The following is a 41691-nucleotide window of genomic DNA, read 5'->3' on the forward strand; positions in this document are numbered from 1 at the left end:
CCAGGACGCTGCTCTGTTCCACGAAGCCCAGGGTGTCGGCGATGATGGGATCCGCGCTGTGCTTGACCTCAAACTGGGCCACTCCCACCACGGCGCTGGCATCCTGGAAGGCATCTTCGGTCAGGGTAATGCCGGGTATCTGGAAATCGGGGGGGGTGCTATCGAGCAGTTCAATGCGCAGCGGCGCCTCGACCAGATCCCCATCGCTATCGCGATACTCCAGCCCAAAGGGCAGCACCAGCTTGTCTTGGCCATGATCCAGACTCTGCTGCCAGGTCAGGGTATAGGTACCGTTGTTATTGACCGTCAGGGTGAATACCGGCTGGCCGTTGGCACTGGCCACCAGCTGCTGGCCACTCTGGCTATAGGTCAGGGGAGCACCATGGCTGGTGAGGCCCAGACTTTCGAGGGCGGACTGATCCGCCGCCAGTGTCACCTTGAGGCCGCCATCGCTCCCCGAGCCTGTGTTGAGCTGGCCGGTTTGGCTGATGGGTCCATTGGCGAGATCGGCTTCCGATAGCACCAGGGTTTCACTCTGACCGATCAGAGGCACCCCATCGCTCACCTGATTGCCTGCCAAGTCCGTCACATTGGCCTTGATGGTGATGGGTCCCTTGAAGCCGGACAGATCCAGACCATCAATCTGCCAGCGGCCATCGGCCCCGACCTTCCCCTGCACATTGAGCACCGGCTGACCGGCGCCGCTCAGGCTGATAAACACGGTCTGACCCGGTTCAACCTGCGTCACTGTGCCGCTCAGGGTTGCGTTATTGCTACCCCAGAGCCGACCGGCATCCAGATCGTCGATGTCGATGCCGGCCTGGGTGTCGACGGTGACTGTCAGGGTATCGCTCGCCTTGTTGCCGGCGATATCGACCGAATCAACCTTGAAGTCATAACGGCCATCGGCCAGGGTCTGGGGAATGGGGAACTGCCAGTTGCCGGCACCATCGACGGTGAGCACCGCCAGCACCTGACCGCCCAAGGTCAGCGTGACGGTGGCGCCGGGCTCTCCCTTGCCTTGCAGGAGCGGCGTGGTGTCACGGGTCAAGTCGTCCGTCTGGCTGGCCCCCGAGTCGCTCTCATCGGCCAAGTCGAGGGTGATGGTGGTAATGGTATCGAGCAGGGTCAGGCCATCATCGACCGCCTCGTTGCCGAACAGATCGACGGTGTGGGCATGAATGGTGAGCGGGCCATCGACCAGCTTGCCGGTCACGTCGCCAAAATCGGCCTCCCACAGATTGCCGGGCAGCACCACTGTGGTCACCGTCAGGCTGTTGCCTGCGCTGTCGGTCAGGGTAACGGTGACGGGTTGCCCCACCTCCACGTCTTCAACCTGGCCGCGAATGATGAGCCCTGTCACCTCCTCGGCATTGATGATGTTGTCGCGGGTCTGGGGTTCGAAGACGGTGATGGCGGCAAAGGTATCGATATAGTCGCCAGCCAGGGGGCCCCGGGGCTGATCGAGGGCAGCCTGGTGGCTGGTATCAAACCCGGCATCGGCCAGGGTCGCATCATTGGTACGGTCTACCACGATAAAACCAGCGGCGCTCGAACCGGCGCCCGCCACGCCCCCCCCAGCCGTTGCGGCAGGGCCTGCGGCGGTTTCGGCAAAGACGGCGGTCGGGTCAGCACCGGCGCGGATGGCTTGTTGCAGCGCCTCGAGATCCACATTGGTCGGCTCTTTTTCAGGCTGGCCATTGAGGGTCAGGGTATGCTGGCTCGATACCCAGTTGCCCTGCTCATCGCTGCAGGTGGCGCAATCTGGACCAATCTCGACAGCTTGACCATCAATGCCTATTACGGCCTGGCCATTGCGGCCGGTGAGCATGACCTGACCCGCGGCGATTTGCCCCTCGGGCGGCATCTGGGAGACAGTGCCATCCTGGTCGATAATGAACACCTCTCCTTGAACCTGTTTGACCTGCGTCGGAGTATCCACTCGATTACCTTCCATACTGTCCCCTTGCTGCTCATCACTTCTGTAAAGTTTCATATGGAAACTCATGCCGCTATACTAGCCAACCCGGCAGGGCTTCTCATCAATACGCACATAATAAAGCAATCGTTCAACCCTGGGTAGCATGTGTGATTTCACCCACAAAACCACAAAACAGCCCCCTCTACTTTCGATACCGAACATTAACTTGGTCTAAATCAAACATTCCCACTCTGCTTCCCACCACACTGCCCCCATCAGGCAGGGAATAAGGATCAGAAAGATGAACAGGATCACGACCAGGGTAGTCATCATCGGAGGGGGGGCAACCGGTGCCGGCATCATGCGCGATTGTGCCCTGCGCGGCATAGATTGCATCCTGCTCGAGCGCGACGACATTGCCGCCGGCACCACGGGGCGCAACCATGGCTTGCTCCATTCCGGCGCCCGTTATGCCCTGACGGATCCCGAATCTGCCCGGGAGTGTATTCAGGAGAATCGCATCCTCAAGCGCATCGCCAGCCACTGCGTCGATGATACCGGCGGCCTCTTTGTGACGCTGCCCGAGGATGACATCGGCTTCCAGGATCCCTTCATGCAAGCCTGTGCCCAGGCCGGGATCCCGACCCGCCAGCTCGAACCCAGAGAGGCGCTGCGCCTCGAACCCAATGTCAATCCCGCCTTGATTGGCGCCATACAAGTACCGGACGGCACCGTCGATCCCTTCCGGCTCGCCACCGCCAACGTGCTCGATGCCAAGGAGCATGGCGCGCGCATCTTGACCCACTGCAGCGTCGTGGGGCTGTTGCGCCAGCAAGAGAGGGTACATGGGGTCAGGGCCATCAACCTGCGCACCGGCGAAGGGTTCGAGATAGAAGCCGAGCAGGTGATCAACGCCGCCGGCATCTGGGGCCAGCAGATCTGCGAGTATGCCGAGCTGGGCATCCGCATGTTTCCGGCCAAGGGTTCCCTGCTGATCATGGATTACCGCCTCAACCAGCTGGTGCTCAATCGCGCACGCAAACCAGCGGATGCCGACATTCTGGTGCCCGGGGACACCATCTCCCTCATCGGCACCACCTCCAGTCGCATCGACTATGACAAAATTGACCAACTGCGCGTCGAACCCGAGGAGGTCGAGGTGCTGCTGCGCGAGGGCATCAAGCTGGCCCCCGCCATGGCCCAGACCCGCTTGCTGCGCGCCTATGCGGGGGTGCGCCCCCTGGTCGCGGTGGATGGCGATGAGTCGGGCCGCAACATCAGCCGCGGCATAGTGCTGCTCGACCATGCCAGTCGGGATGGTCTGGAAGGCTTCATCACCATCACGGGGGGCAAGCTGATGACCTACCGGCTGATGGCAGAGATGGCCACGGATCTGGTCGCCAGCAAGCTTGGCAACAGCAAACCCTGTCGTACCGCCCTGCAGGCCCTGCCAGGCTCACGGGATCCCGCGCCCGCCCAGACCTTCGGTCTGTCGGCACCGGCGCAAGGATCGGCCGAGTCGCGCCATGGGGAGCGGGTCATCGCCTTCTTTCGAGACAATCCCAAGGCCAACGCCCTCATCTGCGAGTGCGAAATGGTGACCGCCGCTGAGATTGAATATGCCCTGCGCGAGCTGGACGTGGACAACCTGGTGGATCTGCGCCGTCGTACCCGGCTCGGCATGGGCCCCTGCCAGGGCGAGCTGTGCGCCTATCGCGCCGCCGGTCTGATGCACGAATATGGCAAGGCCGATGGCCGCGCCGCCTGCGTCAGGCTGCGCGACTTCCTGGAGGAGCGTTACAAGGGGGTACGCCCCGTGCTGTGGGGGGATGCCCTGCGCGAAACCGAATTCACCCACTGGATCTATGAGGGGTTGTTCGGTCTTGGCAATTTGACTGGCCCCACCGACATCACAGCGCCGCAGGGATCAGAGCACTCCCCCGCCCCCCTGCGCCATGAAGGAGTATCCCCATGAGATTCGATACCATCATCATTGGCGGCGGCATGGCCGGTCTGTGCGCCGGGCTGCGCCTCGCCGAGGCGGGCCAGAAAACGCTGATCATGGCCTCGGGCCAGAGCGCCCTGCACTTCTCCTCCGGCTCGGTGGACGTGCTCGATTGCCAGGGGGATCCCTTCGCCGCCCTGCCCGCCTTCCTGGCGACCCATCCGCTCCACCCTTATCAAAAGGTCGGGCTCACTCATATTGCGGCCAGCCTGGTCGATCTGCAGCGCCACTGCGCCGAGCAGGGATTGCCGCTGTTCCATGAGTCGCACAATCACCTGCGACTCACCCCCATCGGCACCCTCAAGCCGACCTGGCTCTCGCCGACCAGCAGCGCCTTCCTGGGCGAGGCGCCCGCCCCGGCCGTCCTGCTGCTGGCGACTCTCGAGGGCTTTCGCGACTTTCAACCGGCGCTGGCGGCGGCCAACCTGGCCCTGCATCCGCGTCTGGCCCAGAGCCGCATCCTGACCGGCGAGATATGTCTGCCCCAGCTCGCGACCTTTAACCGCAATCCTCATGAGTTTCGCTCGGCGGACATCGCCCGCCTGTTCGACAAGCAGGGTAAGGCGGGGCAGGCTCTGCTGGGCGCGCTGGCCGAGGAGATCCGCCGCCTGCTGCGCGAGAGCGACGCCCCCGACTGCCGCCATCTGGTGCTGCCCGCCTGCCTCTCCCTGGGGTTGGCGGGGCCACGGCTCGCGGAACTGGAGCGGCTCACCCAGTGCACCCTTCGCGAAGTCGCCACCATGCCCCCCTCCCTCATCGGCATGCGGATGCAAGATGCGCTCAGGCGCCGCTTCCAGGCCCTGGGCGGCACCTTCCTCATCAGTGAGCGGGTATTGGGCGCCACCCTGGATGACGACAGGGTCACGGGGGTGCATAGCCAGAACGGCGCCGATCAGCTCTTTGAGGCCGAGAATTTCGTGCTCGCCAGTGGCAGCTTCTTCAGCCGTGGCCTGATCTCGCGTCTGGGAGGGATCAGTGAGCCCATCTTCGATGCCGACGTGATCAGCCTGGCCGAGCGCGATGCCTGGGCCGGTCGCCGCCTGTTCGACCAGCACCCCTTCATGGGTTTCGGAGTCAAGACGGATGACAGGTTGCGGGTCATGCGCGGCGGCAAGCCCCTCGCCAACCTCTATGGTGCCGGCAGCGTGCTGGCACACTATGACCCTGTGGCGGAAGGCTCAGGCTCCGGGGTGGCGGTCGCCACCGGCTGGCACGCCGCCGATCAGATACTCGCCAAGGTTGTCGCCCGAGACTCAAAGACCGGTTCCCCCTTCACTTCATCACTCGCCCGGGAGGCTTAATCATGCCCTTGGATCATGCCAACCAGACCTTCGATCAGTGCATCAAATGCACCGTCTGTACCGCCTATTGCCCGGTGGCCAAGGCCAATCCCGCCTATCCGGGCCCCAAACAGGCCGGGCCCGACGGCGAGCGGCTGCGCATCAAGAGCCCGGCCCTCTATGACGAGGCGCTCAAACATTGCACCAACTGCAAACGCTGCGAAGTGGCCTGCCCGAGCGGCGTGCGTATCGGCGACATCATTGCCAAGGCCAAGCACCAGTACAGTGGTTTCAAGCCGGGGGTGCGTGAGTTCGTGCTCTCCCACACGGACTTGATGGGCAGCATGTCGACCCTGATGGCCCCCATCGTCAACTTCACCACTGGACTCAAACCGGTGAAGCAAGTGCTGGACAAGGCGCTCGGGGTCTCCTCCCACCGGGATCTGCCCAAATATTCTCAAGGCACCTTTCGCGGCTGGTTCAAGAAGCAGCAAGCCGTGCAGGCCAGCTATCGCCGACAAATCGCCTATTTCCACGGCTGCTACGTCAACTACAACCATCCCCAGCTTGGCAAGGAGCTGGTGCAGGTGCTCAATGCCATGCACATAGGGGTGCAGTTGCTGGCGCGGGAGAAGTGCTGCGGCGTGCCGCTCATTGCCAACGGCTTCATGGCCAAGGCCAAGCAGCAGGCCGCCTTCAACATCCAGCAGCTCGAAAACAGCCTGCTCGGCAACGAGATGCCCCTGCTGGCCACCTCCTCCACCTGCGGTTTCACCCTGAGGGACGAATACCCGCACTTGCTCGGCCAGGATAATCGCAAGGTGCGAGATCGCATCTCGCTAGTGACCCGCTTCCTGTGGAACGAGTTTTACCGCGGCAACAAACCGGCCATGAAGCCCCTCAACCTGCACATTGCCTATCACACCCCTTGCCATCTGGAGAAGATGGGGGGCGTCATCTACACCCTGGAGCTGCTGCGCGCCATTCCCGGGGTCAGGGTGACGGTGCTCGACTCCCAGTGCTGCGGCATCGCCGGTACCTACGGCTTCAAGTCGGAGAACTACCAGACCAGCCAGACCATAGGTGAGGGGCTGTTTGAGCAGATCAATCAGCTCGAGCCGGACCTGGTCATCACCGACTGCGAGACCTGCAAGTGGCAGATTGAGATGAGCACCCCCTTTCGCTGCGAGCACCCCGTGCATCTGCTGGCCCTGGCGCTGGCCTGAGACCGGCGCAGCCCGATGTTAAGCGGGGCGAGCCTGCAGGCTCGCCCCTCCCCACCATGGTCCAGGCTGCCCTGAGAAAGGCTGCGTCAGCTCCCCCTGTACCCGGTGCTCGCCTTGCCCTCAACATTGTCTCCATTCGGGCATAATCGGCGACTTGGCCGTCAAGATGGGGCCCCCATCAGCAGCCGTCGCTGCCATTGGCCCCCTAGCCAAACAGGGCCTCAAAAAAGCCCCATTCATGAGGTTATCAACCGAAGGGGTACCAATAGACACTCATCCATCCCCCGACAAGCATAAAATCTTATCAGTTCAAGGTGATGGGGATTGCGGCGCGTCAGAACCCGACATATAACTGAGAGGTTGTTTTCGGTTTTTTCACGCGGTAGAGACCACCACCATGATACGTCCCCTTGCCAGCTTGCTGTTCGGTGCCTTGCTCCTTCCCGTCAGCCTGGGAGCTTTGGCCGCTCCGTTTCTCAATGCTCCCTCCCCCAGCATGCTCGAGCGACGCAGTGACCCCACCTTGAGTTCGGCCGCCTTCGTGGTCGCCAATCCGCGCACCGGCGAGATCCTTTCGGAGCGCAATGCCAATCGCGTCATGCCCATCGCCTCCATCACCAAGCTGATGACAGCCCTGGTGGTACTCGATGCCAATCCGCGCCTGAACGAGATGATCACGGTGAGCAAGGCCGACATAGATCGCATCAAGGGCACGGGTTCCCGTCTGGCCATCGGCTCCCGTCTGAGCCGGGTCGAGATGCTGCACATCGCCCTGATGGCCTCCGAGAACCGCGCAGCCTCTTCCCTCGCCCGCTACTACCCGGGCGGCCAGCGCGCGTTCATCTCCGCCATGAATGCCAAGGCCCGCATGCTCGGCATGTGGAACACCCAGTTCTCGGACAGTACCGGGCTCAACCCCCGCAACGTCTCCACCGCCCATGACCTGGCCAAGCTGGTCGCGGCTGCGTCTGCCTATCCACTCATTCGCCAGTTCACCTCGGCCCAGCAGCACTATGTGCGCACCGGCAAGCGTCAACTGCAGTACCGCAACTCCAACCGCCTGGTCCACGATGCCGATTGGCAGGTGCTCATCTCCAAGACCGGCTATATACGCGAGGCGGGCCGCTGCCTGGTGATGGAGGCCAACATCAACCGCGAGCCCATGATAGTGGTGCTGCTCAACGCCGATACCACCGGGGCCAGGGTCGCCGATGCCAAGCGGATCAAGACCTGGCTTGAGAGTGGCAATCGCAGTGCCCTGGCCCGCACCACGGCCTTCAACGGTCAGTGATGAGTACGTCATGAGAGAGCCCCTCCCGGGGCTTTTTTATTTTCTGTCACGGCGAAATAGATAGCGCCCTCTGCCCCACATACCTCATGGAGCCATAGCCCGGCCTGGCGGACACAGACCAGTCGCACAGGGCAGAGCGTTTCATGTCCGCAGGATCCCTCGCGCCCCTCTCATCGGATAGACTTATTCGCTGGCAATAAACAGAAAAGCAGCGGTATATCATATTTTTGTGATGGCTCATTTGCCGATTTCGCTGCCGATGATAACGTGATGCCTGCCGGTGCCCATCAAGACGGTGTCGGCTGATTTTGCCAGAGGGGCCAATCTGGGGCGTCTCGGTTATTGCATGAACAAGTGCAGTTAAAACAAGGATGTAGAAATGAATATTGTGGTTCTGGGTGGGGGAGTTATCGGGGTGGCCAGTGCCTGGTATCTGGCCAAGGCGGGGCACAAGGTGACCCTGCTCGAGCGGCGTAGCCATGTGGCCCTCGAGACCAGCCATGGTAACGCGGGACAAATCTCTCCCGGTTATGCGGCGCCCTGGGCCGCCCCCGGCATTCCCCTCAAGGCCGCCAAATGGTTGCTGCAAAAACACGCCCCCTTCACGGTGCGCCCCACCTCGGATCCTTTCCAGTTACGCTGGATGCTGAAGATGTTCGCCAACTGTACCCCGGCGGCTTACGCCACCAACAAGGGGCGCATGGTGCGCCTGGCCGAATACAGCCGCGACTGCATGAAGGGTTTGCGTGACGAGCTGGCGCTGGACTATGAGGGGCGCCAGCTCGGCACCCTGCAACTGTTTCGAAGCCAGGCCCAGCTCGAGGCCAGCAAACGGGACATCGCCGTGCTGGCAGAGTATGGCGTCCCCTACCAATCCCTCGATGCCAGCGGCTGTGAAGAGGTGGAGCCCGCCCTGGCGCGGGTGCGCGGCAAGATAGTGGGGGGCCTGCGCCTGCCGGGGGACGAGACGGGGGACTGCTTCCGCTTCACCCAGGCCCTGGCTGACGAGGCACGGCGGCTCGGGGTGGAGTTCGTCTTCAACTGCGCCATCGACGAGGTTGAACTCGCCCAGGGGCGCGCCGTGGCGGTGCGGGCCGGCGAGCAGCGCTTCAAGGCCGATGCCATCGTCTGCGCCCTGGGCAGCTATTCCACCGGCCTGCTACGCCCGCTCGGACTCGACTTACCCGTCTACCCGGTCAAGGGTTACTCCCTCACCCTGCCGATGAGCAATGCCGAGGCCGCACCGCGCAGCACTGTGCTGGATGAAACCTACAAGGTGGCCATCACCCGTTTCGATGAGCGGATCCGGGTCGGCGGCATGGCCGAACTCAGCGGCTTCAATCTGGCGCTCAACCCCAGACGCCACGACACCCTGGCCATGGTGGTGAGGGACCTCTTCCCGGATGGCGGCGATCTTCCCCGGGCCGAGTTCTGGACCGGACTGCGCCCCATGACCCCGGACGGCACGCCCCTGGTGGGCCCAAGCCCCATCCCGGGCCTCTGGCTCAACACCGGCCACGGCACCCTGGGCTGGACCATGGCGGCGGGCTCGGGCCAGTTGCTGGCGGATCTCATCAGTGGCACGCCAGGCGCCATCAGCGACGAGGGGCTGACCCTGGCCCGCTACGGCTAGCCCGCAGGGCGCAATGCCAGATGCAAGAGAGGGAGTGCCTGGCACTCCCTCTCTTTATTTGTCCCTCTTCTATTCGCCACTCTTCGCGGCGGCTTGGCAACCCGGCGCCAGTCCCGGCATCGACTGCCAGACCCGGGCGGGATCCGGCTCCTCGATGGCCGCCATCATCAGCTGCTCGCTCCAGCGTCTATGCAGTTGCCACAGCTGCGCCCCCGCCTCCCCCTGCCCCTTGGTGCACTGCTTGGCCACGTCTGCGGTGCGGTAGAAATAGCGCACCAGGGTGGTGAGCTCGGGCTCGGGCCAGCGGCAGCCAAAGTGGCGCAGCCGCTCGGACCAGAAGGCTACCTGACGCCCCTCGTGCTCCTGCTCGACCCCGTGCAGGGCGGGAATGAGATCCATCGCCTGCCACAGCGCCCCATAGCCGACGTAGCGCTCATCCAGTGCCTCCAGCGCCTCGTCCAGCATCAGCAGGGTCTGCGGCCAGCTGTCGGCCTGCTCGCGGATGACCTCCTGCGCCTCGCACACCGCCGCCAGCCAGGCCAGGGCCAGCCGACAGATGATCGCCTCCTTGTTGGGAAACAGGTGGTAGAGCGACTTGATGCCCACCCCGGCGCGGGCGGCGATGGCGTTGGTGTTGAGGGCCGCAAACCCCTGCTCCTGCAACAGGGCCAGGGTGGCCTGCTCGATGCGGCTCGCCACCTCCTGGCTGCGCTGCTGCCTGGGTTGGCGCCGCATGCACAGTTCGGCCGGCAGCACATGTTGTGACATTCTCTTCCCTCGATGCGGTCTGCGCCCCCAAGGGGCGACTGGTTGTCATAACTACATGATGAGACAAGGTAAACACAAGTCAAAAAAAGTGCAGTAATCACTGGCATTTTTCAGAATAGCTGCAATAACCATAAGTGCTCATATCTGCAGTAAAAACTGCAATTAACCCAAGGAGAGCGCGCTATGGATAGCAAACACCCCCGTCTCAGGCTGGGCGCCATCGCCCTGCTGGTCAGTGGCCTGCTCGGCTGCCAGCAAGACAGCAGTGAGCCGCCCCCCGGCAACACCCTCTATCTCAACGGCAAGATCCACACCCAGGATGGGCAACGCAGCCAGGCCGAGGCCATGGTGGTGCAAGGGGGCAAGTTCACTTACGTGGGCTCCCGCGCAGGAGCCGAGGCCCTGAAGAACAGTGCGACCCAGGTGGTGGATCTGCAAGGGAGGATGGTGATGCCTGGCCTGCACGACAACCACATCCACCTGCTCGGCACTGTTGCGCTCGACATGTGCGATCTGGACGGCCAGAGCGTCAACCTGGATCAGCTGGCGGCCAAGATCAGCGAGTGCCTGCCCCGCTACGCCCCGGCCCCCGGGGAGTGGCTGGTGGTCAACCAGTGGTCGCCCTATGACGGCAACACCCCTACCGCCACCCATGCCACCCTGCTGGCGGCCCTGGATGCGGCGGCGCCGAACAACCCCGTGATGCTGGCCGGGGTCGACGGCCATGCCGGCGGCTACAACTCTCAGGCGCTGGCGCTGGCACAAGACGAGGACGGCAATGTGGTCGGCTTCAATGCCACCACCCTGGCCCCGGACGGCGTGTTCGAGGCCCTCATCCCCTATGTGGATCTGGCAACCGGCGTGATCCGGGACGCGGCCCGCAGCGCCATTGCGGTCCCCGACACCGGGGTGCTGAGCGCAGAGGGGGAACAGGCGGCGGCCCAGTATGACAAGATACTCCCCGCCATCTCCGAGCTGATGGCGTCCCGCGGCATCACGGGAGTGCAGGATGCCTGCGCCAACGACTTCATCCGGGAGCGGCTGCGCAAGATGCAGGATCAGGATCTGCTGCACATGCGCGTCACCGCTGCCACCTGCTTCAACCAGGATGACTACAGCGGCAAGCTGGACATCGACGGGCACCTAGCCAAGGCGAACCAGGTGCGGGACGCCTTCGCAGGCAATCCCCTGATCAAGGCCGATGCGGTCAAGATCTTCCTCGACGGCGTGCTGGAGGGGGATCCCTTCACCAGCCCCCCCTTCCTGCCCAATGCCGGCATGCTGGGGAATTACCTGCATCCCCATCTGGCCCTGGATCCCGACAGCGGCGAGGTGAGCATCACAGCGGACAGCGAGGATGCGGGCAGCAACGGCATCGTCAACTACAAGGAGGCGGATCTGACCCGCTACGTCACTGCGCTGGATGGGGCCGGGTTTGGCATCCACATGCACAGCATCGGCGATCGCAGCACCCGGGTGGCCCTCGATGCCCTGGAGGCGGCCCGCGCCAGCAACGGGGAGAGCGGCATCCCCCACACCCTGGCCCACCTGCAGGTGGTGCACCCGGACGATCAGAAACGCCTCGGCGAGCTTGGCCTCTACCTCACCTTCACCTATGCCTGGACCACGCCCCAGCTTGCCTACGACATGCTGGTCAGCCCCTTCATCCAGCCAACCAGGGTGGGACAGTCCCTGAGCGAAGCCATCTACGACCCCATGGGCTATCTCCATGACGCCCTCTACCCGGTCGAGAGTTCGCGCCAGGCTGGCGCCGTGCTGGTGGCGGGCAGCGACGCCCCGGTGGACAGCCGGGACCCGCGCCCGTTCGAGAACATGGCCGCCGGCATAGTGAAGGCGGCCGGCAGCGGCGACGACTTCAGGGCCAGCCAGCGCACCTCCCTTGCCGAGATGCTGGCCGCCTACACCATCAACGGCGCCAGGGCAGTACGCCAGGGGGACATCACCGGCTCCATCGAGGCGGGCAAGTCGGCGGACTTCATCGTGCTGGACCGGGACCTGTTCGCCCTGGTCAAGGCCGGCACGCCGGAGCAGATCGCACAGACCCGGGTCGAGCAGACGGTGTTCATGGGGGAGACGGTCTACGGCACCCAGTGACCCCAAACGAAACGGGCCCCGCGAGGGGCCCGTTGCTTATGTGCCTGAGGAGGCAGGTTCATCGACCAAGCCGGGCTGCAGGGCCAGGGTAAAGAGGGCGGCCACCATATCGGACTGGGTGATGATGCCCACCAGCAGTTCCCCCTCCACCACGGGCATATGGTGCAGGCCCCCGTCGGAGAAGGCATCGACCAGCTCGTAGAGCGACTGATAGCGGCGCGCCGTGCGCACCTCCCGGGTCATCAGGTTCTCCACCCGCAACTGTTCGAGACTGGCCGCCTCCCTCGGCAACTGCCGCTGCCTGTCGATCATGAGATCGTGCAGGGTGAGGATGCCGACCAGCCGCTGCGCCTCATCGACCACGGGCAGCGCCTTGACCTGATGCCGGGAGAGCCGTTGCCAGGCCACCATGGCCGACGCCTTGGGCGAGACGACGATGAGATCCCGTGACATCACATCCTGGCAGAGCACTGTCCCGACCCGCTCGCGCAGGGCATGCAACTGCGCCTCCTGCAGCAGCGCCTGCAGATCCTGGCGGCTGATGTCGAGCAGCTCGCCGTGTTTCTCCAGGGCAAAATCGATATCCGTCGCCTGGGTCGCCAGCCGCTCGCTGGGTTGGGGATCCGCCGTCTGATGGCGATTGGGCTGCGCCCGACCACCGTTGGGATAACGGCGACCCAGCGCCCGGTTGTAGATAAGCCCCATGGCCAGGAGGAGCAAGGAGTTGATGAACACCGGGATCAACACATACCAGAGACCCAGCTGGCTGATGGCCTCACCCCCGATGACGGCGGTCAGGGCAACTGCCCCCCCTGGCGGGTGCAGGCTGCGGGTGAGGAACATGGCGGCGATGGCCAGCATCACGGCCACGGCGGAGGCCAGCGCCAGATCCGGGATCCAGCTTGCCGCGATCACTCCCATCAAGGCCGAGACGCTGTTGCCCACCAGAATGGACCAGGGCTGGGCCAGGGGGCTGGCCGGGGCGGCAAACAGCAGCACGGCTGACGCTCCCATGGGGGCAATGAGCCAGTGGGGACTGACGCCGAGCCACCATTGGCAGAGCCATTCGGTCATCAACAGACCGATGAGGGCCCCCAAGGCGCCATAACAGCTCTCCTTGAGGCTGGTGTTGGTCGATACCGGATAAAAGTCGCTGATCTGCATCCTGTTCCCGTGGCTGATAAGGTTCATTTAAAATGCGCAATTCTACCGGCATCCCTTCCCTCAATGCCAGCGCCCCTTGCCAGGCTCATAACCAACGGGAGGCTGACCCCGGCATGAGCTATCTGCCAACGAAAAAGGGAAGGCTTGCGCCCTCCCCTTGTTCATCAGTGATACCTATCAACTAGTCGCGAGCTTGCAACCCCTGCTCCGTCAAGCCAGCTCGGCACGCAGTGCCTTGGTGGCATCGACCATCACCCTGAGCGCCGCTTCCGTCTCTTCCCAGCCGCGGGTCTTGAGGCCGCAATCCGGGTTGACCCAGAGCCGCTCGGCCGGGATCTGCTGGGCCGCCTTACGGATGAGGTCTTCGATCCAGCCCTGGCTCGGCACGTTCGGGGAGTGGATGTCGTAGACGCCCGGGCCGATTTCGTTGGGGTAGTTGAAGCGCTCGAACGCCTCGAGCAGCTGCATCTGGCTGCGGCTGGTCTCTATGGTGATCACGTCCGCATCCAGCGCCGCCACCGCCTCTATGATGAGGTTGAAGTCGCTGTAACACATGTGGGTGTGGATCTGGGTGCTGTCCACCACCGGGCTTGCGCTCAGGCGGAAGGCGCGCACCGCCCAGTCGAGATAGGCCTGATGATCCTGCTTGCGCAGGGGCAGCCCTTCGCGGATCGCCGGTTCGTCAATCTGGATGATCTTGATGCCGGCGGCTTCGAGATCTGCCACCTCGTCGCGAATGGCCAGGCCGATTTGCAGGGCGGATTGCTCGCGGCTGACATCTTCCCGGGGGAAGGACCAGCAGAGGATGGTCACGGGCCCGGTCAGCATCCCCTTGACCGGCTTGTCGGTCAGGCTCTGGGCGAACTGGGTCCACGCCAGCGTCATGGGGGCCCCGCGGTCGATATCCCGGGTGATCACCGGCGGCTTGACGCAGCGGGAGCCATAGCTCTGCACCCAGCCGAAGCGGGTGATGGCAAAGCCGTCCAGCAGCTCGCCAAAATACTCCACCATGTCGTTGCGCTCGGCCTCGCCGTGCACCAGCACGTCCAGCCCTATGGCCTCCTGGCGCGCAATAGCATCCTTGATCTGGGCCTGAATGCCCGCCTCGTAGGCCGTGTCGTCGATGCGACCGGCCCGCCAATCCTGGCGCAGCACCCGGATGTCGGAAGTCTGCGGGAAGGAGCCGATGGTGGTGGTGGGCAAGAGCGGCAGCTTGAGATCCGTGCGCTGGGCCTCGGCGCGCACCGGATAGGCGCTCTGGCGATCGAAATCGCTGTTGGTCAGGCTGGCGAGCCGGGACTGCACCGCCCGCTTGTGAACCCGGCTGTCGGACTCCCGATCGACGATGGGCTGGCTGTAGGCGGTGATCTTGTCGAGCTCGCCACCACTCAAGTATTCGGCAAGCAGCCCCAGCTCGTAGCACTTTTGCAGGGCGAAGGCGAACCAGCTGCGGGTCTGGCCGTCCAGCTCGTGCTCCAGGGTCAAGTCCACCGGGCTGTGCAGCAATGAGCAGGAGGAGGCGACCCAGAGCCGCTCGCCGAGCTTGGCTTTCAATGCTTTCAGGGTCGGCGCCAGCTTGGCCAGGTTGGCACGCCAGACGTTGCGGCCGTTGATGACGCCAGCGGAAAGCACCCACTGGGCCGGCAGGTGCGGGACCAGGGTGTCGAGCTGCTCGGGGGCAGCCACCAGATCCAGGTGCAGGCCGTCTACCTTGAGGCTGGTGATGATGTCGCGCTGATGGGCCACAGAACCGAAATAGGTGGTGAGCAGCAGCTTGCAGGGGCCGCTCAAGCGCTCATAGGCGTTCAGGTAGGCCAGACGCCACTCGTCCGGCAAGTCCAGGGCCAGGGCCGGCTCGTCTATCTGCACCCACTCCACCCCTTGCGCGGCGAGCCTCCCCAGGATCTCCTGATAGACGATCAGCAGGCGGTCGAGCAGTTCGAGGCGGGAGAAGCCGCTCTCTTTCTCCTTGCCGAGCCACAGATAGGAGACCGGGCCCAGCAGCACCGCCTTGACCGGCAGTCCCAGCGCCTTGGCCTCTTCGACCTCTTCAAAGAGTTGGCTCCAGCCCAGCTTGAAGCGCTGGTCGCGGCTGAACTCGGGCACCAGGTAGTGATAGTTGGTATTGAACCACTTGGTCATCTCGGCGGCGGCGGCAGCCGGGCCGGTGGGCGCACGGCCACGGGCCACCCGGAACAGGGTATCGAGATCGGTGTCGCCGTGGCGGTGGCGGGCAGGCACGGCGTCCACCAGCAGGCTGGTGCCGAGCACTTGGTCATACCAGGCGAAATCGCCGACCGGCAGCAGGCTGACCCCGGCTTGCTGCTGCGCCTGCCAGTGGCGCTGACGCAGGCTCTTGCCCACCGCGACCAGTTCATCCCGGGTGGTTTCACCACGCCAGTAGGATTCGAGGGCAAATTTCAACTCGCGCTTGGCGCCGATGCGGGGGAAGCCCAGGGTGTGTGCTTGTGTCATGGCCGTTTTCCTTGATCTCATCTCTGTCCTATGGGGAACTGGATGATTTAGCCATCCAGATGTTTACACATCTAGAATGTCGAGATAAGGTGGCCTTGGCTATTGAATCCTCTTCAACTGGCTCTCAAATAATCCTCAACTGTCCTTCAAGGGAGATGTGCCATGGCGGTGCCAAATAATTCAGGCTTGGAGATCAAGCACTTGAAGACGATAGCGGCCCTGGCCGAGCAGGGCTCACTGGCCGGGGCGGCGCTCACGCTCAACCTCACCCAGTCTGCCCTCTCCCATCAACTCAAGGAGCTGGAGACCCGCCTCAATCTGGAGCTTTTTCTTCGCAAGAGCCGCCCCCTGGTGCTGACGGCAGCGGGCCAGCATCTGCTGACCCTGGCCCGCCAGGTGCTGCCCGCTCTGACCCAGACCGAGAAGCAGTTGCAGGCCCTGCACAGCGGTGACGCGGGCCGATTGCACCTGGCGCTCGATTGCCACAGCTGCATCCAGTGGCTGCTGCCGCTGTTGCCGGACTTTCGCCGCCAATGGCCCGGGGTAGATCTGGAGGTGGAGTCGGTGCCCGGCTTCGATGCCATCAGCGCCCTGCTCGGCGGCCAGCTCGACTTGCTGCTCACCTCGGACGTGCAGGCCCGCGGGGATCTCCACTTCGAGCCCCTGTTCGCCTTCGATCTCACCCTGGTGATGGCGCCGGACCATCCCCTCTGTCAGCAGACCAGGATAGCCCCGGAGGATCTCAAGCAGGAGGTGCTGCTGGTCTACCCGGTGGAGCGGGCCCGCATGGACGTGTTCAGCCGCTTCTTGCAACCGGCTGGCGTCGAACCCAAGCGCTGCAAGCCGGTGGACAACACCTCGGTCATGTTGCAGATGGCCGCCGCCGGGCTTGGGTTGGCCGCCCTGCCGCGCTGGGCCAGCGAGGAGTTCGTGCGCCAGGGCTTGCTCGAGGCGCGCCCCCTGGGCAGCGGGGTGCGCCGCCACATGTATGGCGCGGTCCGGGCCGCGGATCGGGATCAGCCCTGCCTGCAGAGCCTGTTCGAGCGCATTCGTGTCAAGATGGGGGCCTGACTCGGGACATGAAAAAGCCGCCCCTTGGGCGGCCTTGACCAACACTCAACACACTTATTCCAACCCTTGCCCCGTCTCATCATCGCAACGAGCCGCTGCATCTTGCCGCCGGGGGCAATTCTCACACAGCGAGCCATCACGGCGCTTGTAGTGCAGGCAGCAACGCTGGCGGACATAACCGGGCGAGGCGCTCGCCACCTCCGCCACGCCTGGCGCCTGGCGCCACCCGGCCAGATGCTCGGCGGGCAAGCCACAGGCGGCCAGCCAGAGCGGCGCATGGGCCGCGACCACCTCGGGGCTTATCTCCCCGAAGAAATCCGGCACCCGCACCAGGGCCGCCAGCAGATCGTCCGCCAGGAGCGGGCGCACGAAGCCGGGCCGCAGCCGCATCTCACTGGCAAGCATCTCGAACAATTCCTGCCAATGACGACGCAGTCGCCTGCCCGCCGCCTCGATCAACAGCTCCTGCTGGCCCCCGATCAGTGGGTCAAGGGGCAAGCTGAATCCCGATACCAGACCGGCGCTATAGCCCAGCCCCAACTTGTCCAGCGCAGGCACGGTTCCCACCCGATAGACGGCCACCATGGCGAGGTAGATGGACTGCCAGCTGAGCATGCCCCAACTGCGGGTCAGCCAGTAGGCGGGGCCCGCCTCCGGGTGTGCCAGCCGCCAGTGATCATGCAGGGCCAATGCCACCGCCGCGGGGGCCATGGTGCCGTCGGCCGTGACCAGCAACGGCCTCTCCCCCTCCACCAGCTGCCCCTTGAGGGAGGGAATGAGCTCCCCGGCGGCAAGGAACAGCCGCTCATAAGCCGCCAGGCCAAGTGCCCGCTCCTGTGCGGCCACGCGGCCAAGCCCCGGCTCACCCAGCGGGTCGGCAGAGGGGTTGTCATGGGGTGGGCTGCCCTGATAAGAGGGCCCCGGCGTCCGGCCGGGGCGCAGGCTTAGAATACGTATTTGAGTCTGGCCTCCACGTTGCGCTCGGCCCCGAACCAGCAGTTGCTCTGGTCGTAGCAGGAGTAGTAGGTGGTATCGAACAGGTTGCTGGCACTGACGGAGGCTTCCACCCCTTTCAGGCTCTGGCTCAGCCGGGCCAAGTCATAGGAGGCGGCCATGTCCATCAACACATAGTCGGGCACCTTGTCGCTGTTGGCGGCATCGAGCTCGGCCTCCCCCACGTAACGCAAACCAGTTCCCAGGCGCAGCCCGGCCGCAGGGCCCTGTTCGAGGCGGTAGTCAGCCCACAGGGAGGCCGTCTGATCCGGTACCCAGACCGGGGTCTTGCCTTGCAAACTGGTGGTATCCTTGCTGATCACCATGTCGAGCAGGGTATAGGTGGCACTCAACTCCAGGTTGCTGGTGACATCGATGCGCCCCTCCAGCTCCAACCCCTTGGAGATCATCTCGCCGGTCTGCAGCTTGGGCCCGTAGACGTTGTCCGGATCCGTCACCAGGGCATTTTTCTTGGTGATGCGAAATGCCGACAGGGTCAGGGTCTTGCTCATCTCCTCAGACAGGTACTTGACGCCCCCCTCCCACTGCTCACCGGTGGCGGGATCAAACGCCTTGCCATGCTTGTCCGCCCCCGGCACCGGCTCGAAGCTCTCGGCATAACTCACATAGGGCGAGATACCGTAATCGAGCTCATAGAGGGCGCCCAGACGGAAGGAGAGATTATCCTGGTCGATCTTGGCCAGGGTGTGGCTGGCACTTCCGCTGTAGAGCGTGTCGCTGTCGGTGTCCATCCGGTAGCTGTCATAGCGCAGGCCACCGATGGCCACCAGTCTGTCGAGGCGCAGCTGATCCTGCAGATAGACCCCCGTCTGGTACTGCTTGATCTGCTTGCGATCCTGATAGATGAAGTTGAGGCTATCGGGGTCAATCTGGCTGTGATCGGGATTGAAAATGTCGATACTGGGGGCCGAATAGTCGAGGGTATCCCGATAGAGCACCTGGGCATCCAGATACTGGTAGTCGACGCCAAGCAAGAGGTTGTGTTCCATCGATCCGGTCTGCAGCTTGCCAGAGAGCTGGTTGTCGATGACGAACCCCTTGGACTCCTCGTCGGTCAGATAGGCGTTACGGGCCAGGGTACGATCGTCTGCCGCCAACGCCGCGTTATAGGTGTTGTGCTGCCTGGCTGACGCATCCATGTAGCGGGCATTTTGCAGGAACTGCCAGTTGGCATTGAAATCGTGGCTCAGCTTGTAACCAAACAGCGCCACTTCCCGGTTGTACTGGTTCCAGTTCTCGTCACCGAGGAAGGTGTCACTGTCGAGCTTGCCGAGGGGGTTGTCATTGACCGACCCCCTGGCCGGGACTGTGGTATAGATGCCCGCGGCCGGATCCTTCTGGTAATAGACATTGAGGTTGAGCAGGGTGCGTTCGCCGAGCTGCCAGTCCAGGGAGGGGGCCAGCACATAGCGCTCCTCTTCCGAGGTCACCGCCTGACCATCCTTGTGACGGGCCAGGCCCACCATCCGGTAGGTAAAGGTGTCATTGATGGGGCCTGTCGTATCCAGGGTCACCTCACGCAGATCCCCCGTTCCCCCCGCCACGCTGACGCTGTGCCTGGCCTCGCGCTGTGGCCGCTTGGCGATCAGATTGACCATGCCGCCCGGCGGCATGCTGCCATAAAGCACGGAAGTCGGCCCCTTGAACACCTCCAGCTGCTCGATGGCAACAGGGTCTATCTGGGGCTGCAGGTTCCAATCGTTATATTGCAGCAGCAAGCCGTCATAGAAGTTCTGATAGTTGTCAAAGCCGCGAATGTTGAACAGATCCAGGCGATTGACCGAGCCCCCCCGCAGTTCGGTATTGACCCCGGGCACATAGCGCAACGCCTCGCTCACCGAACTGGCACCCCGCTGCTCCAAGGTCTGGCTATCGACCACGGAGATGGCCTGCGGCGTTTCGATAGGGTCTAGCTTGGTCTTGGTCGCCGTGTTGCGATAGGTCTGACCCAGTACCGTCATGGTGTCAGCACCGGGAGCCAGTACGTCCGTCTGGGCTGCCAGTGTCTGTCCCGCAAACAGGGTGGAGAGGGTCGCCGCGACCAGGGTCAATGGGGGGTGAAGTGGGTACATCTGATCCTCGAATGCCAATGATTGAATAGTAACAAATATCATTTGCATTTTAATCAGCTATTTTGCGCCAGACTTAACATTTTGGGGCATCTTGTCCAGGAAGCTCCCCACAATCAGTCTCTTACGAGGCTTTATTATGTTGTTCAGGGTCAATATCGGGCAGCCTCAATGGCAGATAGGGCGTTCACCCTTGCGGCGGGGCAATAGAAAACAGAGGGAGAGAGGATGCCTGGGAGCGAGGGGAAAGACTGACCCCATAGGTTGGACAAGGGGCAAGGTGCTGCCAGCCATGGCGGCCCCGGATCGAGATCCCGGCGGCCAGTGCCAGGTTTGCAGGATCAGGGCCGCTCCTCTGGGCTATGAGCTATGGGTTATGGGCTATGACAAGGGGACTATGGGCAGCCAGTAGCTCATAGAGGCCTCTGGTGCCTTGCCCTGATAGTTGGCGGGATAGGCCTCCAGCTCCAGGCCATCCAGACCCCGATAACCGGACTGGGGTAACCACTGCTCGATAAACCAGCTCAAGGTGTGTGGCAATAGGGCGATGGGCCCGCGATGGGTGACCACCCCATAGGTCTGGCTCGGCACCCGCAGCAACTCGGCACCCGCCAATGTGAGGGGCTCATCCGGTTGCGATTCAGGCAGCTCAATCCCGGCCCAGTAAGGGAAACGGTGCGCCTCATCCTGATGGACACGCAGATCGCTCACCCCAAGCAGGGGCTCGCCGTGCAACTGCTCTCCCCCAGGCAGGGCCTGCACCCTTTGCCAGATGGCGGGTACTTGTTGTTGAAAATCGGGCTGCTCGGCAAAGAGGCCACGGATCTCGCCACGCAGTCCCAGCAAGCTGAAGGCAGGCCGCGTCTCGACTCGCACTTGCAGCCACTTGCCCTCCCCCAGACCCCGCGGCCCCAGCTGACTGATGGGCTGGCGCAGCCCGACCCTGACCCCCCGCTTGCGATAGGCGAGTGGCGAGCAACCAAACTGCTGCTTGAAGGCGCGACTGAAACTCACCTCCGAGTCATAACCGTGGCGCAGGGCCAGATCCAGTATCCGATCCCGACCGCCAAGCAAGGCGACAGCGGCCTGACTCAACTTGAGTTCGCGCACATAAGCCGCCACCGTCAGGCCTGTCTCACTCTGGAACACTCGTTGCAACTGCCAGCGTGACCAGCAGCTGAGCGCCGCCAGCTCGGTCACCGAAAGCGGCTCATCCAGGTGCTGATGAATATGACTCAGCACCCGTTCTATGCGGGTGAAATGCGCAGGCTCACTGGGAGTCTGGCCGCAGGGGGCTGTGGGATGAGCGAGATCTGGCATGGCGTCTGCCCTGACAACAAGGGGGGCCAGTGTGGCATATTCCCCAAGGGCGGGTACAGGATCATCAAGGCGTGGCGGCCCTGGCAATCGAGGCAAGGAGCCAAACATCTGCAGGAACCAGAAAGCAAAAAGCCCGACCTGAGTCGGGCTTTTCAATATGGCGGTGAGGGAGGGATTCGAACCCTCGATACGTTGCCGTATACACACTTTCCAGGCGTGCTCCTTCAGCCACTCGGACACCTCACCAAATTTTTACTCATCATTTAATGTGCTTGAGTTCCACAGATGTTGGCGACCAATGCCGCGACAACGGGGCGTAATGTAAGGGATGGGCCTGCATGGGTCAACGCAATTTATTGCTTTTCATGTCGTTTGCTCAAGATTCACACCAATTGGTGAAAATCTTGGCAACTCTCCCATTAAACCCCGTCTATCTGGCTTATCCGGGGGTCTGTTCTTCCGCCAACGCCTCTTCCAAGGAGCCGTAAAATGCCAGTTGGCCTGGGACGGGTACCACCTTGGCCCGCGCCAGGGTCTTGAGGGGCTGAAATTGCAACTCGGCAATGCGCAGCTCCACCCCGGTATTGGCCATCTGCTGCTTGAAATGGAGAAATGCCGACAGACCTCCCGCATCCAGGATGGAGACGGCATCCATCTGCAACACCAGCACGCGGTGGCCCTGTACCTGCTCGGCCAGTTCGCCAAATACCCGATCGGCGGCGGCGAAGAAGAGCGGGCCGTTGATGCGGTAGAGCAGGCCCTGCTCTGGCAGCTGATGCTGATGACGCTTGTGCTGCCCCAAGTCCTGCAACAGGGTCATTCTGGCAATGTCGCGCATGAAGAGCAGTGAGGCCAGGATCACCCCGAAGGTGATGGCAATCACCATGTCGAAGATGACGGTGAGCGACAAGCAGACCAGCAGCACCAACACATCCGCACCGGGCGCACGGCGGATTAGCTCTACCGCCTTGTGCGCCTCGCTCATGTTCCAGGCGACCAGCAGCAGCAGGGCGGCCATGGCGGACAGCGGCAGCCAGGAGAGCCAGGGGGCCAGCACCAGCACGGCGGCCAGTACCACCAGGGCATGGATCACCGCCGAGATGGGCGAGGTAGCCCCGGCTCGCACGTTGGCGGCTGAGCGCGCAATGGCGGCGGTGGCCGTGATGCCCCCAAAGAAGGGCGCCACTATGTTACCCAGCCCCTGCCCCACCAGCTCGGTGTTGGAGCTGTGCTTGCGCCCCGTCATGCCATCGAGCACCACGGCGCAGAGCAGGGATTCGATAGCCCCCAGCATCGCCATGGAGAAGGCCGCAGGCAGCAGTTGCTGGATGGCGGCCAGATCCCAGTTCACCGGCTGGCCATCGGGTCCTGGCAGGGACCATGGCATCAGCAGACTGGGCGCCAGAGGAGGGATCCCTGCCCCCTGACTGCCATCAGGCAACAGATAGTGGAACTGGCTGCCGATGGTCGCTACCTCGACACCGCAGCCATGCAGGGCAACCCCAAGCCCGGCCCCCACCAGCACGGCGGGCAGATGGCCCGGCACCGGCAACTTGAGCCTGGGCCAGAGCAGCAAAACCGCCAGCGTGGTCACACCAATGAGGGTATCCCCCCACTGCCAGCCAGGCAGAGCGTGGGCCAGCGCTTCCACCTTGCCCAGATAGGTTTCCGGCATCTCGGGTACCTGCAGGCCGAAGAAGTCCTTTATTTGCAGGGTGGCGATGACGATGGCGATGCCGCCGGTAAAACCGAGGGTGACCGAGGGGGGGATGTACTCGATGAGGCGACCCAGGCGCGCCAACCCCATGGCGACCAGGAAGAGACCCGAGATCAGGGTCGCCACCAGCAGGCCGCCGACCCCGAATTGCTGGGCGACCGGATAGAGGATCACCACAAACGCAGCGGTAGGGCCGGAGACGGAGTAGCGCGAGCCACCGGTCAGGGCGATGACAATACCGGCGATGATGGCGGTGTAGAGCCCATGCTGGGGCGGCACGCCGCTGGCGATGGCCAGGGCCATGGCCAGCGGAATGGCGATGATGCCGACCGTGATCCCGGCCACCAAATCGCGCCCCAGGCGGGTCATGGTATAGGGCTCATCCAGGCAGGACTGGCGTAACGCCACGGCGAGCCTCACGGGGAGTGGTGCTTTTTTAGTATGCATTGGTGTCGTAATACCAGAACAGAGAGACAAAGGCCGACGGAGCCGGCACCCGATCATCATCAAGGGCCGGCAAGAGCGTCGACGCGGCGATGGTATCTCATGCAACCTTAACCGATAGCCAATCCGATTTCGATGGCCGGGATCAATGAAAGGGTACACTCTTCGGTGCATGATCAAGATAGCCGCCATATTGCCGATTTTTGCCTCATTGGGCGGATTTTCGGTTGACTCAGCACCCAATGAGCCTTAGTTTCTGCGCCGATGTTTTTGGCCGGAGTCGGTGGCTGCGCGGTGGGATCCTCTCCCCTCCCCTGTCACCCCGATAAGAAGCAGTACTGCCCCTCGACATCACCTTGCCGGGCACTCTCTTTTAGTATGCCGGCCAAGGCCGGTTCCGATAAAAGGACCCTATGCGCATGTCCGAACCGACTGCCCTGAGTCTCATCCCTCCCATCGTCGTACTGGTACTGGCAATCTGGCTGCGCCGCCCCATTCTCTCCCTCATCATAGGGACGGTTGCGGGTCTGCTGCTGCTCAGCGCCAACCCCTTCGATGCCCTCGATACCTTCGCCGAGGTCTCCCTGCGTACCATGCAGGATGAGACGATCGGCTGGCTGATCCTGGTATGCGGCAGCTTTGGCTCCCTCATCGCCCTGCTGGTGCGCACCGGCGGCGCCATGGCGTTCGGTCAACAGGCACTCAAGTTGGCCAAGGGGCCGAAATCCTCCCTCTTCATGACCTTCATGCTGGGGCTGGTCATCTTCATCGATGACTACCTCAACGCCCTGACCGTGGGCGAGACCATGAAGAGAGTCACCGACCGCTTCAAGGTCTCCCGAGAGATGCTGGCCTATGTGGTGGACTCCACTGCGGCCCCGGTCTGCGTGCTGGTCCCTCTCTCCACCTGGGCCGTCTTCTTCGGTGGTCTGCTGGAAAATAACGGCGTGGCCGCAACGGGCGAGGGGATCAACGTCTACTTCCAGGCGATTCCTTACATGCTCTATGCCTGGCTGGCCGTGCTCATGGTGCTGTTGGTGATCCTGGGGATCGTGCCGGCCATAGGCCCCATGAAACGGGCAGAGTTGCGGGCACAGCATGGCAGCGTCGGCGCCATGCGGGTCAGCGATAGTGAACTCATGCAAGATGCGGATCTCACCCCGGACAGCTATGCGGTCAAGTCCATCGAGGAGGAGTTTTCCCAGGCAGATCGCGCCGGCAAGCTACACAACTTCCTGGTGCCCATGGCCATGCTGGTCGGTTTCACCGTCTATTTCGACATCGACATCTGGAAGGGGCTGCTGGTCACCCTGCTGCTGACCATCCCCTACTACATGGCCCAGCGGCTGATGCCCCTTGCCGAGATGATGGAGCAGATGATTGACGGCTTCAAAACCATGTTGCCCGCCATCGGCACAGTGATAGCCGCCTTCGTGTTCAAGGACATCTGTGATCAGCTGCACCTGCCGCAATACGTGATCAACAGCCTGACCCCTTACATGACGCCGCAGATGCTGCCTGCCGTGGTCTTCGTCTCCATGGCGGTGCTGGCCTTTGCCACCGGCTCCTCCTGGGGGATTTTCGCGGTCACCATCCCCATCGTCATGCCCCTGGCTCACTCGGTCGGCGCCGATATTCCGCTGGTGATAGGCGCCCTGCTGTCAGCCTCCTCGTTTGGTAGCCAGGCCTGCTTCTATAGCGACTCCACCGTACTGGCCGCCCAAGGTTCAGGTTGCGATCTGGTCAGTCATGCGGTGACCCAGTTGCCCTATGCCCTGCTGACCGCAGCCATTGCCTTCGTCGGCTTCATCATCATCGCCTGATTGCAGGCGGGCCAGTTGCCCGCCTGTCCAGGTAGTTGATAGTTGAGGGGTATTCGCTGGCAAATTGCTGATTGTGCTGAAAATACCCCATAACGGCCAAGTTTTCGGCAAACAGCATCAAAAGTGATATTTGTAGCCGAGCGCCAGCTTGACACCCGGCGCCCGGCTCTTTAATATGCCGCTGTCTCAACGAGACAGGCAATTCCTCCTTAGTTCAGTCGGTAGAACGGCGGACTGTTAATCCGTATGTCGCTGGTTCAAGTCCAGCAGGAGGAGCCAATTCCCTCGTAGTTCAGTCGGTAGAACGGCGGACTGTTAATCCGTATGTCACTGGTTCAAGTCCAGTCGAGGGAGCCACATTCGAAAGCCCGCTTAGGAAACTAAGCGGGCTTTTTCATGTCTATCCCTTCATGGTTTCACCCTGAGCCAGCTACCCCCACTGCATGCTCTCCCACATACCTCGCGCGCTGAACAATCGGCACGCCCCGTTTCGCTCGGCTCAACTTCGACAAGCAATGACTTCGGTCCCGTTCTCGCTCGGCTCAGCTGGGTGAATTGTTCAGGCTCTCGCTCAGCAGATCAGATCGTTAACCGGCATGTTTTATGGCCGCCATCTGAGTCATAATCCCCACCCCTGCCCCCGCCAAGGAATCACCATGGGCCGCTTCAATCTCTTGCTCACTGGCAGCCGTCTCATGATGCTGCCTTTTTATGTCTGCATGCTGCTCAGCGTGTTGCTGCTGATGGTCAAGTTTGCCCTCAAGCTCTACGAACTGTGCCGCGACATCCTCACCATCCACTATCTGGACTTGGTGACCGGGGTGCTGACCCTGGTGGATTTTGTACTGGTGGCCCAGATGCTGATCCTGGTTGCCCTGTGCGGCTATGTGCAGTTCATCAAGACCCCGGAGCAACGGGAGACCCTCGGCGACAACTGGCTATACAAGATCAACTTCGCCTCCCTGAAGCTCATTGTCATCAACTCCCTGGTGACCATTGCCGGGATAGAAGTGCTCAAGGCCTTCCTCGAAGATGGGGTCGGCAACGAGACCGAGATGAAGTGGTCTGTCATCGTGTTTCTCGCCTTCTCCACCGCCGCACTCATCTACGCCATCACCGAACGACTGGCGGATCACCATCCCGAAAAGCCCTGAACAGCAGGGCCGTAATGGGGATGGTGTATCCTGGCTGGACGAGACGGCGGGCATCGGCGGCGGGGTCACAGACGGCAAGCAGAGAGGCTGAACTGGCCCAGGGGTTTTATTCATCTTCTATTCATTGATTAACGAATTGATAATTCTTTTCATTGCTCTTACCCCATTGTAGACTTGCTCCGCCTGGGGTCATTCCCCGGCAGTGGAGCCGTTATGACCCGTCTTTCCCTCTCACCACGATACCTCTGGCAGTGGTTGGCCTATCACCATCAGGCCGCCGAGGGCTCCCTCTACCTGATGTTCTTCTCCGGCCTGCTGCTGTGGGAGCCACTGACCCCGGTCTGGTCCCTGGCACGCTGGAACCTGTTTCTCCATGTGATGCTCTCCCTCTCCCTGTTTCCCCTGTTGTTTGGCGCCTTCTGGCTCTCCCATCGCAGCCTGCTGAACAAGAGCCGCAAACCCTTTCTGCGCACCACGGGCCGCATCATCGAAGGCCTGCTGCTGGTCTGTCTCGCCAGCGGCCTGTTGCTGGTGCTGCACGGCACCCCGGGGGACAGCCTGGGCAACCTCGCCAGCTGGGCCCACTGGCTGAGCGCGCTAGCGTTGACGCCCCTGGTGCTGCGCCACGCCTGGCGCTGGACCATCTTGAAATGGCGTGCCTGATCCTATGTTGAAGTTGTTGTTATCCCTGATGTTTGCCGCCCTGCTGCTGGGCAGCCCCCTTGCCAGCGCCCAGGAGATGGGCACGGCCATGCTAGCCTATGACGAGGGCGACGCCCCTCGCCTGCTGGTGGCCAACCAGGGCGCCGGCTCGGTCACCCTGCTCGAGCGGGGCAGCGGCAAGCGGCTCAACGAGGCACAACTGGGGGGGGATCTGCGCCAGCTGGCCCGCGCCGATGACGGCACCCTGCTGGTGACCGACTACAGCGGCGATCGCCTGCTGCTGCTGGACGAAGATCTCGACTTGGAGAGGGCTATCCCCACCGGCCATAGACCCTATGGGGTCATCTTCGATGCCAAGCGGCATTGGTTCTGGGTCACGCTGTTCGAATCGGCTCGCCTGCAGGCCTACGACAGCTCGGGCAAGCTTCAGCTGAATGCAGAGACGGCCGAGACACCCCGCGGGCTGGCGCTGACCGACGACGATCGCCTGCTGCTCACCCACGCCATGACGGGCCAGCTCGCCATCTATGATCTCGCCAAGCTCGCGGACGGGAGCACGGGGGCCACCCTGCCCAAGCCGCACCTGATCACTCTGGCCGAGACCCACAGCGACACCCCAAGCGACTCCCAGGGTCTGCCGCGTCTGCTGGACGGCATCGCCCTCTCCCCCGATGGCAGCGAAGCCTGGCTACCCCACGTGCTCTGGAGCTTCGACCACCCCTTCCAGTTTCAGAGCACCGTCTTCCCGGCCGTCTCCATCATAGATCTCGATGAAGAGAAGGAGCGGGTCGATGAAAGAAAACAGCTCTTCTTGCAGATCAATCTGCCAAGCGTCGGCAACCGCAGCCAGATCGTCTCCAACCCCTTCGCCGCGCGCTTCGCCGCCGATGGCAAGCGGGTCTACCTGACCCTGGCAGGTTCCGAGGACTTGCTGGTGTTCGACCTCTCCCGCAGCGGCAAATCCAACAGCAACCGTCACAGACGCAAGAAGTTCCAGGGGGGCGCCAAGGCGACCCAGCTCTTGCGTCACCTGCCGGGCCAGAACCCGCGGGACTTGCTGATCGACGGCGACCACATCCTGGTGCACAACGTCATGGGGCAGGATCTCACCCGCCTCCATAGCGGCGGCAGCGGCCCCTTCGCCCGGGTCACGGTCGATGTGCCCCACTTCGCCAAGCTGGTAGAGACGGATCCCCGCCCCGAACCGCTCAGGCGCGGCGAGCGGCTATTCAACCTGGGTAACACAGCGTCCAACTCACGCTTCCCCATGGCGGGGGACAACTGGATGAGCTGCAACTCCTGCCATCTGGACGGATTCAACTTCACCAACCGCCATCTGATGGCGGCCCATCGCCAGCAGAGCGGCGACAACGCCATCAACGGCCACGCCAACCTCGCCAACATGGTGGCGGGGGACTTCGTCGGCGAATACCTGCGCATGACCCAGCAGACCCAGGGCGGCATGGGCCACGACGGTCGCGATGGGGCCGAGGCGGTTGATCCCGTCAAGCCCCAGCCCGAGGTGAAGGCCATGATGGAGGATCTGCACGCCTTCGTGACGGCGGACGGCAACCTCCCCTATCTCGCCAACTGGCTGCGGCTCGATGCCCCGCGCACGGATCCCACCAAGGCGCCGACGACCCATCCCAAGGAGTGGCTCAACTCCGCCTCCTGCCAGAACTGCCACCAGGCGGCGTTCAAGGACTGGAGCGAGAGCAACCACAGGCTGATGGGCAACTCCCACCCCTACTACAAGGTGGTGCAGGCGCTGGCCCGCGAAACCGAAGGGGAAGCCTTCGGTCAGTGGTGCCAGGGTTGCCACATGCCCCAGCAGGTGCTTAACGGCCAGACTGAGCTGCCCAAGGGCTCTCACATGTTCGAGCAGGGGGGCGCCTCGCTGATCGCGGCCCACAAGGCAGGCGAGCCCGTGGTGGAGGAAGGGACAGGCTGCGTGCTCTGCCATCGCATCACAAGGCTCGAAGATGCCGGCGGCAACAGCGCCTTCACGGTGAACCTCAAAGACCGCGAGAGCTATGTGTTCGAGGATGCCCCGGGGGGCAGCGCCCGCCACTGGCTGGCAGAGCGGCAGATCAACGCCCGCCCGACGGCCCACAAAGCCTCCTACCAGAAGGATTTCTATCAGGATGCGGCCCTGTGCAAGTCCTGCCACAACGAGTTTGCCCCGGGCAGCGGCGCCAATATCGTCAACACCTGGGACGAGTGGGAGAACTCCAGCTTCGCCAAGGCGGAGGATCCCGCCAAGCGGCGCAGCTGCATCGACTGCCATATGAACCCGGAGCCGGGCAACGGCGGCGCCCCTGTGGCGGGCCAGTCCACCGAAAACGGCACAATGAAAGAGCGCCTCTATCGCCACAACTTTACCGGCGCCCAGCACCAGCTGGTGGGGTTACGAAATCCAGACCTTGAGCAGGAGAGCCTGGCCCTGCTGCGCTCCAGCGCGACGCTCTCTGCCCGTATCGAACAGGCTGCCGATGGGCAGCAACTGGTGGTGCGGGTCGCCAACACAGGCGCCGGCCACGCCCTGCCCACCGGAGTGGCCGATTTCCGTGAACTCTGGCTGGAGCTGACCGTCACCGACGCCAGCGGCAAGCTGGTGCTTGCAAGCGGCCAGCCGGTGGAGGGCGCCGTGCCCGAGGATGCGCGCTTGTTCCGCAAGGTATTCGGCGATGCCGAGGGCAAGCCGGTCGGCCTCAAGTTCTGGCGCTACGCCAAGCTCCTGGAAGACACCCGCATCCCGGCCGATGGCTGGCGCGATGAAGCCTGGCCGCTGCCAGCGGATGCCAAGGGGCCCTTCCAGGCCGATATCAGACTCAATTTCCGCACCTACCCCAAGTGGGTCAGTGATGCGGTGCACGCCGCCGAGCCGAGCCTGCCGGCGCCACCCATAGTGCTGCTCACGCGTCTACAACTAAATCGGTTGCAACTTACCTTGCAGCCTCTCCCCGTCACGCCCGCTACGGAGCCTCAATCCTGATGTTTGCAAGTTTTCTCATTACCCTGCGCGAGGGGCTGGAAGCCTTCCTGCTGGTCGGCATCTGCCTCTCCTACCTCGCCAAGCTGGGGGCGAGTCGCTACAACAAGTTCATCTATCTGGGTGTCGGGCTTGGCCTTGTCGCTTCCCTGATCGTCGCCTTCCTGTTCCAGGTGGTGGTGAGCCAGTTCGAGAGCGAGCGTTACAACCACCTCTTGATGGCGGGGATCCTCATCTTCGCCACCCTGGTGCTCACCTATATGGCGATCTGGATGCAAAAGCAGGCCAAATCCCAGGTAGGGGCCATGACGGCGCGCATCGATGCGGCCATCGACGGCGGCAACCTGTTCGGTCTGGTGCTGCTCGCCTTCCTCGCCGTGATGCGGGAGGGCTTTGAAACCGTGCTCTTCTTCTCGGCCCTGGTCTATTCCGGGCAAGGGGTGGATCTGCACGAGGGACTGATGGGGGCGCTGGCGGGGCTGCTGGTCTCTGTGGTGCTGGTGTGGGGGCTGCTGCGCTCCACCCGCAAGGTGGCGCTGGCCCCCTTCTTCCGCTGGACCGGGCTGCTGATCATCATCATAGCCGCGGGGCTGCTGTCGTCCGCCGTCAACATGTTGCAGGCGGCGGACGTCATCACCTTCTGGACCACGCCCGTGTTCAACATCAGCCACATCCTCGACGATCAGGGGGTCTTCGGCACCTTCCTGCGCGCCCTGTTTGGCTACAATGCCTCACCGGCCGGCTTGCAGTTGCTGACCTGGGCCACCTATCTGGCCATCTTCGTCACCCTCTGGCATCGCAGCTATCGTCCTCGGGTGCAGGGATAAACCCGTCCCCGGTTGCAACCCCATTCGGGGGCCGCGCCCTGGCGCGGTCCCCTTAGATATCAAGCCGTTTCGGAACACTCATGAGCGACAACAACAAGAAGATTGCGGTACTGGGTGCCGGTCCCGCCGGTCTGATGGCCGCCTGGCGCCTGTGCCAGGCCGGTTTTTCGGTCACCCTGTTCGAGCAGGAGAGCGTGGTGGGGGGCATGTGCGCCACCCAGACCTTCAAGGGGCGCGATGGCGAGTATCGCTTCGACTACGGCGGCCACCGCTTCATCACCAAGAACCCCGAGCTGCTCGCCTTTATCGACGAGCTGATGGGGGACGACTTGCTCCACGCCGAGCGCAAGAGCGTCATCCGCTTTGGCGGGCGCACCTATGACTACCCCTTGAACCTCACCAACCTGCTGAGGACTGCCCCCCTAACCCTGATGGCGGGCGCGGTGAAAGACTTGCTGCTGTTGCCCTTTGCCAAGAAGCCGGACGATTTCGCCAAGGCGAGCTTTGCCGAGTGGATCCAGAGCCACTTCGGCCGCACCCTCTATCGCCAGTTCTTCGAGGGTTACACCGGCAAGCTCTGGGGCATCAACCCGGACAAACTCTCCGCCGACTGGGCCGGTCAGCGCATCAGCCTGATCGACCTTAAAGACGTGGCGCGCCGCCTGCTGCCTAGACGCAAGGGCAACCTCTCGGTGCGCACCTATGCCCGCAAGTACCGCTATCCCAAATACGGCTTTGGCCAGATCTTCACCACCCTGGGTGAGCGGCTGGTAGCAGAAGGCGTGACGGTCAAGACAGGCGCCACCATCAGCCGCCTCGAGCAGGTCGATGGCCGGATCGAACGAGTTTATTGGTCACAAGATAACGTTGAGCAGAGCGAGCACTTTGATCAGGTGATCTCCACCCTACCGCTGCCACTCACCTGCCAGCATCTGGGCTTGCCGTGCGATCTCCACTACCGGTCTCTGCGCTTCGTCAATATGCCGCTTAAACAGGAGAACCTGTCGGACAACACCTGGCAGTACCTCTCCGACCCCCATATTCTGGCCACTCGCCTGCAGGAGCCGCGCCGCCGCAGCCCCTTTATGGCGCCACAGGGCCAGACCTCGGTGATGCTGGAGATCCCCTGCAATCCGGGGGATGCCACCTGGCAGGCACCGCTGGCCGAGCTGCGGGGCCGGGTGACAGAGGATCTGGCAACGCTTGGTGTAGATACCCAGAAGCTTGGCGATGAGACCTTCGAGGCGCGAAGCGAATACGCCTATCCGCTGATGGATCTCGGCTATCAGACGCGCCGCAACGCCGCCATTCAGGCACTGATGCCTATAGCCAACCTCATCATGACCGGCCGTCAGGGGACATTCCGCTACATCTTCACCGACACCGCCATGGAGATGGGAATGATGGCTGCGGACATGGTGATCGACGGGGTAGACAGACGCCATGCCATCTTCAATCATCGCAACGAAAATACCGTCATTGAAACCCAGAGCGTGGCCTGAGGATGGTGACAGGTGTTCAACAGGCAAACCGACGCCGCAACATCTTCAATCATCGCAATGAAAACAGCATGATTGAAACCCAGAGCGTGGCCTGATGGATGGTGACAGGTGTTCAACAGGCAAACCGACGCCGCAACACCTTCAATCATCGCAATGAAAATACTGTGATCGAAACCCAGAGCGTGGCTTGAGCCCGGCTGAATACATCAACGAAGGAGAACAGGATGACCATACGCCCGGGTTTACTTGCCCTCACTCTGCTGCTGACCCTCAGCGGACAGGCCCAGGCCTACTCCTACGCGGCGGCGGGCAAGGAGCCGCTGATCGATGCCCGCGAGCAGTTGCTCACCGCCGCCAGCGAAGGCCAGGATGGCAGCGCCATACTGGCCAGCCTTGCCGAGGAGCTCGGCTACCTGGAGCAGCACCACAAGGTGACACTGCAAGCGCCGCTGGCGGCGGCCATCGCGGCCAAGGATGCCAAGGGCACGGCCGCCCTGCTCAATCGCGCCTACAAGGCGGAGATCGAGCGTCGCCTCGAGGGGGCCAGCCAGAATCTCGGCGATTACCAGACCGCCAAGGTGCTGGTGGTCAAGAGCAAGCGCTTCCTCGATTTGATCCTCCCCTCCCTCAGCGAAGGGGATCGCAAGGCGGCCGATCAGGCGCTGGCCCAGGTGCTCGATGCCATCGGCAACCCTGGGGTGTTCGGGGTGGGTGCCAAACCCGCCGATGCCGCCGCCTTCGCCGAAGCGGAGAAAGCGCTGATGGCCGTGCTGGCACCGCTCTGATGACCACCTGCCAATCATTGCGCCATCTCGCGGTGACAAACGGTGGGTGTCGCTTCGTGCTACCCGCCCTACCCACAGCCTGCCGATAGATGCCCCCGAACGCCGGTTTGCCCCCTTCTCCCCTTGCGGGAGAAGGGCTGGGGATGAGGGGGACGATAGCGTCTCGGCATTGGGCTTCCCCCTGCACCACCACCATTTGGCTGCTTGCCCTGCTGCAACTGGCTTGGCTCGGCTGGCTATTTTCCTTCCCGGTGGCCCTCGATTCCGACGATGCGCTGAACTTTGCCCACGGGGTGACGCGTTTCAGCGTGCTGGAGTTTGCCCCCCACTTTCCAGGCTACCCCGTCTTCATCTGGCTGGCCCGGTTGCTCAATCTGGGGCTGGCAGACCCCATTGCCGCCGTGCACTATGCCAGCCTGCTGGGAACGGCACCTATCCCGCCTCTGCTCGCCTGGTTGGTGGCGCGTCGCTGGCAGGCTCCCGCCTTGCTCGCTCCCCTCTGGTTGCTTGGCCTGGGTCTGCCGCTGGTGCCCGCCCTGGGGCTGGCAGGTTTGTCCGATGGCCCCGCACTGGCCGCCTGGCTCGGCGCCCTGCTCGCCTTGACGCCAAGCGGCCACTCTCCCTTGAGCGCGCGCAGACTCATGCTGGCCGGGTTGCTTGTCGGCATCATGCTGGGCCTTCGCCCCTCGTACTTTGTGTTAGCCCTGCTGCCAGGGCTGCTCGGCTGGCAAGGAGGGCGCATCCGGTTCTTGCTGCTGCCCATCCTGCTGGTGGGGCTGCTCTGCCTGGCCTTTGTCTGGCAGGGGGATGGCTGGGCCTATTTTAGCGAGGGGCGCCGCTTCACCAGCGGTCATTTCACCCTGTGGGGCAACACGGCGGTGGCCCATGGGGATCGCCTGCTGAGCTGGGCTCAGACGCTCAATACCCAGTTCAGCCCGCTCTGGCCGCTGGCCTTGCCCCTCATCGGCTTAGGTCTGCGCAACATGGCGGCGGCGAGCGGGCGGGCACTGGCCAGCCGCTATGGCCTGAGTTGGCTTACCCTGCTGCTCTGGACGCTGTTTGGCCAAAATCCGGATAACCCCCGCCATCTGGCCCCCCTGTTGCTGCTCAGCCTTCTGCTGGCCGCAGGCGCCTTGATCACGCCCGGCAAGACGGGGGCAGGATGGGGGCGCCGCCTTGTCCCAGGGCGCTCCTCTCCCAACCATCTTGGCCCCCCCTTTCCCCTGCTGCTCTGTCTGCTCGGCCTCTGGCTGCTCTGCACCACTCTGACCCCGGCGCGGCCTGCGGCCCTGTATGCGGCGAAACAGCTGGCCGAGCAGCGCTGTCCGGCCCTCGTCACCCAATGGGGGGTACGACTGCTGCGGGAACAGAGCGCCCTGGCCATCACGGATGCCTGGTATGAGGGGGATGCTCGTCTGGCCCTGGCCGAGGGTGCCTGTCGGCTCAGCCGTCGTCCCCTGTCCGAGCTGACCACCCACAATCCCCCTCTCACGCCCCTCTGGTTCGCGCCGCGTTTTCGGACTGAGCCCGGGCTCTGGCTCGGTATCCCCCCCTCTTGAAGCGATCCAGAGGATCTGTCTCAGACAGAGCTCGACTACACTCAGCCCGCATCCCCCACTACCGAGATCATGCTGGATGACATACCGCCTCTGCCTGGTTCCCCTCACCCTGCTCATGGCGACGGGCGCCCTGCTGATGCCTCTCTGGTGGCAGGGGGGCAGCCAGGGTCATGATCTCTTCCATCACCTGCTCTCCGGTCACTATTTTGCGGCGCAGCTCTGGCAGGGTGAACTCTATCCTCGCTGGTTGATGGCCATGAATGGCGGTTTTGGCAGCCCGACCTTCTTCTTCTATCCGCCGCTGCCCTACTATGTCAGCGCACTCTTTGCGGGTCCCGATCTTGCACCCCACAGGGCCATCTATCCCCTGCTGGCCAGCGCGACCCTGGCGCTGTTTCTCTCCGGACTCTTCGCCTATCTCTGGCTGTGCCGTCTGACCTCTTGCGGACGGGCCCTGGCCGTGAGTCTGCTCTATCTCGCCCTGCCCTATCACCTGGCCATCGATCTCTATGCCCGCTTCGCCCTCGCCGAGTTTTGGGCCTTCGTCTGGGCCCCCCTTGCCTTGCTGGGCCAGGAGCTCATCTGCCGCAACAGGCCCATGGGCCCCACCTTGCTGGCCCTGGCCGTGGCGTTGCTGGCGCTCTCCCACCTGCCCAGTCTGCTGTTGACTCTGGGGCTCGTCACCCTGCTGGGGTTGTTGCACGCCCGCCAGACAGCGGCGCTTGGCGCTCTTTGGCAATCCCTGTCCGCCCAGGGGCTGGGCATGGGGATGGCGGCCATGTTGCTGTTTCCTGCATTGCTCGATCAAGGTGCCATCTCCATGGAGCTGATGCGCGGTGGCATCTTCGATTTTCGCCGCAACTTCCTCGACCGATTACCCAGCGGATGGCATGACTGGTATTTTCGCGGCCAGCTGGCCTGGCTGACCATCCTGACCCTGGGGCTGCTGCTGCTTGCCTGGGCCGGGGCGGCCGATCCCAGGCGAACCAGCCTGCAGTGCTGGGGCGTGGTGGGGGTGCTGGCCTTCCTGATGATGCTGCCGGTGAGCCAACCCCTGTGGTGGCTGCTGCCCCCCCTGCAACAGGTGCAGTTTCCCTGGCGCTGCAATCTGATCCTGACCCTGGCCACCCTGGCCGTGGTGGCATTGGCGACACCGGCGCCAGGCCTCTGGCGTTATGGCTGGTGGGGGTTATTGCTCCTGACGCTGGTCTCCTCCCTGACCTATGTGAAGCATGCCCCCCTCACCCAGGCCCCCGACAAGGCGGTGCTGGACGCCGAATTCGACAGCAAGCGCAGCGCCCGGGAGTACAGGCCCAGCCAGGTGCCCAAGGGGGAGTTCACCCCCACAAGGCTCGCCTGGAAGGAGGAGTTCCAGCCCCCCATCGTCACGCAGCAAGCCGATGTCCAGTGGCAAGTCAGGCACTGGCAGGCCCGCCACCTCGAACTTGAGGTGACGGCCAAGGCCCCGGCCCGGCTGCTGCTGCACCAGTATGACTATCCCGGCTGGCAAGCCTGGCTCGATGACAGTCTCCCCCTGGCCGTGAGCGCCAATCACCAGGGGCTGATCCAGGTCTGGGTGCCGGCGGGTCATCACCGCCTGACCCTGCGCCTCGCACCGCGCTGGCCGGAGCTAGCTGGCTATGGCGTCTCCTTGCTGGCCTGGCTGTTCTGGCTTTACCTGAGCTACCGCGCCCTGGTGCATGCCCGCCCCATCTCCGAGGGGGGCTAAGCCACACTCGATGTGCCAACACTCAATGGGCGGCCATATCCGGTCTGGATGTGGCCGCTGCCCGGGCAAAGCTGCTAGACTCACCCCTTTGTCACGCCGTCATCCCAACCCCGGACTCTCTATGCCACAGACGCCCCTCTCGCCACGCTTCCTGTTTATCCTGCTCGGTGCCCTCGCCGGTCTCACCCCGCTGGCGGTGGACATGTATCTGCCCGCCATCCCCAACATCGCTCAGGACTTGGCCACCAGCATTGATGGCGCCCAACTCACCATCAGCGCCTTCCTCGGCGGTTTTGCCATCGGCCAGCTGTTCTATGGCCCGCTGGCCGACAGCTTTGGCCGCAAGCCGGTGATACTGGCGGGTCTGGTGATGTTCTCCATCGCCTCGGTCGGTTGCGCCATGGCGGACTCCCTGCCCGAACTGCTGGCCTGGCGCATGGTGCAAGCCGCGGGAGGGGCGGCGGGCTCTGTGGTGGTCAATGCCCTGCTCCGTGACATGTTCGAGAAAGATGCCTTCTCCCGCGCCATGTCTTTCGTGATCCTGGTGATGACCCTCGCCCCCCTGGTGGCTCCCATCATTGGCGGCTATATCGGTGCCCATGCCAGCTGGCGCCTCATCTTCTGGCTGCTGGTCGCCATCAGCTTGCTGATCTGCGTGGTGATGCAGTGGAAGATCCAGGAGACCCTCAAGCCCGAGCTGCGCCAACCCCTGCGTCTGGGTCAGATCTTGCGTAACTACTGGGGCGTATTGAGCCACCGCCGCGCCATGGGCTATGTGCTGTGCGGCGCCCTCTCCAGCTCGGGCATGTTCGCCTTCTTGAGTGGCTCCCCTTATGTCTATATCGAGTATTTCCATGTGCCGACCCAGCACTATGGCTGGCTGTTCGGCCTCAATATCTTGCTGATGATGCTGGTGACCTTTGCCAACAGCCGACTGGTGAAGGGAGTAGGTTCGGAGCGCATGCTGCAATACGGTCTGACGGTGCTGCCCCTGGCCGGCCTCCTGCTGGTCTATAACGCCTGGAGTGAGAGCGGCGGCCTCTGGGGCATCGTCATCCCCATAGTGCTGTTTGTCGGCCACATCAGTCTGGTGGGAGCCAATGCCATGACGGGTCTGCTCGGCCACTTTCACCAGGCGGCGGGTACCGCCTCTGCCCTGGCGGGCACCCTGAGATTCGGGGTCGGCGCCCTGGTTGGCATCCTGGTCAACCTCAACCCGCCGCAATCTCCCCTGCCCATGGCCATCGCCATCGCCGGCTGTGGCCTGGGGGCGACCCTCTGCTACTGGTTGCTGGCCGGCAGACGTCCCGCCACAAGCTGAGGCTTGTCTCTCCCACGAAAAAGCCCTGTCTGTTCAGACAGGGCTTTTTCGTGCTCCTGTCACCGGGTTTTAGCGGTGACAGTGCGGGTTGGCGCGGGGAGCGCGCTGACTTATTGCTCGGGGTCTTGCACCGCCGGCAGGCCGCTGCGGACCACTATCTCGCTCTCAAAGCCATCCAGGCTCTGCTGGTTCTTCTTGCGCCAGTAGGCCTCAATCCCTTGCTGTCCCTGACGCTCGGACCAGTTGGCCAAGTCCACCCTGTCAGCCTGATAGTCGTACAGCGGCACCGACATGCCGCAAGAGGACTGCACGCTATCGATGTCGAGCAAGAAGATCTGCCGGGCCGCCACGCTGGGGGGAAACAGCGCCATCGCCTCGTCCCAGTCCAGATCGCCGCGATGCAGTACCCGTGCCTGGCCATAGGCCCGCAGTATCATCGGTGCCCCCTCGAAGGCGCAGAACATCACCGTCATGCGCGGGTTCTGCAACACATGGGCCGCCGACTCGTTGCCACTGCCGGTCAGATTGAGCCAGGCCAGGGTGTTGCCATCAATGACCCGCAAAGAGTCACCCCCCTTGGGCGAGAGATTGACGGTGCCCTCCTCTGCCGCCGTGCCGACAAAAAAGATCTTCTGCGCCTCGATAAAGGCACAATGACGCGGTGAAAGCGCCTCGAATAACTGTCCCATCTGCTTGTTCCCTCGGCTTTATCTGGCGATGACGCAGCGCTCCTGATGAGCGCCTTTCCTGGGGACGAGCATATCAAAACAGGGCGCTATTGAGCCACAAGTGAGCACCTATGCTCGCCAGATAGCCAAGCAGGATGACAGGCAGCCATTTGAGGTGGCCAAAGAAGGTATACATGCCGTGAGCCTGCCCCATCAGCGCCACCCCGGCGGCCGATCCGATGGAGAGCAGACTCCCCCCCACTCCCGCCGTCAGGGTCACCAGCAGCCACTGCCCCAGGGGCATATTCGGATCCATCGACAGCACGGCAAACATCACGGGGATGTTGTCGACCATGGAAGAGAGCAGGCCGATGGCGATGTTGGCCCAGGTCTGCTGTCCGCCCTCGTAGAGGAAGTGGGAGACCAGCTCCAGATAGCCCATGAAGCCGAGCCCGCCGACGCACATCACCACCCCGTAGAAGAACAACAAGGTGTCCCATTCGGCTTTCGCTATCTTGTTGAATACATCGAACAGCACGACCGATCCCAGACGCCGCAAGCGTTCATGAGCGCCGGTGCGCTCGTAGAGGGCACGCTTACGCGCCAGGGAACCTGGCAGCGTCTTGCGCAGGTAGAAGCCGAAAAATTGCAGATAACCCAACCCCATCATCATGCCCAGTACAGGGGGCAGCAGCAGGAAGTGATAACAGAGGACGGCGGTCACTATGGTCAGGATAAAGAGCAGCACTATGGTGCGGGCTCCCCGCTTGAGCTCCACCACCTCACGGAGGGCATTGGGGGCATGGCGCGGCACCATGAGGCTCATCAGCAGGGCGGGCACCAGGAAATTGAGCAAAGAGGGAATAAAGAGCAACAAGAACTGGCCGAATTGCACCTTGCCAGCCTGCCACACCATCAGGGTGGTGATATCGCCAAAGGGGCTGAAGGCCCCGCCCGCATTAGCCGCCACCACTATGTTGATGCAGGCCAGATTGACGAAGCGGCGATCGCCATTGGCCACTTTGAGGACCACGGCGCACATCAACAGCGCCGTGGTCATGTTGTCTGCCATCGGCGAAATGAAAAAGGCCAAGCCACCGGTGAGCCAGAACAGGGTGCGCAGCCCGAAGCCCGATCGCACCAACCAGGCACGCAGGGCGTCGAACAGCAGCCGGTCCTCCATGGCGTTGATGTAGGTCATGGCCACCAGCAGGAAGAGCATCAGCTCGGCATATTCCAGCAAATTGTGGCGAAACCCGTCGTGGACCAGGGTACTGAGCCCCTGCTCGGCGTAGACGATGCCAATCAATATCCAGATGATACCGGCCGCGATCAACACAGGTTTGGATTTGCGCAGTTGCAGGTACTCTTCGGCCATCACCAGGGCATAGGCAAAGACGAAGATGGCCACGGCAAACCAGCCAACACCGCTGTCGGTCAGGGGAATGCCGCCACTGTTGGCGACGCTGGCGCAGGAAAACAGACTGAGCCCAAGCAGGGCCATGAGGCGTATAAAACCAGACATAACTGCTCTTCCGTTGAGAACGGTCTGGCCTTGATGCTAGCAGCCGATACAAAAATAAATTGTATCCATATCAAGCTTTTCAGTATTGCTGCTCGAAAACACGCACCTCGTTGAGCCCTGGGAAAAGCAATTGGCCAGGCTCCAGAAAAGCCCGGCATCCTGGCTATTTTTTTCCGAAACCTGACTGTTTCAGGGTATGACCGCTGCTGTTGTGCCAGGCATCCAGGCCGCTGCGGTTATTGCCCGCCACCAGGCTGGCCGCGAGACTCGGGCTATTGAACAGTTGATCCTGGGTGAAGAGGAAGCCCTGCTCCTTTGGGGCAAGCACGCCCTTGGCGAGCAGCTCTTCACGCAGTTCGATCACCGCCTCGCGCAGGGAGGCCGCGTCCACCCCATTGGCAGTGGAGCCCGCCAACACCATGAAGCCCGGATTTTGCCGCTTGCCGACCGGGTAACCGTGGGCCTCTGCCCCCTTGCCGCTGAAGTGATAAATTTCCCGCTCGCCCGGCTTGGTCTCTGCCAGGGCTTTTTGCAGTGTCATCAGCTCGTTATAGATGTCGATGGGCACCACAGCCGCTTGCTTGTTGCCCTTGCCATCGACGATAAAATTGACCTGCTTGTGTAACATCCTTGCCATCCTCTAAGCCACGATGCCCTATTCTACCCAGCTCTGCCAGGCAGGATCCAGACAGGATCCTGCTCCGTTTTGCTGCCCGGATCACGCCTCGCCCAAGACGAGCGCCTCCCCCTTGGCCTATAGTGGCCCCAGACTCGGATAACGCGCCGCCGAGTCAGTCGGCGGGCTCAGGGAGAGTAACATGCCAAGGCTCAACCAGATCCACAAGAACAGGATCAAGGAGGTCAGTCTGTTAAAGGTTGTCAAACTCCACAAAGGGTTCGAGGGGGACGGCACAAGGCAGCCCCTGCTGCAGGGGGTGGATTTTTGCCTGATGCCGGGGGAGATCTGCCTGCTGCTCGGCCAGAGTGGCTGCGGCAAATCGACCCTGCTCAACCTGATTGCCGGTCTTATCGCCCCCGACAGCGGCGAGATCTGGCTCGGCGATACCCGGCTCGATCTGTTGTCTTCCCACGCACTAGCGCAGCTGCGGGGCCGCGAATTTGGCATCGTCTATCAGGATTTCAACTTGCTGGCGGCCCTGACCGTGGCCGAGAACCTGCGACTGCCCAGGGAGATCAACGGTCAGCCCCAGGATGAGGCGGCGCTGACGCAGCTGCTCGACGAGCTCGGCCTTGGCGCAAAACGCCACGCCTGGCCCGAGCAACTCTCCGGCGGCCAGCGACAACGGGTAGCGCTGGGGCGGGCACTGATCCACCATCCTGCTTGGCTCCTGGCCGACGAACCCACCGGCAGCCTGGATGAGGAGAACGCCGAGCAGATGATGGCGCTCATGGTCGCTGCGGTGCGCGAACGCGGCACCGGTCTGCTACTGGTGAGCCACAACCCCGCCTACGCCGCCCTGGCCGATCGCGTGTTGCGGCTGAGTGCGGGCCGCTTGCAACCCGTCGAGCGCCATCCACCTCAACCTGCCTCCCCATGCTGATCTTTCTCTCCTTGCTGCGGCTTTACCGACGTCATCCCTGGCTATTGTTGATGAGCCTGTGCGGCTCG

At 62.9% G+C, this 41691-nt stretch carries 29 protein-coding genes and 3 tRNA genes (1 of these 32 cut by a window edge); 20 read left to right on the forward strand and 12 right to left on the reverse strand.

The genetic code is table 11. From position 1 onward, the window contains the following. Positions 1 to 1996, reverse strand: the 5' end (the start) of a protein-coding gene (locus tag BN1130_RS11380) for a retention module-containing protein (protein WP_198135266.1). Its footprint begins 11300 nt before the window's first position; only the first 1996 of its 13296 coding nucleotides appear in the window; the start codon lies at positions 1994 to 1996; the stop codon falls past the left edge of the window. 226 nt (positions 1997 to 2222) lie between these two features. Here BN1130_RS11380 and glpA point away from each other — a divergent pair, with 226 nt between their 5' ends. From glpA to BN1130_RS11405, 5 genes are all read left to right on the forward strand, one after another. Continuing rightward, the gene (gene glpA, locus BN1130_RS11385) at positions 2223 to 3896 is read left to right on the forward strand and encodes an anaerobic glycerol-3-phosphate dehydrogenase subunit A (RefSeq protein WP_042042139.1); all 1674 of its coding nucleotides are present in this window, start codon (positions 2223 to 2225) and stop codon (positions 3894 to 3896) included. After that, positions 3893 to 5227 (forward strand): glycerol-3-phosphate dehydrogenase subunit GlpB, encoded by a 1335-nt coding sequence (glpB, locus tag BN1130_RS11390; protein WP_042042140.1) that lies wholly within the window; start codon positions 3893 to 3895, stop codon positions 5225 to 5227. The genes glpA and glpB overlap by 4 nt, the downstream gene beginning before the upstream one ends. Positions 5228 to 5229: 2 nt before the next feature. Further along, positions 5230 to 6432 (forward strand): anaerobic glycerol-3-phosphate dehydrogenase subunit GlpC, encoded by a 1203-nt coding sequence (glpC, locus tag BN1130_RS11395; RefSeq protein WP_042042141.1) that lies wholly within the window; start codon positions 5230 to 5232, stop codon positions 6430 to 6432. A gap of 397 nt (positions 6433 to 6829) precedes the next feature. Next, complete coding sequence (locus tag BN1130_RS11400) at positions 6830 to 7723, forward strand: serine hydrolase (protein WP_042042142.1); 894 nt, start codon at positions 6830 to 6832, stop codon at positions 7721 to 7723. 379 nt (positions 7724 to 8102) lie between these two features. Beyond that, entirely contained in the window at positions 8103 to 9356 is a 1254-nt protein-coding gene (locus BN1130_RS11405; RefSeq protein WP_042042143.1) for a D-amino acid dehydrogenase, read from the forward strand. Between the two features lie 69 nt (positions 9357 to 9425). Here BN1130_RS11405 and BN1130_RS11410 read toward each other — a convergent pair whose 3' ends face one another. Continuing rightward, the gene (locus tag BN1130_RS11410; protein WP_042042144.1) at positions 9426 to 10124 is read right to left on the reverse strand and encodes a TetR/AcrR family transcriptional regulator; all 699 of its coding nucleotides are present in this window, start codon (positions 10122 to 10124) and stop codon (positions 9426 to 9428) included. Between the two features lie 183 nt (positions 10125 to 10307). On the opposite strand from BN1130_RS11410, the gene BN1130_RS11415 reads away from it, so the two are divergent. Continuing rightward, positions 10308 to 12239, forward strand: a complete 1932-nt coding sequence (locus BN1130_RS11415; protein WP_042042145.1) for an amidohydrolase — start codon at positions 10308 to 10310, stop codon at positions 12237 to 12239. Between the two features lie 36 nt (positions 12240 to 12275). Here BN1130_RS11415 and BN1130_RS11420 read toward each other — a convergent pair whose 3' ends face one another. Both BN1130_RS11420 and metE read right to left on the reverse strand, forming a co-directional pair. Then, positions 12276 to 13403: an HPP family protein gene (locus tag BN1130_RS11420; RefSeq protein WP_042042146.1), complete on the reverse strand. Its 1128-nt coding sequence runs from the start codon at positions 13401 to 13403 to the stop codon at positions 12276 to 12278. A gap of 210 nt (positions 13404 to 13613) precedes the next feature. Then, positions 13614 to 15878 (reverse strand): 5-methyltetrahydropteroyltriglutamate--homocysteine S-methyltransferase, encoded by a 2265-nt coding sequence (gene metE, locus BN1130_RS11425; protein WP_042042147.1) that lies wholly within the window; start codon positions 15876 to 15878, stop codon positions 13614 to 13616. Between the two features lie 162 nt (positions 15879 to 16040). Between metE and BN1130_RS11430 the strand changes: the two genes are divergently transcribed. Beyond that, positions 16041 to 16949, forward strand: a complete 909-nt coding sequence (locus BN1130_RS11430) for a LysR substrate-binding domain-containing protein (RefSeq protein WP_042042148.1) — start codon at positions 16041 to 16043, stop codon at positions 16947 to 16949. Between the two features lie 54 nt (positions 16950 to 17003). Here BN1130_RS11430 and BN1130_RS11435 read toward each other — a convergent pair whose 3' ends face one another. The 5 genes from BN1130_RS11435 to dauA all read right to left on the reverse strand — a co-directional run bounded on the left by BN1130_RS11435 (position 17004) and on the right by dauA (position 23516). Next, positions 17004 to 17795 carry a siderophore ferric iron reductase gene (locus tag BN1130_RS11435; RefSeq protein WP_042042149.1) on the reverse strand — a complete coding sequence of 264 codons (792 nt, stop codon included), beginning with the start codon at positions 17793 to 17795 and terminating at the stop codon, positions 17004 to 17006. A 98-nt stretch (positions 17796 to 17893) separates the two neighbouring features. Beyond that, the gene (locus tag BN1130_RS11440) at positions 17894 to 20035 is read right to left on the reverse strand and encodes a TonB-dependent siderophore receptor (RefSeq protein WP_042042294.1); all 2142 of its coding nucleotides are present in this window, start codon (positions 20033 to 20035) and stop codon (positions 17894 to 17896) included. 378 nt (positions 20036 to 20413) lie between these two features. Further along, entirely contained in the window at positions 20414 to 21352 is a 939-nt protein-coding gene (locus BN1130_RS11445; RefSeq protein WP_042042150.1) for a helix-turn-helix domain-containing protein, read from the reverse strand. A gap of 158 nt (positions 21353 to 21510) precedes the next feature. Continuing rightward, positions 21511 to 21598: transfer RNA gene (locus BN1130_RS11450), tRNA-Ser, on the reverse strand. 193 nt (positions 21599 to 21791) lie between these two features. Continuing rightward, the gene (gene dauA, locus BN1130_RS11455; protein ID WP_042042151.1) at positions 21792 to 23516 is read right to left on the reverse strand and encodes a C4-dicarboxylic acid transporter DauA; all 1725 of its coding nucleotides are present in this window, start codon (positions 23514 to 23516) and stop codon (positions 21792 to 21794) included. Positions 23517 to 23932: 416 nt separating this feature from the next. On the opposite strand from dauA, the gene BN1130_RS11460 reads away from it, so the two are divergent. From BN1130_RS11460 to BN1130_RS11520, 12 genes are all read left to right on the forward strand, one after another. After that, positions 23933 to 25336, forward strand: a complete 1404-nt coding sequence (locus tag BN1130_RS11460) for a Na+/H+ antiporter NhaC family protein (protein ID WP_042042152.1) — start codon at positions 23933 to 23935, stop codon at positions 25334 to 25336. A gap of 203 nt (positions 25337 to 25539) precedes the next feature. Then, a tRNA-Asn gene (locus tag BN1130_RS11470) sits at positions 25540 to 25615 on the forward strand. A 2-nt stretch (positions 25616 to 25617) separates the two neighbouring features. Next, a tRNA-Asn gene (locus BN1130_RS11475) sits at positions 25618 to 25693 on the forward strand. Positions 25694 to 25992: 299 nt separating this feature from the next. Further along, the gene (locus BN1130_RS11480) at positions 25993 to 26490 is read left to right on the forward strand and encodes a YqhA family protein (RefSeq protein WP_042042154.1); all 498 of its coding nucleotides are present in this window, start codon (positions 25993 to 25995) and stop codon (positions 26488 to 26490) included. 213 nt (positions 26491 to 26703) lie between these two features. After that, positions 26704 to 27153 (forward strand): hypothetical protein, encoded by a 450-nt coding sequence (locus BN1130_RS11485; protein WP_042042155.1) that lies wholly within the window; start codon positions 26704 to 26706, stop codon positions 27151 to 27153. Positions 27154 to 27157: 4 nt separating this feature from the next. Continuing rightward, on the forward strand, positions 27158 to 30148 hold the full coding sequence (locus BN1130_RS11490; RefSeq protein ID WP_042042156.1) for a YncE family protein: 2991 nt from the start codon (positions 27158 to 27160) through the stop codon (positions 30146 to 30148). Continuing rightward, positions 30148 to 30972 (forward strand): FTR1 family iron permease, encoded by an 825-nt coding sequence (locus BN1130_RS11495; RefSeq protein ID WP_042042157.1) that lies wholly within the window; start codon positions 30148 to 30150, stop codon positions 30970 to 30972. Before BN1130_RS11490 ends, BN1130_RS11495 begins: the two co-directional genes overlap by 1 nt. A gap of 80 nt (positions 30973 to 31052) precedes the next feature. Continuing rightward, the gene (locus BN1130_RS11500) at positions 31053 to 32474 is read left to right on the forward strand and encodes an NAD(P)/FAD-dependent oxidoreductase (RefSeq protein WP_042042158.1); all 1422 of its coding nucleotides are present in this window, start codon (positions 31053 to 31055) and stop codon (positions 32472 to 32474) included. Between the two features lie 224 nt (positions 32475 to 32698). Beyond that, complete coding sequence (locus BN1130_RS11505) at positions 32699 to 33259, forward strand: hypothetical protein (RefSeq protein WP_042042160.1); 561 nt, start codon at positions 32699 to 32701, stop codon at positions 33257 to 33259. Between the two features lie 143 nt (positions 33260 to 33402). Next, positions 33403 to 34818, forward strand: coding sequence for a hypothetical protein (locus BN1130_RS11510; RefSeq protein WP_370736610.1), 1416 nt, complete (start codon positions 33403 to 33405; stop codon positions 34816 to 34818). Positions 34819 to 34894: 76 nt separating this feature from the next. After that, complete coding sequence (locus BN1130_RS11515; protein ID WP_042042161.1) at positions 34895 to 36547, forward strand: putative glycosyltransferase family protein; 1653 nt, start codon at positions 34895 to 34897, stop codon at positions 36545 to 36547. Between the two features lie 121 nt (positions 36548 to 36668). Beyond that, positions 36669 to 37868, forward strand: a complete 1200-nt coding sequence (locus tag BN1130_RS11520; RefSeq protein ID WP_042042162.1) for a Bcr/CflA family multidrug efflux MFS transporter — start codon at positions 36669 to 36671, stop codon at positions 37866 to 37868. A gap of 110 nt (positions 37869 to 37978) precedes the next feature. On the opposite strand, the gene BN1130_RS11525 is transcribed toward BN1130_RS11520, so the two are convergent. From BN1130_RS11525 to BN1130_RS11535, 3 genes are all read right to left on the reverse strand, one after another. Next, positions 37979 to 38557: a pyridoxamine 5'-phosphate oxidase family protein gene (locus BN1130_RS11525; RefSeq protein ID WP_042042163.1), complete on the reverse strand. Its 579-nt coding sequence runs from the start codon at positions 38555 to 38557 to the stop codon at positions 37979 to 37981. A 73-nt stretch (positions 38558 to 38630) separates the two neighbouring features. Next, complete coding sequence (gene nhaD / locus BN1130_RS11530) at positions 38631 to 40061, reverse strand: sodium:proton antiporter NhaD (RefSeq protein ID WP_042042165.1); 1431 nt, start codon at positions 40059 to 40061, stop codon at positions 38631 to 38633. A 163-nt stretch (positions 40062 to 40224) separates the two neighbouring features. Then, on the reverse strand, positions 40225 to 40689 hold the full coding sequence (locus tag BN1130_RS11535; protein ID WP_042042166.1) for a DUF4357 domain-containing protein: 465 nt from the start codon (positions 40687 to 40689) through the stop codon (positions 40225 to 40227). Between the two features lie 238 nt (positions 40690 to 40927). Here BN1130_RS11535 and BN1130_RS11540 point away from each other — a divergent pair, with 238 nt between their 5' ends. Beyond that, the gene (locus tag BN1130_RS11540; RefSeq protein ID WP_042042296.1) at positions 40928 to 41623 is read left to right on the forward strand and encodes an ABC transporter ATP-binding protein; all 696 of its coding nucleotides are present in this window, start codon (positions 40928 to 40930) and stop codon (positions 41621 to 41623) included. Positions 41624 to 41691: the final 68 nt, after the last annotated feature.

The organism is Aeromonas rivuli, from assembly GCF_000820045.1.
Lineage (GTDB): Bacteria > Pseudomonadota > Gammaproteobacteria > Enterobacterales > Aeromonadaceae > Aeromonas > Aeromonas rivuli.

Excerpts from the sequence above, each read along its gene's own strand:
- glpA (WP_042042139.1), top strand. The coding sequence starts at position 2,223 with ATGAACAGGATCACGACCAGGGTAGTCATCATCGGAGGGGGGGCAACC.
- glpB (WP_042042140.1), top strand. The coding sequence starts at position 3,893 with ATGAGATTCGATACCATCATCATTGGCGGCGGCATGGCCGGTCTGTGC.
- glpC (WP_042042141.1), top strand. The coding sequence starts at position 5,230 with ATGCCCTTGGATCATGCCAACCAGACCTTCGATCAGTGCATCAAATGC.
- BN1130_RS11400 (WP_042042142.1), top strand. The coding sequence starts at position 6,830 with ATGATACGTCCCCTTGCCAGCTTGCTGTTCGGTGCCTTGCTCCTTCCC.
- BN1130_RS11405 (WP_042042143.1), top strand. The coding sequence starts at position 8,103 with ATGAATATTGTGGTTCTGGGTGGGGGAGTTATCGGGGTGGCCAGTGCC.
- BN1130_RS11410 (WP_042042144.1), bottom strand. The coding sequence starts at position 10,124 with ATGTCACAACATGTGCTGCCGGCCGAACTGTGCATGCGGCGCCAACCC.
- BN1130_RS11415 (WP_042042145.1), top strand. The coding sequence starts at position 10,308 with ATGGATAGCAAACACCCCCGTCTCAGGCTGGGCGCCATCGCCCTGCTG.
- BN1130_RS11420 (WP_042042146.1), bottom strand. The coding sequence starts at position 13,403 with ATGCAGATCAGCGACTTTTATCCGGTATCGACCAACACCAGCCTCAAG.
- metE (WP_042042147.1), bottom strand. The coding sequence starts at position 15,878 with ATGACACAAGCACACACCCTGGGCTTCCCCCGCATCGGCGCCAAGCGC.
- BN1130_RS11430 (WP_042042148.1), top strand. The coding sequence starts at position 16,041 with ATGGCGGTGCCAAATAATTCAGGCTTGGAGATCAAGCACTTGAAGACG.
- BN1130_RS11440 (WP_042042294.1), bottom strand. The coding sequence starts at position 20,035 with ATGTACCCACTTCACCCCCCATTGACCCTGGTCGCGGCGACCCTCTCC.
- BN1130_RS11445 (WP_042042150.1), bottom strand. The coding sequence starts at position 21,352 with ATGCCAGATCTCGCTCATCCCACAGCCCCCTGCGGCCAGACTCCCAGT.
- dauA (WP_042042151.1), bottom strand. The coding sequence starts at position 23,516 with ATGCATACTAAAAAAGCACCACTCCCCGTGAGGCTCGCCGTGGCGTTA.
- BN1130_RS11460 (WP_042042152.1), top strand. The coding sequence starts at position 23,933 with ATGTCCGAACCGACTGCCCTGAGTCTCATCCCTCCCATCGTCGTACTG.
- BN1130_RS11480 (WP_042042154.1), top strand. The coding sequence starts at position 25,993 with ATGGGCCGCTTCAATCTCTTGCTCACTGGCAGCCGTCTCATGATGCTG.
- BN1130_RS11485 (WP_042042155.1), top strand. The coding sequence starts at position 26,704 with ATGACCCGTCTTTCCCTCTCACCACGATACCTCTGGCAGTGGTTGGCC.
- BN1130_RS11490 (WP_042042156.1), top strand. The coding sequence starts at position 27,158 with ATGTTGAAGTTGTTGTTATCCCTGATGTTTGCCGCCCTGCTGCTGGGC.
- BN1130_RS11495 (WP_042042157.1), top strand. The coding sequence starts at position 30,148 with ATGTTTGCAAGTTTTCTCATTACCCTGCGCGAGGGGCTGGAAGCCTTC.
- BN1130_RS11500 (WP_042042158.1), top strand. The coding sequence starts at position 31,053 with ATGAGCGACAACAACAAGAAGATTGCGGTACTGGGTGCCGGTCCCGCC.
- BN1130_RS11505 (WP_042042160.1), top strand. The coding sequence starts at position 32,699 with ATGACCATACGCCCGGGTTTACTTGCCCTCACTCTGCTGCTGACCCTC.
- BN1130_RS11510 (WP_370736610.1), top strand. The coding sequence starts at position 33,403 with ATGAGGGGGACGATAGCGTCTCGGCATTGGGCTTCCCCCTGCACCACC.
- BN1130_RS11515 (WP_042042161.1), top strand. The coding sequence starts at position 34,895 with ATGACATACCGCCTCTGCCTGGTTCCCCTCACCCTGCTCATGGCGACG.
- BN1130_RS11520 (WP_042042162.1), top strand. The coding sequence starts at position 36,669 with ATGCCACAGACGCCCCTCTCGCCACGCTTCCTGTTTATCCTGCTCGGT.
- BN1130_RS11525 (WP_042042163.1), bottom strand. The coding sequence starts at position 38,557 with ATGGGACAGTTATTCGAGGCGCTTTCACCGCGTCATTGTGCCTTTATC.
- nhaD (WP_042042165.1), bottom strand. The coding sequence starts at position 40,061 with ATGTCTGGTTTTATACGCCTCATGGCCCTGCTTGGGCTCAGTCTGTTT.
- BN1130_RS11535 (WP_042042166.1), bottom strand. The coding sequence starts at position 40,689 with ATGTTACACAAGCAGGTCAATTTTATCGTCGATGGCAAGGGCAACAAG.